Origin of the sequence: Mycobacterium sp. E2327 (assembly GCF_001672675.1) — a bacterium.
Taxonomy (GTDB): domain Bacteria; phylum Actinomycetota; class Actinomycetes; order Mycobacteriales; family Mycobacteriaceae; genus Mycobacterium.
The window spans coordinates 1-57,671 of record NZ_LZKE01000018.1 but is presented as its reverse complement, the minus strand read 5'-3'; the positions used below and the strand labels follow the sequence as shown (position 1 = coordinate 57,671).

General features: G+C 69.1%; 51 protein-coding genes (1 of these 51 running past the window's edge). 20 read left to right on the top strand and 31 right to left on the bottom strand.

The window, feature by feature from the left end:
• Together sufB and A5712_RS02085 are read right to left on the bottom strand one after the other, a co-directional pair.
• Window positions 1-2,165, bottom strand: the 5' portion of a protein-coding gene (gene sufB, locus A5712_RS29945; protein WP_156766368.1) for a Fe-S cluster assembly protein SufB. The gene continues 412 nt to the left of window position 1, outside the view; only the first 2,165 of its 2,577 coding nucleotides appear in the window; it begins with the start codon at window positions 2,163-2,165; the stop codon falls past the left edge of the window.
• Window positions 2,162-3,013 (bottom strand): helix-turn-helix transcriptional regulator, encoded by an 852-nt coding sequence (locus tag A5712_RS02085; RefSeq protein ID WP_369830347.1) that lies wholly within the window; start codon window positions 3,011-3,013, stop codon window positions 2,162-2,164. Before A5712_RS02085 ends, sufB begins: the two co-directional genes overlap by 4 nt.
• Here A5712_RS02085 and mptB point away from each other — a divergent pair.
• The 4 genes from mptB (at window position 3,007) to A5712_RS02065 (ending at window position 7,530) form a co-directional block, all read left to right on the top strand.
• Window positions 3,007-4,707 (top strand): polyprenol phosphomannose-dependent alpha 1,6 mannosyltransferase MptB, encoded by a 1,701-nt coding sequence (gene mptB / locus A5712_RS02080; RefSeq protein WP_068100667.1) that lies wholly within the window; start codon window positions 3,007-3,009, stop codon window positions 4,705-4,707. The genes A5712_RS02085 and mptB overlap by 7 nt on opposite strands.
• On the top strand, window positions 4,704-5,657 hold the full coding sequence (locus A5712_RS02075; protein WP_152531317.1) for an ABC transporter ATP-binding protein: 954 nt from the start codon (window positions 4,704-4,706) through the stop codon (window positions 5,655-5,657). Before mptB ends, A5712_RS02075 begins: the two co-directional genes overlap by 4 nt.
• A 77-nt stretch (window positions 5,658-5,734) precedes the next feature.
• Complete coding sequence (locus A5712_RS02070; protein ID WP_231981933.1) at window positions 5,735-6,445, top strand: ABC transporter permease; 711 nt, start codon at window positions 5,735-5,737, stop codon at window positions 6,443-6,445.
• Between the two features lie 131 nt (window positions 6,446-6,576).
• Window positions 6,577-7,530 carry a heme A synthase gene (locus A5712_RS02065; RefSeq protein WP_068100742.1) on the top strand — a complete coding sequence of 318 codons (954 nt, stop codon included), beginning with the start codon at window positions 6,577-6,579 and terminating at the stop codon, window positions 7,528-7,530.
• On the opposite strand, the gene A5712_RS02060 is transcribed toward A5712_RS02065, so the two are convergent.
• Window positions 7,489-8,121: a hypothetical protein gene (locus A5712_RS02060; RefSeq protein ID WP_068100663.1), complete on the bottom strand. Its 633-nt coding sequence runs from the start codon at window positions 8,119-8,121 to the stop codon at window positions 7,489-7,491. The two genes, A5712_RS02065 and A5712_RS02060, sit on opposite strands and share 42 nt — an antisense overlap.
• A 19-nt stretch (window positions 8,122-8,140) precedes the next feature.
• Between A5712_RS02060 and A5712_RS02055 the strand changes: the two genes are divergently transcribed.
• On the top strand, window positions 8,141-9,115 hold the full coding sequence (locus A5712_RS02055; protein ID WP_068100661.1) for a quinone oxidoreductase: 975 nt from the start codon (window positions 8,141-8,143) through the stop codon (window positions 9,113-9,115).
• Window positions 9,116-9,263: 148 nt separating this feature from the next.
• Here A5712_RS02055 and A5712_RS02050 read toward each other — a convergent pair whose 3' ends face one another.
• Window positions 9,264-10,193: a heme o synthase gene (locus A5712_RS02050; protein WP_068100659.1), complete on the bottom strand. Its 930-nt coding sequence runs from the start codon at window positions 10,191-10,193 to the stop codon at window positions 9,264-9,266.
• 253 nt (window positions 10,194-10,446) lie between these two features.
• Here A5712_RS02050 and tkt point away from each other — a divergent pair, with 253 nt between their 5' ends.
• The 6 genes from tkt to A5712_RS02020 are packed head-to-tail and all read left to right on the top strand — an operon-like array spanning window position 10,447 to window position 17,285.
• Window positions 10,447-12,537, top strand: a complete 2,091-nt coding sequence (gene tkt / locus A5712_RS02045; protein ID WP_068100657.1) for a transketolase — start codon at window positions 10,447-10,449, stop codon at window positions 12,535-12,537.
• A 15-nt stretch (window positions 12,538-12,552) separates the two neighbouring features.
• A complete protein-coding gene (tal, locus tag A5712_RS02040) occupies window positions 12,553-13,674 on the top strand; it encodes a transaldolase (RefSeq protein WP_068100655.1) in 1,122 nt (373 codons plus the stop codon).
• Entirely contained in the window at window positions 13,671-15,233 is a 1,563-nt protein-coding gene (zwf, locus tag A5712_RS02035) for a glucose-6-phosphate dehydrogenase (protein ID WP_068100653.1), read from the top strand. Before tal ends, zwf begins: the two co-directional genes overlap by 4 nt.
• The gene (gene opcA, locus A5712_RS02030) at window positions 15,230-16,141 is read left to right on the top strand and encodes a glucose-6-phosphate dehydrogenase assembly protein OpcA (RefSeq protein WP_068100740.1); all 912 of its coding nucleotides are present in this window, start codon (window positions 15,230-15,232) and stop codon (window positions 16,139-16,141) included. Before zwf ends, opcA begins: the two co-directional genes overlap by 4 nt.
• Window positions 16,138-16,881, top strand: a complete 744-nt coding sequence (pgl, locus tag A5712_RS02025; protein WP_068100652.1) for a 6-phosphogluconolactonase — start codon at window positions 16,138-16,140, stop codon at window positions 16,879-16,881. The genes opcA and pgl overlap by 4 nt, the downstream gene beginning before the upstream one ends.
• Window positions 16,882-16,904: 23 nt before the next feature.
• Window positions 16,905-17,285 carry an ATPase gene (locus A5712_RS02020; RefSeq protein WP_068100650.1) on the top strand — a complete coding sequence of 127 codons (381 nt, stop codon included), beginning with the start codon at window positions 16,905-16,907 and terminating at the stop codon, window positions 17,283-17,285.
• A 2-nt stretch (window positions 17,286-17,287) separates the two neighbouring features.
• Here the strand turns inward: A5712_RS02020 and A5712_RS02015 are convergent, their stop codons facing one another.
• The 6 genes from A5712_RS02015 to gap form a co-directional block, all read right to left on the bottom strand.
• Window positions 17,288-18,079 carry a DUF1206 domain-containing protein gene (locus tag A5712_RS02015; protein ID WP_068100646.1) on the bottom strand — a complete coding sequence of 264 codons (792 nt, stop codon included), beginning with the start codon at window positions 18,077-18,079 and terminating at the stop codon, window positions 17,288-17,290.
• A 16-nt stretch (window positions 18,080-18,095) separates the two neighbouring features.
• Window positions 18,096-20,903 (bottom strand): phosphoenolpyruvate carboxylase, encoded by a 2,808-nt coding sequence (ppc, locus tag A5712_RS02010; protein ID WP_068100645.1) that lies wholly within the window; start codon window positions 20,901-20,903, stop codon window positions 18,096-18,098.
• A 155-nt stretch (window positions 20,904-21,058) separates the two neighbouring features.
• Window positions 21,059-21,292 (bottom strand): preprotein translocase subunit SecG, encoded by a 234-nt coding sequence (gene secG / locus A5712_RS02005; RefSeq protein ID WP_066929551.1) that lies wholly within the window; start codon window positions 21,290-21,292, stop codon window positions 21,059-21,061.
• Window positions 21,293-21,322: 30 nt separating this feature from the next.
• Window positions 21,323-22,108, bottom strand: coding sequence for a triose-phosphate isomerase (gene tpiA, locus A5712_RS02000; RefSeq protein WP_068100644.1), 786 nt, complete (start codon window positions 22,106-22,108; stop codon window positions 21,323-21,325).
• Complete coding sequence (pgk, locus tag A5712_RS01995; protein ID WP_068100643.1) at window positions 22,105-23,340, bottom strand: phosphoglycerate kinase; 1,236 nt, start codon at window positions 23,338-23,340, stop codon at window positions 22,105-22,107. The genes tpiA and pgk overlap by 4 nt, the downstream gene beginning before the upstream one ends.
• A gap of 3 nt (window positions 23,341-23,343) precedes the next feature.
• Complete coding sequence (gene gap, locus A5712_RS01990) at window positions 23,344-24,363, bottom strand: type I glyceraldehyde-3-phosphate dehydrogenase (protein ID WP_068100642.1); 1,020 nt, start codon at window positions 24,361-24,363, stop codon at window positions 23,344-23,346.
• A 268-nt stretch (window positions 24,364-24,631) separates the two neighbouring features.
• On the opposite strand from gap, the gene A5712_RS01985 reads away from it, so the two are divergent.
• Window positions 24,632-25,360: a beta-xylosidase gene (locus A5712_RS01985; protein ID WP_068100640.1), complete on the top strand. Its 729-nt coding sequence runs from the start codon at window positions 24,632-24,634 to the stop codon at window positions 25,358-25,360.
• A gap of 67 nt (window positions 25,361-25,427) precedes the next feature.
• Here A5712_RS01985 and A5712_RS01980 read toward each other — a convergent pair whose 3' ends face one another.
• The 3 genes from A5712_RS01980 to A5712_RS01970 form a co-directional block, all read right to left on the bottom strand.
• Window positions 25,428-26,288: an Ig-like domain-containing protein gene (locus A5712_RS01980; RefSeq protein ID WP_082973223.1), complete on the bottom strand. Its 861-nt coding sequence runs from the start codon at window positions 26,286-26,288 to the stop codon at window positions 25,428-25,430.
• A gap of 102 nt (window positions 26,289-26,390) precedes the next feature.
• Entirely contained in the window at window positions 26,391-28,118 is a 1,728-nt protein-coding gene (locus A5712_RS01975) for a DUF3556 domain-containing protein (RefSeq protein WP_068100638.1), read from the bottom strand.
• Window positions 28,119-28,189: 71 nt separating this feature from the next.
• Window positions 28,190-28,609: a hypothetical protein gene (locus A5712_RS01970; protein ID WP_068100636.1), complete on the bottom strand. Its 420-nt coding sequence runs from the start codon at window positions 28,607-28,609 to the stop codon at window positions 28,190-28,192.
• A 190-nt stretch (window positions 28,610-28,799) separates the two neighbouring features.
• Between A5712_RS01970 and A5712_RS01965 the strand changes: the two genes are divergently transcribed.
• From A5712_RS01965 to A5712_RS01950, 4 genes are all read left to right on the top strand, one after another.
• On the top strand, window positions 28,800-29,618 hold the full coding sequence (locus A5712_RS01965) for a 1-acyl-sn-glycerol-3-phosphate acyltransferase (protein ID WP_068100634.1): 819 nt from the start codon (window positions 28,800-28,802) through the stop codon (window positions 29,616-29,618).
• A gap of 3 nt (window positions 29,619-29,621) precedes the next feature.
• The gene (fadD12, locus tag A5712_RS01960) at window positions 29,622-31,241 is read left to right on the top strand and encodes an acyl-CoA ligase FadD12 (protein WP_068100632.1); all 1,620 of its coding nucleotides are present in this window, start codon (window positions 29,622-29,624) and stop codon (window positions 31,239-31,241) included.
• Window positions 31,241-32,509 carry an alpha/beta hydrolase gene (locus A5712_RS01955; RefSeq protein ID WP_068100630.1) on the top strand — a complete coding sequence of 423 codons (1,269 nt, stop codon included), beginning with the start codon at window positions 31,241-31,243 and terminating at the stop codon, window positions 32,507-32,509. Before fadD12 ends, A5712_RS01955 begins: the two co-directional genes overlap by 1 nt.
• A gap of 107 nt (window positions 32,510-32,616) precedes the next feature.
• Window positions 32,617-33,762, top strand: coding sequence for a Rieske 2Fe-2S domain-containing protein (locus tag A5712_RS01950; RefSeq protein ID WP_068100738.1), 1,146 nt, complete (start codon window positions 32,617-32,619; stop codon window positions 33,760-33,762).
• 16 nt (window positions 33,763-33,778) lie between these two features.
• Here the strand turns inward: A5712_RS01950 and A5712_RS01945 are convergent, their stop codons facing one another.
• The 11 genes from A5712_RS01945 to A5712_RS01895 all read right to left on the bottom strand — a co-directional run bounded on the left by A5712_RS01945 (window position 33,779) and on the right by A5712_RS01895 (window position 46,934).
• Window positions 33,779-35,029 carry a cytochrome P450 gene (locus tag A5712_RS01945; protein ID WP_068100629.1) on the bottom strand — a complete coding sequence of 417 codons (1,251 nt, stop codon included), beginning with the start codon at window positions 35,027-35,029 and terminating at the stop codon, window positions 33,779-33,781.
• Window positions 35,030-35,048: 19 nt separating this feature from the next.
• Window positions 35,049-36,233 (bottom strand): 3-hydroxy-9,10-secoandrosta-1,3,5(10)-triene-9,17-dione monooxygenase oxygenase subunit, encoded by a 1,185-nt coding sequence (gene hsaA, locus A5712_RS01940; RefSeq protein WP_068100627.1) that lies wholly within the window; start codon window positions 36,231-36,233, stop codon window positions 35,049-35,051.
• 173 nt (window positions 36,234-36,406) lie between these two features.
• A complete protein-coding gene (locus A5712_RS01935; protein ID WP_068100619.1) occupies window positions 36,407-37,798 on the bottom strand; it encodes a wax ester/triacylglycerol synthase family O-acyltransferase in 1,392 nt (463 codons plus the stop codon).
• Window positions 37,799-37,848: 50 nt separating this feature from the next.
• Complete coding sequence (gene whiA, locus A5712_RS01930) at window positions 37,849-38,826, bottom strand: DNA-binding protein WhiA (RefSeq protein ID WP_068100736.1); 978 nt, start codon at window positions 38,824-38,826, stop codon at window positions 37,849-37,851.
• Window positions 38,823-39,848, bottom strand: a complete 1,026-nt coding sequence (locus A5712_RS01925) for a YvcK family protein (RefSeq protein WP_068100618.1) — start codon at window positions 39,846-39,848, stop codon at window positions 38,823-38,825. Before A5712_RS01925 ends, whiA begins: the two co-directional genes overlap by 4 nt.
• Window positions 39,845-40,720: an RNase adapter RapZ gene (rapZ, locus tag A5712_RS01920; protein WP_068100617.1), complete on the bottom strand. Its 876-nt coding sequence runs from the start codon at window positions 40,718-40,720 to the stop codon at window positions 39,845-39,847. Before rapZ ends, A5712_RS01925 begins: the two co-directional genes overlap by 4 nt.
• Window positions 40,717-42,660, bottom strand: coding sequence for an excinuclease ABC subunit UvrC (gene uvrC, locus A5712_RS01915; RefSeq protein WP_068100614.1), 1,944 nt, complete (start codon window positions 42,658-42,660; stop codon window positions 40,717-40,719). Before uvrC ends, rapZ begins: the two co-directional genes overlap by 4 nt.
• 1,369 nt (window positions 42,661-44,029) lie before the next feature.
• Window positions 44,030-44,650, bottom strand: coding sequence for a sensor domain-containing protein (locus A5712_RS01910; protein ID WP_068100734.1), 621 nt, complete (start codon window positions 44,648-44,650; stop codon window positions 44,030-44,032).
• A 66-nt stretch (window positions 44,651-44,716) separates the two neighbouring features.
• Entirely contained in the window at window positions 44,717-45,127 is a 411-nt protein-coding gene (locus tag A5712_RS01905; RefSeq protein WP_068100732.1) for a PH domain-containing protein, read from the bottom strand.
• Between the two features lie 50 nt (window positions 45,128-45,177).
• Window positions 45,178-45,660 (bottom strand): 6,7-dimethyl-8-ribityllumazine synthase, encoded by a 483-nt coding sequence (ribH, locus tag A5712_RS01900; RefSeq protein ID WP_068100612.1) that lies wholly within the window; start codon window positions 45,658-45,660, stop codon window positions 45,178-45,180.
• Window positions 45,657-46,934: a bifunctional 3,4-dihydroxy-2-butanone-4-phosphate synthase/GTP cyclohydrolase II gene (locus A5712_RS01895; RefSeq protein WP_068100611.1), complete on the bottom strand. Its 1,278-nt coding sequence runs from the start codon at window positions 46,932-46,934 to the stop codon at window positions 45,657-45,659. The genes ribH and A5712_RS01895 overlap by 4 nt, the downstream gene beginning before the upstream one ends.
• Window positions 46,935-47,127: 193 nt before the next feature.
• Here A5712_RS01895 and A5712_RS01890 point away from each other — a divergent pair, with 193 nt between their 5' ends.
• The gene (locus A5712_RS01890) at window positions 47,128-47,499 is read left to right on the top strand and encodes a hypothetical protein (RefSeq protein ID WP_068100607.1); all 372 of its coding nucleotides are present in this window, start codon (window positions 47,128-47,130) and stop codon (window positions 47,497-47,499) included.
• Window positions 47,500-47,558: 59 nt separating this feature from the next.
• Here the strand turns inward: A5712_RS01890 and A5712_RS01885 are convergent, their stop codons facing one another.
• A complete protein-coding gene (locus A5712_RS01885) occupies window positions 47,559-48,164 on the bottom strand; it encodes a riboflavin synthase (RefSeq protein ID WP_068100605.1) in 606 nt (201 codons plus the stop codon).
• A gap of 84 nt (window positions 48,165-48,248) precedes the next feature.
• On the opposite strand from A5712_RS01885, the gene A5712_RS01880 reads away from it, so the two are divergent.
• Both A5712_RS01880 and A5712_RS01875 read left to right on the top strand, forming a co-directional pair.
• Complete coding sequence (locus A5712_RS01880) at window positions 48,249-48,956, top strand: LppX_LprAFG lipoprotein (RefSeq protein WP_068100604.1); 708 nt, start codon at window positions 48,249-48,251, stop codon at window positions 48,954-48,956.
• The gene (locus A5712_RS01875; RefSeq protein ID WP_068100602.1) at window positions 48,953-50,515 is read left to right on the top strand and encodes an MFS transporter; all 1,563 of its coding nucleotides are present in this window, start codon (window positions 48,953-48,955) and stop codon (window positions 50,513-50,515) included. The genes A5712_RS01880 and A5712_RS01875 overlap by 4 nt, the downstream gene beginning before the upstream one ends.
• Before the next feature lie 6 nt (window positions 50,516-50,521).
• On the opposite strand, the gene ribD is transcribed toward A5712_RS01875, so the two are convergent.
• From ribD to fmt, 4 genes are read right to left on the bottom strand one after another with little or no spacing between them, the layout of a single operon-like run.
• Window positions 50,522-51,550, bottom strand: a complete 1,029-nt coding sequence (gene ribD, locus A5712_RS01870) for a bifunctional diaminohydroxyphosphoribosylaminopyrimidine deaminase/5-amino-6-(5-phosphoribosylamino)uracil reductase RibD (RefSeq protein WP_068100599.1) — start codon at window positions 51,548-51,550, stop codon at window positions 50,522-50,524.
• Entirely contained in the window at window positions 51,547-52,245 is a 699-nt protein-coding gene (gene rpe, locus A5712_RS01865; RefSeq protein ID WP_142282244.1) for a ribulose-phosphate 3-epimerase, read from the bottom strand. The genes ribD and rpe overlap by 4 nt, the downstream gene beginning before the upstream one ends.
• A 28-nt stretch (window positions 52,246-52,273) precedes the next feature.
• Window positions 52,274-53,641, bottom strand: coding sequence for an RsmB/NOP family class I SAM-dependent RNA methyltransferase (locus tag A5712_RS01860; protein ID WP_197519274.1), 1,368 nt, complete (start codon window positions 53,639-53,641; stop codon window positions 52,274-52,276).
• Window positions 53,638-54,576: a methionyl-tRNA formyltransferase gene (gene fmt / locus A5712_RS01855; protein WP_068100595.1), complete on the bottom strand. Its 939-nt coding sequence runs from the start codon at window positions 54,574-54,576 to the stop codon at window positions 53,638-53,640. Before fmt ends, A5712_RS01860 begins: the two co-directional genes overlap by 4 nt.
• A gap of 100 nt (window positions 54,577-54,676) precedes the next feature.
• Between fmt and A5712_RS01850 the strand changes: the two genes are divergently transcribed.
• Window positions 54,677-55,504 (top strand): class I SAM-dependent methyltransferase, encoded by an 828-nt coding sequence (locus A5712_RS01850; RefSeq protein ID WP_068100594.1) that lies wholly within the window; start codon window positions 54,677-54,679, stop codon window positions 55,502-55,504.
• Window positions 55,505-55,520: 16 nt separating this feature from the next.
• On the opposite strand, the gene A5712_RS01845 is transcribed toward A5712_RS01850, so the two are convergent.
• The gene (locus A5712_RS01845; RefSeq protein ID WP_068100593.1) at window positions 55,521-56,009 is read right to left on the bottom strand and encodes a MarR family winged helix-turn-helix transcriptional regulator; all 489 of its coding nucleotides are present in this window, start codon (window positions 56,007-56,009) and stop codon (window positions 55,521-55,523) included.
• A 122-nt stretch (window positions 56,010-56,131) separates the two neighbouring features.
• A partial coding sequence (locus A5712_RS01840; protein WP_068100592.1) for a primosomal protein N' occupies window positions 56,132-57,671 on the bottom strand: 1,540 nt, incomplete at its 5' end.

Genomic DNA, 57,671 nt, shown 5'->3' with positions numbered 1-57,671 from the left:
GCGCCGGTGTCCTGGTGCTGGTCCTCGCCGGCGAAGGCCACCGACAGCACCTCGCCCTTGGCGTGCTCGCCGGTCATCCAGACCGCCGGGTACTTCATCGTCACCTTGGAGCCGATGTTGCCGTCGACCCACTCCATGGTGGCGCCGGCCTCGGCGCGGGCCCGCTTGGTGACCAAGTTGTAGACGTTGCCCGACCAGTTCTGGATTGTCGTGTAACGGCAACGGCCACCGGGCTTTACGATGATCTCCACCACCGCGGAGTGCAGCGAATCCGACTTGTAGATCGGAGCGGTGCAGCCCTCGATGTAGTGGACGTAGGCATTCTCGTCGACGATGATCAGCGTGCGTTCGAACTGGCCCATGTTCTCGGTGTTGATCCGGAAGTAGGCCTGCAGCGGGATGTCGACATGCACGCCCGGCGGCACGTAGATGAACGAGCCCCCGCTCCACACCGCGGTGTTCAGCGCGGAGAACTTGTTGTCCCCCGCCGGGATCACCGTGCCGAAGTACTCCTTGAAGACCTCGGGATGCTCGCGCAGGCCCGTGTCGGTGTCGAGGAAGATAACCCCTTGCGCCTCAAGGTCTTCCCGAATCTGGTGGTACACCACCTCGGAGTTGTGCACCACGAGGCCTTCGGCGATGAAGTTGTGTGGTCCGTCAACCTCGATGTCGTACACCGGCTCGACGGCATACGGCTCGATCGACTGGACCCTTTCAAATCCGAGCCAGTCGTTGCAGTGCACCCGGATCGTCGTCCCGTGCGAACTGTTGGATGAATGCATGTAGCGACGACGGCCGAAGCGGTCGGTTCGCTTGGGGTTGCGGCACCCGAGCCGCTCGAAGTCGCCCGAAATACCCAGCCGCCAAGCGATTTGCATGCGCTCCGGAGCGTGACGGTAGGGCTGGGTAAACGACCACGGACCGCCTGTTCGCAATCCGGATAACTGAGCCAGTTCACGCGCTTGACCAATAAGCGCCTCGTTGGCGCAGGTCAACAAGATTGAACCGCTCTTGTCGGGGCCCACGTAACCATCGGCGTCGACCCAGCCGCCCAGGAAGGCCAGCCGCTCATCCACGGGCAAGCCATAAACCCAATCTGGCACCCGCTTCGTCAGGGCCAAGCCGCTGAAGCCAAGCTCCACAACCAACTCAGTTAAAGCCTTGGAGTTAACGACCACGCGATACTCGTCAGCTTCGATGCAGCGCAGGCCGAACAAGTCGTTCACAACACGTGCAAGCTCGGCACGCAGGTCGACGTCGGTTGCCGGAATGGCGAATTGAACGCGATGCGTCCTCGTCGAGAGGTGTAGGTTGCCGTCGCCGACGTACAACCCCAGCAGCCACATCAGGTCGACGGAACTCGTCGAAGGTGAAGTGAACCCGGGAATATTCGGAAGTTCCGCGCTCGCACCGAATTCGGGTAGCTGGCGCGGCACAGCAATGAAGTCGCCTGCCTTTATCTCGCCGACATTCACCCACCGTCGCGCATACCGGCGGCGTTGCCGACCCGGCTTGCGCTCGTCACGCAATACCAGGATCGGGTGGTTGTCGGTTGCGCGAATGCTGCGACGAGTCGTCTTGACCGCATAGGTCAGCCGGGTGTCGGTTTGCGCCGACGCCTTGACCGGGGCGACGACGAATCGCTCCGCATCCTCGTCGTAGGCGAACACGCGGTCGCCGTATGCGATCTCCTTGATCGGGACTTGCCCGCGGTTGGCAGTCCAGACCAACGTGTCACCCGCCAGGCATTCGTACTGCGCCGCGACGCCCGCCACCAGCCGCTGCTTCTCCGCCTCCGGGATCCCCAGCCGGTCGTAGGTGTTGCGGATGTCCTCGGGGAGGTCATCCCACGTCGCGGCCTGTTTCTCGGTGGAACGCACGAAATACTTGATGTTGTCGAAGTCGATGCCCTCGAGGTTGGAGCCCCAGTTCGGCATGGGCTTGCGCTCGAAGATGCGGAGCGCCTTGAGCCGGGTCTGCAGCATCCACTCGGGCTCGTTCTTCTTCGCCGATATGTCGCGCACCACCGCCTCGGACAGCCCGCGCTGCGCGCTGGCGCCCGCGACGTCGGAGTCCGCCCAGCCGTAGCCGTACCGCCCCAGCGAGGCGATCGCCTCCTCCTGGGTCAGCGGCTGGGCAGGGGCCCTGTCGGCCTCAAGGGTCATAACGACGCTCCTTCGGTGTTCGTGGTGTCGCGACGTGGGCTGGCCGCCGGAACCGTGAGTGGTACATGGGTGGTGCAGGCGCAGTTTCCGTTGACGATGGTCGCCAACCGCTGCACGTGGGTTCCGAGCACCTCGGCCATGGCCTGCTGCTCGGCTTCACACAATTCGGGGAATTCCTCGGCGACGTGGGACACAGGGCAGTGGTGCTGGCAGATCTGCACGCCGTGGATCGGCCCGCCCACCCGCGTCGTGGTCGCGACGTAACCGGCCTTGGTCAGCGCGCCGGCGACCCGCTCGGCCGCCGCCTCGACCTCGGCGTCGTCGCCGCTGTCGGCCGCCTCGACCCCGGCGAGGATCGCGTCGATGCGCCGCCGTGCGAAGGTGCGGACGGCGTCCTCGCCGCCGATCTCCCGCAGCTGGCGCATGGCCGCCGCGGCCAGGTCGTCGTAGGCGTGGTCGAGCTTGGCCCGGCCGGCCCCAGTCAGCCGGAAGCGCTTGGCGGGGCGCCCGCGGCCCACCTGCCGCCACGGCTCGGCGGCCACCGCCTCCGCGTCGCCCGCCTCGATCAGCGCGTCGAGGTGACGCCGCACGCCGGCGGGAGTCAGGCCGAGCCGGTCCCCGATCTCGACGGCGGTGATCGATCCGGATTCCAGCAGCAGGCGCACGATGGCGCGGCGGGTGTGACCATCCGGCACCGCGGCGCCGACGGGAGCCACGGGCGCCTCATCGAGGCTGGTTCGGATTTTCACAACACCAGTGTGACGCAATTCCGGGGATCGGTCCACCAAGGGTCCCCTGTCTTGATCGCCGCCGGCTCGGGCCCGACGGCTACGCTGCTCTGATGGCAGCCCGCCACCACACGCTGAGCTCGTCGATCGCCAGCCTGCACGGCGACGAGCAAGCGGTGGGTTCGCCGCTGAACGATACCGAGTTCACCGCGCTGCAGCGCACCCGCCTGTTCGGCGCCACCGGCACCGTCCTGATGGCGATCGGTGCGTTGGGCGCCGGGGCGCGGCCCGTCGTGCAAGACCCGACGTTCGGGGTCCGGCTGCTCAACCTGCCGTCGCGCATCCAGACGGTCTCGCTGACGATGACGACGACGGGCGCGGTGATGATGGCGCTGGCCTGGCTGATGCTGGGGCGGTTTGCGCTGGGCAACCGGAAAATGTCGCGCGGGGACCTGGACCGCACCCTGCTGCTGTGGACGCTGCCGCTGCTGATCGCGCCGCCGATGTACAGCAAGGACGTCTACTCGTACCTGGCCCAGAGCCAGATCTCGCTGGAGGGGCTCGACCCTTACAAGGTGGGCCCGGCGTCCGGGCTGGGCCTCGGCCACGTGTTCACGCTGTCGGTGCCGACGCTGTGGCGCGAGACGCCCGCACCGTACGGCCCGTTGTTCCTGTGGATCGGGCGCGGCATCTCGGCGCTGACCGGGGAGAACATCGTCGCCGCCGTGCTGTGCCACCGGATCGTGGTGCTGATCGGGGTCGGCCTGATCGTGTGGGCCACCCCGCGGCTGGCCCGGCGCTGCGGCGTCGCCGAGGTGAGCGCCCTGTGGCTGGGGGCCGCCAATCCGCTGCTGATCATGCACCTGGTCGCCGGCGTCCACAACGAGGCGCTGATGCTCGGGCTGATGCTGGCCGGCGCCGAGTTCGCGCTGCGCGGCATCGACTCTCCGCGACTGCTGCCCACCTCGTGGCGGCCGGGCCCGAGCTGGGAGCCGTTGGGCATGCTGCTCGCGGGCGCGATCCTGATCACCCTGTCCTCGCAGGTGAAGCTGCCGTCGCTGCTGGCGCTCGGATTCGTCACGATGGCGCTGGCCTACCGCTGCGGCGGCAACCTGCGCGCCCTGCTGCTGGCGGGCGGTGGGATGGCGGCGCTGGCACTGGCGGTGATGGCCCTGGTCGGCTGGGCCAGCGGGCTGGGATTCGGCTGGATCTACACGCTGGGCACCGCCAACGTGGTGCGCAGCTGGATGTCGCCGCCGACGCTGCTGGCCCTGGGCACCGGACAGGTGGGGATCCTGCTGGGCCTCGGCGATCACACCACCGCCGTGCTGGGGCTGACCCGTGGCATCGGCGTGCTGATCATCATGGTGCTGGTGGCCTGGTTGCTGGTGGCCGTCTTCCGCGGCCGGCTGCACCCGATCGGCGGCCTGGGCGTCGCGCTGGGCATCTGCGTGTTGCTGTTCCCGGTGGTGCAGCCCTGGTATCTGCTGTGGGCAATCATCCCGCTGGCCGCGTGGGCGACGCGCCCAGGCTTCCGGGTGGCGGTGATCGTCATCACCCTCGTCGTCGGCATCTTCGGCCCGACGGCCAACGGCGACCGCTTCGCCCTCTTTCAGATCGTCGACGCCACGCTGGCCAGCAGCCTGATCGTGGCGGTTCTCATCGCGTTGACCTACACCCGTCTGCCGTGGCGCCAACTGCGGCCGACGGGCCCGGAAACCAACGGCCAGACGGCCGTCACGCTGCCCGCCGAGCCCCCCAGGACCGCCCCTCGCTCCGAGGCGGCACCCGACGCCTACGCTGATTCCACGTGAGCCCGCTCCCCGAAACGCCCGACACTGTCGTGCGGCTGCGCGGGGTTACCAAGCAATACGGGTCCGGCGCGGCCGCCGTCGAGGCCGTCTCCAACCTCGATCTGGAGGTGCACGCCGCCGAGGTGCTCGCCCTGCTCGGGCCCAACGGCGCCGGTAAGACCACGACGGTCGAGATGTGCGAGGGCTTCGCGCGTCCCGACGCCGGCACGATCCGGGTGCTCGGCCTGGACCCCGTGGCCGACAACGCGCGCCTGCGCGCGCGCATCGGGGTGATGCTGCAGGGCGGCGGCGGTTACCCCGCGGCGCGGGCGGGCGAAATGCTCAACCTGGTGGCCGCCTACTCCGCCGACCCGCTGGACCCGGCGTGGCTGCTGGACACCCTCGGCCTCACCGACGCCGCCCGCACCACCTACCGGCGGCTCTCCGGCGGGCAGCAGCAACGGCTGGCGCTGGCCTGTGCGCTGGTCGGCCGGCCCGAGCTGGTGTTCCTCGACGAGCCCACCGCCGGCATGGACGCCCACGCCCGGTTGCTGGTCTGGGAGCTCATCGACGCGCTGCGCCGCGACGGCGTGACCGTGCTGCTGACCACGCACCAGCTCAAGGAGGCCGAGGAACTCGCCGATCGGCTGGTGATCATCGACCACGGGGTGACGGTGGCGTCGGGCACCCCGACCGAACTGATGCGCGCGGGCGCCAAGGACCAGCTGCGGTTCACCGCGCCGCCACGCCTCGACCTGTCCCTGCTGGCGTCCGCGCTGCCGGAGGACTACAAGGCCACCGAGGTGACGCCGGGCGAGTACCTGGTCGAGGGCCCGGTCGACCCGCAGGTGCTGGCGACCGTCACGGCGTGGTGCGCACAAATCGACGTGCTGGCCACCGACATGCGCGTCGAGCAACGCAGCCTCGAGGACGTCTTCCTCGACCTCACCGGCAGGAAGCTACGGCCGTGACTCATTCAGGGACCCAGTCGAACACCTTCCCCGCGGGGACCTTCAAACCCCACCCGCGCCCCAGCCCCGTGCCGCGGATGCTCGCGGCGCAGTTCGGGCTGGAGCTCAAGCTGCTGCTGCGCAACGGCGAGCAATTGCTGCTGACCATGTTCATCCCGATCACGCTGTTGGTGGGGCTGACCCTGCTGCCCTTCGGCGACTTCGGCCGCAACCGCGCGGCCACGTTCGTCCCGGTGATCATGGCCCTCGCGGTGATCTCGACCGCCTTCACCGGGCAGGCGATCGCCGTCGCCTTCGATCGCCGCTACGGCGCGCTGAAACGGCTCGGGGCCACCCCGCTGCCGGTCTGGGGCATCATCGCCGGAAAGTCGCTGGCGGTCGTCACGGTGGTGTTCCTGCAGGCAATCCTGTTGGGCGCCATCGGTTTTGCGCTCGGCTGGCGACCCGCACCCGCGGCGTTGCTGTTGGGCGCGGCCGTCATCGCGCTGGGCACCGCGGGCTTCGCGGCGCTCGGGCTGTTGCTCGGCGGGACGCTGCGCGCCGAGATCGTGCTGGCGGTGGCCAACCTGATGTGGTTCGTCTTTGCCGGCCTGGGTGCGCTCACTCTGGAAACCAGGATGATCCCGCCGGTGGTGAAATGGCTTTCCCGGCTCACCCCGTCGGGCGCGCTCACCGAGGCGCTCTCCCAAGCGATGACGCTGTCGGTGGACTGGTTCGGAGTCGTCGTCCTGGCGGTGTGGGGCGCGCTGGCCGCGCTGGCCGCCCGGCGCTGGTTCCGCTTCACCTAGACGGCATCGCGCTGAGGTCGCCGAGATTGGCGCCATGGTCGCGGGTCGCGCCGATTCACAGCCATGGCGGCAATTTCGGCGCAACGGGCCCGTACTACAGACCGTAGTTTTTCTTGGCTTACCATCGGGCGGTGCTACGACGAACGCTGCGGCGGTTGGTGGACCTGCTCCCCGACCCCAGCCTGCGCGCCCAGCGGATCGTCGCCGCCCTCGTCATCCTCACGCAGGGCGGCATTGCGGTCACCGGGGCGATCGTGCGCGTCACTGCCTCCGGGCTGGGCTGCCCCACCTGGCCGCAGTGCTTTCCCGGCAGCTTCACCCCGGTCGCGGTGGCCGAGGTGCCACGGATTCACCAGGCCGTCGAGTTCGGCAATCGGATGATCACCTTCGCCGTGGTGATCACCGCGGCGCTTGCCGTGCTGGCCGTGACCCGCGCGCGCCGGCGCACCGAGGTCCTGGTCTACGCGTGGCTGATGCCGGTGTCGACGGTGGTGCAGGCGGTGATCGGCGGCATCACCGTGCGCACCGGGTTGCTGTGGTGGACCGTGGCCGTGCACCTGCTGACGTCGATGGCGATGGTGTGGCTGTCGGTGCTGCTCTACGTCAAGGTGGGCGAGCCCGATAACGGCGTGGTCCACTACGCGGTGCCGCGGCCGCTGCGCGCGCTGACCGCGCTGAGCGCGGTGAACCTGGCGGCGGTGCTGGTCGCCGGCACGCTGGTGACTGCCGCCGGCCCGCACGCCGGCGACCGCAGCCCCAGCCGCACGGTGCCCCGGCTGAAGGTCGAGATCACCACGCTGGTGCACGCGCATTCGTCGCTGCTGGTCTCCTACCTGGCGCTGCTGGTCGGGCTCGGCTTCGGGCTGCTGGCGGTGGGCGCCGGCCGGGCCATCCGGCTGCGGCTGGGCGTGCTGGTCGCCCTGGTGTGTGCCCAGGCCGCGGTCGGCACCGCCCAGTACTACACGGGGGTGCCCGCCGCCCTGGTCGCGGTGCACGTGGCCGGCGCGGCTGCCTGCACGGCGGCGACGGCGGCGCTATGGGCCTCAATGCGACAACGGACCGAGGCCCAGCCGCTCGCAGGCTGACTCCACGGCGAGGGCGAACTCGCGCTGGGCCCGCCCGCGGGTGTCGGCGTCAAGCCGCGACCAGCCCAGCGACGGCGCCACCAGGTCGAGCCCCACCAGCCGGTCCCCCGCCAGGTCGGCGCGCGCGTAAAGCAGCTCGCGCGAGCCGATTCCGGCGCGTTGCGCGGCCGACGCGATGGCGGCGTATCCGAGGTCCCACGACTCGAACTCCGGCTCGCCCGGCCACGCGTGCGACCCCTGCCCGCCGATGAATACCAACGCCGACCGAGCCGTCCCGTCCGTCAGCACCGGTAGCCCGTCGTCCTCGAGGTCGCGCAGGTACCGCTCGCCGAGGTTCCACGCGATCGCGTCGGGCGGGTTGAGCAGGTGGCGCACCCGGCGGATCCAGGCCAGGAAGTCGTCGCGTGGTTCGGGGGCGCGGCGCAGGATCACCAGGTCGGCGCCGACGGTCCGCGGGTCGTCCCAGGGCAACCAGCGCGCGTGCAGCCCGCGGGTTCGCAGCGCGGGCACCAGCCCCGCATCGTCGGGGTGTCGGGGATCACCCGCCAGCACGATGCGCGGATGGAAGACGTCCGGGCGGGCCAGCTTCATGCCCGGGCATGATATCCACATGCACGCAATCGAAATCAGCGAAACCGGTGGTCCCGAAGTCCTGCGGTATGTCGACGTCCCCGAGCCCACGCCCGGCCCCGGCGAACTCTTGATCAAGGCCGAGGCGATCGGCGTCAACTACATCGACACCTATTTCCGCTCCGGGCAGTACCCGCGCGAGGTGCCGTTCCTCCTCGGCCAGGAGACCGCCGGCACCGTCGTCGCCACGGGTGACGGGGTCGACGATTTCAGCGAGGGCGACCGGGTGGGCACCGCCGCGGCGTCCGGCGCCTACGCCGAATTGGCGACCGCCCCAGCGGCTTTGACCGCGAAGGTGCCCGATGGCGTGACGTCCGAGGTGGCCGCCTCGGTGATGCTCAAGGGCCTGACCGCGCACTACCTGCTGACGTCGGTGTATCCGGTCAAAAGCGGTGACACCGTGCTGGTGCACGCGGGCGCCGGCGGGGTCGGGCTGATCCTGACGCAGTGGGCCACGTTGCTCGGGGCGCGGGTCATCACCACCGTCTCCACGCCGGAGAAGGAGCGGCTGTCCAAGGAGGCCGGCGCCGCCGAGGTGCTCTCCTACCCCGACGACCCAAACGAATTCGCCGAGAAGATCCGCGAATTGACCGGGGGCGAAGGGGTGGCCGCGGTGTACGACGGCGTCGGCGCGACGACCTTCGACGCCAGCCTGGCCAGCCTGGCCGTCCGGGGCACCCTCGCGCTGTTCGGCGCCGCCAGCGGGCCCGTTCCGCCGTTCGACCCGCAGCGCCTCAACGCCGCCGGGTCGGTGTTCTTGACCCGGCCGTCGCTGGCGCACTTCATCCGCACCGGCGACGAATTCCATTGGCGCGCGGGCGAACTGTTCGACGCGATCGCCGGCGGCGGCATCACCATCGAGGTCGGCGGCCGCTATCCGCTCGCCGAAGCGGCGCGCGCACACCAGGACCTGCAGGGCCGCAAGACGACGGGCTCGATCGTGCTGCTGCCATAACGGTTCGGCGCACCTATCACAGCGGCCCCAAAAGGGAAGGGGTCGACGTTTTGCCCGCCTCGCAGCGACACCTCTTCCACCACAAAGGTTGTCGCTGTGAGGCGGGCACAAAGGGTGCCGCCTCGCGGAGAGACGGGTGTGACCGGTGCTACAGCAGCGTCGGCAGCGCGATCACCGAGTCGACCGCCAGCGCGCAGAACACCACCGCCAGGTAGTTGTTCGATTGCAGGAACAGCCGCAGCGGCTTGACCGGCTCCCCGGCGCGCACGCCGGCGTACAGCTGATGCGCCATGGCCAGGAACCACACCCCGGCCAGCAGGGCGACCGCCGCGTACAGCCAGCCGGTGGCCAGCGCGAGCGCCAGCGTCGCGAGCACGGTCAGCCAGGTGTAGATCAGGATCTGCTTGGTGACCTGACGCTCGGTCGCCACCGCGGGCAGCATCGGGACGCCGGCCGCCTTGTAGTCGTCCTTGTACCGCATCGCCAAGGCCCAGGTGTGCGGCGGCGTCCAGAAGAAGATGATCGCGAACATCACCAGCGCCGGCCAAGAGATGGTGCCGGTGACCGCGGACCAGCCGATCATCACCGGCATGCAGCCCGCGGCCCCGCCCCACACGACGTTTTGCGACGTGCGGCGCTTGAGCAACAGCGTGTAGACGAACACGTAGAACGCGATGGTGGCCACGGCCAGCAGCCCGGACAACAGGTTGGTCGTCCACCACAGCCAGAAGAACGAGCCCACGCTGAGCACCAGCCCCAGGACCAGGGCATTTCGCGTCGGCACCGCGGCGCGCGCCAACGGCCTGCGCGCAGTGCGCTTCATCACCTTGTCGATGTCGGCGTCGGCCACACAGTTGAGCGTGTTGGCGCCGCCGGCGGCCAGCATCCCGCCGATCAGCGTGTTGAGGATCAGCAACGGGTTCACGGTGCCGCGGTGGGCGAGCAGCATCGCCGGGATCGCGGTGACGAGCAGCAACTCGATGACCCGCGGCTTGGTGAGCGCCAGGTACGCCAGGACCGTGCCTTGCACCCGGCCCGGTGCCTCTCGACTCGGCGCGACGCGCCCGCGAACGCTCACGCAATAACTCCTCGGGGTCGCAGCAGCGCGCAGCATCTACTACGCACGATGGTAGACCGCGTGCCGGCGGCCGCCTGCCCGGAGGGTCCGAAAGGGATTCTTCCGAGAATTCCGAACAGATTGCAAAGCCCAGGCGACCGGGGCGTATTTTCACAGCCGCCGGCGTTGGGTACTACAGAACTCTGCACTGCAGGAGCCGGCACTCCCGCATTAGGGTAGGCAATATCAGCTTGATGACCCAAGGACTGAGGCTGTGACGACACTCGAAGAGATCTCCACGCTGACCCAACCGCACCTCCCCGACGACTGGACCGAGATCGATTCGGCCGCGGTCGACACGATCCGGGTGCTGGCCGCCGACGCGGTCCAAAAAGTCGGCAACGGCCACCCCGGAACGGCGATGAGCCTGGCCCCGCTGGCCTACACCCTGTTTCAGCGCACGATGCGCCACGACCCCAGCGACACCTACTGGCTGGGTCGTGACCGGTTCGTGCTGTCGGCCGGGCATAGCAGCCTCACGCTGTACCTGCAGCTGTACCTGGGCGGGTTCGGCCTGGAGCTGTCGGACATCGAGTCGTTGCGCACGTGGGGATCCAAGACGCCCGGGCACCCGGAGTTCCGGCACACCAAGGGCGTTGAGATCACCACCGGCCCGCTCGGTCAGGGCCTGGCGTCGTCGGTCGGGATGGCGATGGCGTCGCGCTACGAGCGCGGCCTGTTCGACCCGGACGCCGAGCCGGGCACCAGCCCGTTCGACCACTTCATCTTCGTGATCGCCTCCGATGGGGACATCGAGGAGGGCGTGACGTCCGAGGCGTCGTCGCTGGCGGCCGTGCAGCAGCTGGGCAACCTGATCGTGTTCTACGACCACAACCAGATCTCCATCGAGGACGACACCAACATCGCGCTGTGCGAGGACACCGCCGCGCGTTACGAGGCCTACGGCTGGCACGTGCAGCGGGTGGAGGGCGGCGAGAACGTCGTCGGCATCGAGGAGGCAATCGCCAACGCCAAGGCCGTCACCGACCGGCCGTCGTTCATCGAGCTGCGCACCATCATCGGCTACCCGGCGCCCAAGCTGATGAACACCGGCAAGGCGCACGGCGCCGCCCTGGGCGACGAAGAGGTCGCGGCCGTCAAGAAGATCCTCGGCTTCGACCCGGACAAGAACTTCGAGGTGCGCGACGAGGTCATCGCCCACACCCGCAAGCTGGTGGACCGCGGCAAGGAAGCGCACGAGAAGTGGCAGGCGGAGTTCGACGCGTGGGCGCAGCGGGAACCCGATCGCAAGGCGCTGCTGGACCGGTTGACCGCCGAGAAGCTGCCCGAGGGCTGGGACGCCGACGTCCCGACCTGGACCCCGGAGGACAAGCCGTTGGCCACCCGCGCGGCGTCCGGCAAGGTGCTGAACGCGGTGGGGCCGAAACTGCCCGAGCTGTGGGGCGGCTCGGCCGACCTGGCGGGCAGCAACAACACCACCATGGACAACGTCAAATCGTTTGGGCCCCCGTCGATTTCGACGAAGGACTACACCGCCGACTGGTACGGTCGCACGCTGCACTTCGGCGTTCGCGAACACGCGATGGGCGCGATCCTGTCCGGCATCGTGCTGCACGGCCCGACCCGGGCCTACGGCGGCACGTTCCTGCAGTTCTCCGACTACATGCGCCCGGCCGTGCGCCTCGCGTCGCTGATGAACATCGACACGATCTACGTGTGGACGCACGATTCGATCGGGCTGGGTGAGGACGGCCCGACCCACCAGCCGATCGAGCACCTGGCCGCGCTGCGCGCCATCCCCCACCTGTCGGTGGTGCGCCCGGCCGACGCCAACGAGACCGCGTACGCCTGGCGCACGATCCTGGCCCGCGGCAACGGCAGCGGCCCGGTCGGCCTGATCCTGACCCGCCAGGGCGTGCCGGTCCTGGACGGCACCAACTTCGAGGGAGTCGGGCGCGGCGGCTACATCCTCGGTGATGACGGCGGCGACGAGCCCGACGTCGTGCTGATCGCCACGGGCTCCGAGGTTCAGCTCGCCGTCGAGGCGCGAAACCTGCTGGCGGACAGGGACATCGTCGCGCGGGTGGTGTCCATGCCGTGCGTCGAGTGGTTCGAGTCGCAGCCCGAGGAGTACCGCGACAGCGTGCTGCCCCCGTCGGTGTCGGCGCGGGTGGCCGTCGAGGCCGGGGTCGCGCAGTCCTGGCACAAGCTCGTCGGCGACACCGGTCGCATCGTGTCGATCGAGCACTACGGCGAATCCGCCGATTACAAGACTTTGTTCCGTGAGTTCGGCTTTACCGCCGAAGCCGTCGCGGCGGCCGCGGAGCAGGTAGTCGATAACTGAGAAAGGGTGATTCACATGGCCAGTCAGAACCCCAACCTCGCGGCGTTGAGCGCAGCAGGGGTGTCCGTTTGGCTGGATGACTTGTCGCGCGAGCGGCTGCGGTCGGGCAACCTGCAGGAGCTGATCGACACCAAAAGCGTTGTCGGCGTGACCACCAACCCCTCGATCTTCCAGAAGGCACTCGCCGACAGCGACACCTACGACGAACAGATCTCCGAGTTGGCCGAACGCGGTGCCGATGTGGACGCCACCATTCGCACGGTCACCACCGACGACGTCCGCAACGCGTGCGACGTGCTGCGGCCGCAGTGGGAGGCCTCCGACGGCGTCGACGGCCGGGTGTCCATCGAGGTCGACCCGCGCCTCGCCGCCGAGACCGACAAGACCACCGCGCAGGCCGTCGAGCTGTGGAAGATCGTCGACCGGCCCAACTTGTTCATCAAGATCCCGGCGACCAAGGCCGGCATTCCGGCCATCACTTCCGTTCTGGCGGAGGGGATTTCGGTCAACGTCACGCTGATCTTCTCCGTTGAGCGGCACCGCCAGGTGATGGACGCCTACCTGGCCGGGCTGGAGAAGGCCCGCGAGGCCGGGCACGACCTGTCCAAGATCCATTCGGTGGCATCGTTCTTCGTCTCGCGGGTGGACACTGAGGTCGACAAGCGGCTGGAGAAGATCGGCTCCGAAGACGCGCTCGCGCTGCGCGGAAAGGCCGGCGTCGCCAACGCCCGGCTGGCGTACGCCGCCTACGAAGAGGTCTTCAAGGGCGGCGATCGCTACGAGTCGCTCAAGTCCGCCGGGGCCCGCGTGCAGCGCCCGTTGTGGGCGTCGACGGGGGTCAAGAACCCCGACTACTCCGACACCCTCTACGTCACCGAGCTGGTCGCGCCGAACACGGTTAACACCATGCCGGAGAAGACGATCGACGCCGTCGCCGATCACGGTGAAATCAAGGGCGACACCGTCAGCGGCACCGCATCGGCCGCTCAGGAGGTGTTCGACAAGCTGGCCGCGGTCGGCGTCGACCTGACCGACGTCTTCGTGGTGCTGGAAAACGAGGGCGTGGAGAAGTTCGTGGAGTCCTGGACCGAGCTGTTGGAAGAGACGCAGAAGCAACTCGATTCCCTCGGCAAATGAGCCCGGCGGGCTCGAAGGCGGGCTCCCGCGACGCCGCGCAGTGGCGAAACCCGTTGCGGGACAAGCAGGACAAGCGACTGCCCCGGATCGCGGGCCCGTGCGGCATGGTGATCTTCGGGGTCACCGGCGACCTGGCCCGCAAAAAAGTGATGCCGGCCATCTACGACCTGGCCAACCGCGGGTTGCTGCCGCCCACCTTCTCGCTGGTGGGTTTTGCCCGGCGGGATTGGCAGACGCAGGATTTCCGCAAGGTGGTCTACCAGGCCGTCAAGGAGCACTGCCGCACGCCGTTCCGGGAGGAGAACTGGGAGCGGCTGGCCGAGGGATTCCGTTTCGTGCCGGGCGCTTTCGATGACGACGAGGCGTTCGCCCGGCTCGCTGAGACGCTGGAGAAGCTCGACGCCGAGCGCGGCACCGGCGGCAACCACGCCTTCTACCTGGCGATCCCACCGAACGCCTTCCCGGTGGTGTGCGAGCAGCTGCACAAGTCCGGCCTGGCCCGCCCGCAGGGCGACCGGTGGAGCCGGGTCGTCATCGAAAAGCCGTTCGGCCACGACCTGGAAAGCGCCCGCGAGCTGAACAAAACCGTCAACGCCGTCTTCCCGGAGGAGGCGGTGTTCCGCATCGACCACTATCTGGGCAAGGAGACGGTCCGCAACATCCTGGCGCTGCGGTTCGCCAACCAGTTGTTCGACCCGATCTGGAACGCCCACTACGTCGACCACGTGCAGATCACCATGGCCGAGGACATCGGGCTGGGTGGCCGGGCCGGCTACTACGACGGCATCGGCGCCGCCCGCGATGTCATCCAGAACCACCTCATGCAGCTGCTGGCGCTGACCGCGATGGAGGAGCCGGTGAGCTTCAATCCGGCTGCGCTGCAAACCGAGAAGATCAAGGTGCTCTCGGCGACGCAGCTCGCCGAACCGCTCGACGAGACCACCAGCCGCGGCCAGTACACCGGCGGCTGGCAGGGCGGCGAGAAGGTCGTCGGGCTGCTCGACGAGGAGGGGTTCTCCAAGGACTCCACCACGGAGACGTTCGCCGCGATCACTCTCGAGGTCGATACCCGCCGCTGGGCCGGCGTGCCGTTCTACCTGCGAACCGGTAAACGCCTGGGCCGCAGGGTGACCGAGATCGCCCTGGTCTTCAAGCGCGCGCCGCACCTGCCGTTCGACGCGACCATGACCGACGAGCTCGGCGCCAACGCGATGGTCATCCGGGTGCAGCCCGACGAGGGCACCACCCTGCGGTTCGGCTCCAAGGTGCCGGGCACCGCCATGGAAGTCCGCGACGTCAACATGGACTTCTCCTATGGATCGGCGTTCGCCGAGGAATCACCGGAGGCCTACGAGCAGCTCATCCTCGACGTGCTGCTCGGCGAGCCATCCCTGTTCCCGGTCAACGAGGAAGTCGAATTGGCCTGGGAGATACTCGATCCCGTCCTCGAGAACTGGGCTTCGCACGGCAAGCCCGACCCCTACGAGGCCGGCACCTGGGGCCCGGAATCGGCGTTCGAGATGCTGCGCCGCACGGGCAGGGAATGGCGGCGGCCGTGATTGTCGACCTGCCCGAAACGACCACCACCGCGGTCAACAAGAAACTGAGCGAGCTGCGCGAAAAGGCCGGCGCCGTCACGATGGGGCGGGTGCTGACGCTGCTCATCGCGCCCGACAGCGAGGACGTGCTGGAGGAATCGCTCAAGGCGGCCAACGACGCCAGCCACGAGCACCCGAGCCGCATCATCGTCACGATGCGGGGCGACCCGTACGCCGACGAGCCACGCCTCGACGCCCAGCTGCGCTCCGGCGGCGACACCGGCGCCAGCGAGGTGGTGATCCTCAACCTCTCCGGGCCGCTGGCCGGCCACGCCGCCAGCGTGGTCGTCCCGTTCCTGCTGCCCGACATCCCCGTCGTGGCGTGGTGGCCCGACATCGCGCCGGAGAAGCCGGCGCAGGACCCGTTGGGCAAGTTGGCAATCCGGCGCATCACCGACGCCACCAACGGCATCGACCCGTTGTCGGCGATCAAGAGCCGCCTGCCCGGGTACAGCGCCGGCGACACCGACCTGTGCTGGGCGCGCATCACCTACTGGCGGGCGCTGCTGACCTCCGCCGTGGACCAGCCGCCGCACGAACCGATCGAGTCGGCGCTGGTTTCCGGCCTCAAGACCGAGCCCGCGCTCGACATCCTGGCGGGCTGGCTGGCCAGCCGCATCGACGGTCCGGTGCGCCGGGCGGTCGGCGAGCTCAAAGTCGAGCTGGCACGCCAGAGCGAGACCATCACGCTCAGCCGGCCCCAGGAGGGCAGGACCGCCACCCTGAGCCGCACCGCGCGCCCGGACGCCCTGGTTCCGTTGGCGCGCAGGGAAACCGGGGAATGCCTGGCCGAAGACCTGCGCCGGCTGGACGCCGACGAGGTCTACCGAACAGCGCTGGAGGGGATCAAGAAGGTGCAGTACGTATGAGCCCGATCGTCGAAGTACTCAAGGACGGCGACGCCCTCGTCGAGGCCGCGGGCGGACGGCTGGTCAAGACCATCCAGGACGCCGCGGCGGCGCGGGGCCGGGCCCTGATCGTGCTGACCGGCGGCGGCAATGGCATCGGGCTGCTGCGCTACCTCGCCACCCGTCGTGACGAGATCGACTGGTCCAAGGTGCACCTGTTCTGGGGCGACGAGCGCTACGTGCCCGAGGACGACGACGAGCGCAACGACAAGCAGGCGCGGGAGGCCCTGCTCGATCACGTCGACATCCCGTCGAGCCAGGTGCACACGATGCCGGCCAGCGACGGCGAATTCGGCGCGGACCTCGCGGCCGCGGCGCTGGCCTACGAGCAGCTGCTGGCCGCCAACGCCGAACCCGGCCAGCCGGTGCCGAATTTCGACGTCCACCTGCTGGGAATGGGGCCGGAGGGCCACATCAACTCCCTCTTCCCGGACACCCCGGCCGTGCGCGAGACCAGCCGCATGGTGGTCGCCGTCGAGGACTCCCCCAAACCGCCGCCGCAGCGAATCACGTTGACGCTGCCCGCTATCCGGCGTTCCCGCGAGGTGTGGCTGATGGTGTCCGGGGCGGGCAAGGCCGAGGCGGCGGCCGCCGCCATCGGTGGCGCCCCGCCGGCGTCGGTGCCGGCCGCCGGGGCCGTCGGCCTCGAGACCACGCTCTGGCTGCTCGACCAGGAGGCCGCGTCCAAGCTTCCCGGCTAACCGGTCGGGGTAATAATGCAGTCATGGCAGACCGAACCGCGCGCGGGGGGCCCGAGCGAAGCCGGATCAAAACCCTCACCCAGGCGGCGCTGAACGCCGACAAGACCGTCGAACAGGTCGAGGACGTGCTCGACGGCCTGAGCACCACGATGAGGGAGCTGAACAGCTCGCTCACCAACCTCAACGCCACGGTCGAACGGATGGAGGCCGGGCTGGATCACCTCGACGGCACCCTCGCCAGCCTCGACGACCTGGCCAAGCGGCTGATCGTGCTGGTCGAGCCCGTGGAGGCCATCGTCGCGCGGATCGACGACATGGTGAAGGTGGGCGAGACGATGATGTCACCGCTGTCGATCACCGAGCATGCCGTGCGCGGCGTGCTGGACCGGCTGCGCAACCGCTAGCCCTACATCTTGGTGGATCGGGCCATCACGAAGCTGTACAGGCCGTAGGTGATGATCCCCACGCCGGCCGCGATCAACAACGCCGCCCCGTAGGGCTGGGCCCCGAGGGTTTTCAGCGCCCCGTCGAGTCCGGTGGCCTTCTTCGGTTCGGAGCGGCAGGCGGCGACGACAACCAACGCCCCGGTGCCGGCGATCACCACGCCCTTCGCCACATAGCCGGCGGCGCCGAGGCGTCGCACCAGACGACCCGACTTGCCCTTGAGGTCGCCGACGAAATTGCGGCTGGCGCCTTTGTAGACGTGATAGCACCCGACCACCACGATGAGCACGCCGCAGGCGATGAGCGCGAGCGTGCCAGCGGTGGTGTGCATCAGGCGCGCGCTGATGCTCGAATTCTGTTGATCGGCCGGCCTGCCCGCGCCCCGGGCGTATCCGCACGCCGAGTAGGCGAAGGCGAGGTAGACGGCCGCGAGTCCGAACGCCTTCGCCCGGTCCCACACTCCCGGCGACGAGCGCTCGGGTTCGCGGTCGTACGACCGCCCGAGGGCCGTCTCGACGAGCCGCCAAAGGCCCATCGCCAACAACGCGGCCGCGGCGATCCACAGCGCAAGCGGGCCGCCCGGTTTGGCCGCCAACGTCGACAGGGCCCCGGTCTGGTCGGCGGTGCCGCCGTCGCCGCACGCGACCCGGATGGCGAGATAGCCGACGATCAGGTGCAGCAGCCCGTTCACCACATACCCGCCCCGGGCGATTCGTTCGAACACGCCGTTCTGGGCCACTTGTGCCGGTTCCATGGCACGGGGATGCCCGTCAGCCGCTGTTACGTAACGCGCTCGCCAGTCCGTTCATCGTCAGCAGGATGCCGCGCTGCACCAATTCGTCGTCGTCGCCGGAGCGGTAGCGGCGGAGCAGCTCGACCTGCAGGTGGTTGAGCGGCTCCAGATACGGGAAGCGGTTGAACACCGAACGGGCCAGCGCCGGGTTGTCGGCGAGCAGGTCGTCCTGACTGGTGATGAGCTTGTGCATGGCGATGGTGCGCCGGTGCTCGTCGGCGATCTTGTCGAACACCCTGTGCCGCAACGATTCGTCGGCCACCAGCTCGGCGTAGCGGGCCGCCAGGCCCAGGTCGCTCTTGGACAGCACCTGCGCCATGTTCGAGAGCACGCTGGCAAAGAACGGCCACCGCTCGTACAGCTCGTGCAGGATCGCCACCCGCTCGGTTTCGCTCTCGGGGCCCGCCGCGATCCACTGCTCGAAGGCCGCGCCGGTGCCGTACCAGCCCGGCAGCATCACCCGCGACTGGCTCCAGGCCAGCACCCACGGGATGGCGCGCAGATCCGAGATGGATTCGGTGGGCTTGCGCGAGGTGGGCCGGCTGCCGATGTTCAGCGATCCGATCTCGCTGACGGGCGTGGACGCCTTGAAGTACTCGACGAATCCCGGTGTCTCGTGCACCAATTCGGCGTAGGCGCGGTGCGCCAGCGCGGCCACCTCGTCGAGCACCGCGTAGGCCGGTTCCGCGGCTTCGCCGAGGCCCTCCACGTCGAGCAGCGTCGACTCCACGGTGGCCGCCACCAAGCTCTCCAGGTTGCGCCGGGCCAGTTGCGGTTCGGCGTATTTGGCCGCGATCACCTCGCCCTGCTCGGTGAGGCGCAGCGAGCCGTTCACCGCGCCGGGCGGCTGCGCCAGGATCGCCTGGTAGCTGGGGCCGCCGCCGCGGCCGACGGTGCCGCCGCGACCGTGGAAGAGCCGCAACCGGATTCCGGTCTTGCGGGCCACCTCGACGAGGGTGAGCTCGGCGCGGTAGACGGCCCAGTTGGCGGCCAGGTATCCGCCGTCCTTGTTGGAGTCGGAGTAGCCCAGCATCACCTCTTGGCATCCGCCGCGGGCGTCCACCAGCGCCCGGTAGATGGGCAGGTCCAGCATCGCCTGCAGGATCGACGCGCCGTTGTGCAGGTCGTCGATTGTCTCGAACAGCGGCGAAATGCCCAGGGGGCAGTAGGGTTCCGGGCCCGACGCGTCCAGCAGGCCGGCCTCCTTCAACAGGATCGCGGCCTCCAGGACGTCGGACACCGACTGGCACATCGAGATGACGTAGTTGGGCACCGCCGCCGGTCCGTAGAGGTCGACGGCGCGGGCGGCGGCCGCGACGACGCCCAGCTCGCCGCGGGCGAGGTCGGACAGTTGCGCGCGGTCGCCGACCAGCGGCCGGCGGGTGGCGAGCTCGCCCGCCAGCAGCGCGACCCGCTCGTCTTCGGCCAGCGAGGCGTAGTCGGGATGCACCCCGGCCCAGGCCAGCAGCTCGGCGATCACCTCTTCGTGGACGTCGGAGTTCTGCCGCATGTCCAGGCCGGATAGATGGAACCCGAAGGCGTGCACGCTTTCTCGCAGCCGGGCCAGCCGATCGTCGGCGAGCAGCTCGGCGCCGTGTGTGCGCAGCGACGCGTCGATGACGTCCAGGTCGGCCCGCAGTTCCGCCGGAGCGGAGTACGGCCGCAGGCCCAGGTCGAGCTCGTGCTGCGGCCGGCGGTCCAGGATGTCGGTGCCCGTCGCGGTGAGGCGGGCCCGGATCACCCGCAGCGCGCGCCGGTAGGGCTCGTCGGCGCGGGCGCTCTCGTTGCCGCCCTCGGCCAGGGCGGTCAATTCGGGGGTGACCGTGATCAGCCGCGCCGACATCGACAGCTCCTGTTCGAGCTCCGTCAGCTCGGCCAGGTAGTGCGCCAGCGCGGTGAACGCGGCGCTGCCGGTGGCCCGCCGCACGACGTCGGCGGTGACGTTCGGGTTGCCGTCGCGGTCGCCGCCGATCCAGGACCCCGGCTGCAGGATGGGCGACGAAAGCAGGTCGGCGTCGGGCCAGCGCGCGCGCAGCGCCTCCCGGACCTCGGCGTTGACCTGCGGGATCACCTTGAACAGCGCGGCCGGGTAATACCGCAGGCCCACGTCGATCTCGTCGGTGATCTGCAGCCGGGACAGCCGGATGAGCGCGGTCTGCCACAGCGTGAGCACCTGGCGGCGCAACTCGAGCTCGATGTTGCGGCCGTCGTCGGTCTCGGTGTGCCCGGCGGCGCGCAGCCGCATCAATTCGGTGATGCGGTGCTGGGTCACGAACACGGTGCGCCGGCGGGTCTCGGTGGGATGGGCGGTGATCACCGGGGACACCAGGGCGCCCCGCAGCGCGTCGGCCACCGTGGCCGAATCGAGCTCTGCCCGATCGAGTTTCGCGTACGTCGCGGCCAGGCTGCTGTCCTGCGGTGGCTCGCCGGCGGCGACGTGGACGTCGCGTCGGCGTTCCCGGTGGATGTCTTCGGCGACGTTGGCCAGCAGCGCGAAGTGGCTGAACGCCCGGATGATCGGGATGGCCTGGTGGATGTCGATGCCGTCGAACATCCGCGCCATGTCGGCCCGGTCGATCTCGGAGCGGCGCACCCGGAAGGACTCCACCCGCGCGCGTTCCACGAGCTCGAACACCTCGTCGCCGTTCTGCTCACGCACGGTGTCGCCGAGGATGGTGCCCAGCAGCCTGATGTCGGCGCGCATCGGCTCGGTTGCCTCGCGGCCGACCCGGGTGCGTTGGACGGCACCGATCGGTTCCAGCGCGATGTCGGAAGCCTCAGCCATGCGTCCCAGTATCGAGGCGGATCGCCCGGCCCGCCCGTCGAGCGGTCAGGGCCATCGGCAGCAGTCGCGGCCGAGTGTGCAATTCACGACGCATCATCGGCGTGTCGCGTCGTGAATTTCACATTCGGCGCCGCGACGGTGCGGATGGAGGCCGGTCAGCGGTACTTGATCAGCAGGGCCATGCCGATGATGCACACCAGCCAGATGCCGACGATGAACACCGTCAGCCGGTCGAGGTTTTTCTCCACGACCGTCGACCCGGACAGGCTCGACTGCACGCCGCCGCCGAACAGCGTCGACAGGCCGCCACCCTTGGCGCGGTGCAGCAGCACCAGCAGCACCACCAGGATGCTCGTGACCACCAGGGTGATCTGCAGGGCCAATTGCATGCCAGAAAGCCTACCGGTGCGTTGGCGGCGTCACGGCAGGGGCCCGCCGGCGGCGATCGCCGCCAGGGTCGCGAACTGCTCGCCGTCCAGCGACGCGCCGCCGACCAGCCCACCGTCGACGTCGTCCTGAGCGACGAGTTCGCCGACGTTCTTCGCGTTCATCGAGCCGCCATAGAGCACCCGCACGGTTTCGGCGACCTTCGCCGAGGCGAGGGACGCCAACTCTTTGCGGATCGCCGCACACACCTCCTGGGCGTCGGCGGAGCTGGCCACCCGGCCGGTGCCGATCGCCCAGACCGGCTCGTAGGCGATCACCACGTTGCCGATCTGCTCGGCCGAGAGCCCGGCCAGCGAGCCGCGCAGCTGGTTTTCGCAGTAACTGACGTGCTCACCCGCCTCCCGGGTCTCCAGGTGCTCGCCGATGCACACGATCGGGGTGAGCTCGTGCTTGAGCGCGGCGGCGGCCTTGGCGGCCACCAGCGCGTCGTCCTCGTGGTGGTAGGTGCGCCGCTCGGAGTGGCCGACGACGACGAACTGGCAGCCCAGCTTGGCCAGGAAGGCGCCGCTGATGTCGCCGGTGTAGGCGCCCGAGTCGTGCGGGGACAGGTCCTGGGCGCCGTAGGTCAGCCGCAGCTTGTCGCCGTCGACCAGGGTCTGCACGCTGCGCAAGTCGGTGAACGGCGGGAGGACGGTGACGTCGACCTTGTCGTAGTACTTGTCCGGCAGCGCGAACGCTATCTTTTGCACCAGCGCGATCGCCTCGAAGTGATTGAGGTTCATCTTCCAGTTGCCGGCGATCAGCGGCTTGCGGCTCACGAGTCCCCTCCGGTCGGCTGCGGCCGGCTAAGCACCTCGATGCCCGGCAGCGTCTTGCCCTCCAGGTATTCCAGCGACGCTCCCCCGCCGGTCGAGATGTGCGAGAAGTCACCCTCGGGGATGCCGAGCGCGCGCACTGCGGCCGCGGAGTCGCCGCCGCCGACCACGCTGAAGGCGCCCTTGCCGGTGGCCGCGGCGACGGCCTCGGCCACGCCCTTGGTTCCGGCGGCGAACGCCGGGAACTCGAACACCCCCATCGGGCCGTTCCAGAAGACGGTTTCGGCGTTGGACAGCAGCGTGGTGAACCGCCGGACCGATTCGGGCCCGATGTCCAGGCCCATCTTGTCCTGCGGAATGCGGTCCGCCGCAACGGTTTCCGGCGGCGAATCGGCGGCGAACTTTTCCGCCACCACGATGTCCACCGGAAGGTGCAGCACGTCGGCGTAGGTCTCGCACAGCCGGCGGCAGGTGTCGACCATGTCGGGCTCGAGCAGCGACGTGCCGACCGAAAGGCCATGCGCGGCAAGGAAGGTGAAGCACATGCCGCCACCGATCACGATGCTGTCGGCCTTGGTCGCCAGCGACTCGATCACGCCGAGCTTGTCGGACACCTTCGACCCGCCGAGCACCACCGCGTAGGGGCGCTTGGTCGAGCTGGTCAGCTGCTCGAGGACCCGGATCTCCTCGGCCACCAGCGTGCCCGCGTAGTGCGGCAGCAGGGTCGCGACGTCATAGACGGAGGCCTGCTTGCGGTGCACCACGCCGAAGCCGTCGGAGACGAAAGCGCCGTCCGGCCCGACCAATTCGGCCAGCTGCCGGGCCAGCGCCAGGCGCTCGCCGTCGTCCTTGCTGGTTTCGCGCGGGTCGAAGCGGATGTTCTCCAGCAGCAGGATGTCGCCGTCGGTGAGGCCCTCGGCGCGGGCCAGCGCGTCGGTGCCGACGACATCGCCGGCCAGCTGCACGTGCCGCCCGAGCTGGTCGCCGAGCGCGGCGGCGACCGGCGCCAGCGACAGCTTCGGGTCGGCGCCGTTCTTGGGACGACCCAGATGCGCGGTGACCACGACCTTGGCGCCGGCCTCGAGCAGCGCCTGCAGCGTCGGCACCGACGCGGTGATGCGGCCGGCGTCGGTGATGGTCCCGTCATCCAGGGGGACGTTCAGGTCGGAGCGAACCAGCACGCCGCGACCCGAAACCCCCGCGGCCAGAAGGTCTTCGAGAGTTGGGATGCTCACGGTTTACAGCGACTTGCCGACCAGTGCGACGAGGTCGATGAGGCGGTTGGAGTAGCCCCACTCGTTGTCGTACCAGGACACCACCTTGGCCTGGTTGTCGATGACCTTGGTCAGCCCGGAATCGAAGATCGAGCTGTGCGGGTCGGTGACGATGTCGCTCGACACGATCGGGGCGTCGTAGTACTTCAGGATGCCCTTGAGCCGGCCCTCGGCGGCAGCCTTGAACGCGGCGTTGATGTCCTCGGCGCTGGCGGCCTTGGCCAGCTCGACGGTCAGGTCGGTCACCGAGCCGGTCGGGATCGGCACCCGCAGCGCATACCCGTCCAGCTTGCCCTTGAGCTCGGGCATCACCAGCCCGATCGCCTTGGCCGCCCCGGTCGAGGTCGGCACGATGTTCAGCGCCGCCGCCCGCGCCCGGCGCAGGTCCTTGTGCGGCCCGTCCTGCAGGTTCTGGTCCTGGGTGTAGGCGTGGATGGTGGTCATCAGCCCCTTGACGATGCCGAACTCGTCTTGGAGCACCTTGGTCACCGGCGCCAGGCAGTTCGTCGTGCACGAGGCGTTGGAGATGATGTTCTGGCTGCCGTCGTACTTGTCGTCGTTGACCCCCAACACGATCGTGATGTCGGGGTCAGTCGCGGGCGCGGAGATGATCACCTTCTTGGCGCCGGCGTCCAGGTGCCCCTTGGCCTTGGCCGCGTTGGTGAAGATGCCGGTGGACTCCACCACGACGTCCACACCCAGGTCACTCCAGGGCAGCGCCGCCGGGCCTTCCTTGACCTCCAGCGCCTTGATCTTCTGCGTGCCCACCACGATGGTGTCGTCGCCCTCCAGGCTGACGTCGTAGGGCAGCCGGCCCAGGATCGAGTCGAATTTCAACAGGTGCGCCAGGCTGGCGTTGTCGGTCAGGTCGTTGACCGCCACCACCTCGATGTCCGCGGTGCCCTGCTCCTGCTGAGCCAGCAGGGCCCGATAGAAGTTGCGGCCGATTCGGCCGAAGCCGTTAATACCTACCCGGACCGTCACTTGTCTTCTCCCTAGTCTTTCTGAGGTCTTCGTGAATCCGCTGATTAAGCGCTCGCCGTCAGCCTAGATCAGTGACGCGCGCCACCGCTTGCCGGTCACAGCGAACGGCCGCGATAACCGGAGCATGTCTGGTTCGTATCGGTTCGATAAGCCCCGGAATCGTCGCGTGTGCAATAGCACCAGGGGGTCATACATTCGACACGGCTGCGGGACAGTTATGCGGTTCTGCTGCCGCATTTGATAGCGAACGCTAAAGGAGTCGACGTTGATGACGGGCTTTGATCGGTTCAACATCACAGTTGGTGCTATCGCTGGGCTGTGTGGGGCCGCCATAGCGTTGAGCCCGGATGCGGCAGCCATCCCGCTGAAGACCGGCGGCTACGCGTGCATCCAGGGTCAGTCCGGCGAGGTCGGCGCTCCGGCAGCCGGCGGGCCGGCAGGCGCCGCAGGACCACTGGCCGCGGGCGCGCCGCTGGCCGGCGCACCCGAAGCGGGCGGCACACCGGTGAGCGGGCCGGGAGGCGGCGCGCCGGCACCCGGCGGGCCGGCATCGGCCGCCACCGTATGCACGTCCAGCGCCCCGCTCACCGACATGTCCGGCGTACCGATCGTGGCGCCCGGGCCGGTCCCGGTGGTCCCGGCCGGCGCCCCGCTGATCGCTCTCGGGCCGCCGGTGCCGGCTGGTGCGCCGGTCCCGGTCGGTGCGCCGGTCCCAGTCGGTGCCCCCGTGCCCGTCGGCGCCCCGGTGCCGGTGGGCGCTCCGGTCCCCGTCGGTGCACCGATCCCGGTGGGTGCGCCGATCCCGGTGGGTGCGCCGATCCCGGTGGTGCCCGTCGGCGCTCCGCTGATTGCGCTCGCCGGTGGTCCGCTGGATGTCGCGGCGCCGGCCGCCCCGATCATCGACATGTCCGGGACCGGCAAGGGCGCGCCGACCGGACCGGCGCCCGCCGGCGGCCCGGCGCCCGGCCAGCCGACCGCGCCCGGGCCCGCGCGCTGACGCGGATCCCCTTCCCAGTTACGAAAGAACCCGCCGGGCCAAGCCCGGCGGGTTTCTTTCTCAGCTGTCAGCTGGGTGGGGCCTCCCACAGCAGCGGCGGCTGCGGCCGTGGCGGTGGCTGGCGCCGTGGCGAGTCCTCCACGATCACCGGGTCGCCGACGTGGACGGTGTTGTAGTACCACTCGGCGTCCTCGGGGCTCAGGCTGATGCATCCGTGGCTGACATTCTCCAGGCCCATCGCGTTGACGGCCCACGGGGCCGAATGGACGAAGAGGCCGTGACCCGTGATGCGCACGGCGTAGTCCACCGGGATCCGGTATCCGTCGGGGTCGTCGACGGGGATGCCGACGCTGCTCGAGTCCATGATCACCGTGCGGTCCTTGGACAGGACGGTGTAGGAGCCGACCGGAGTCGGGTATTCGGGCCTGCCCATCGAGGCCGGCAGCACGCCCGCCTCCCCCCAGTGGGGACGGTGGTGCGGCGCCGGCAGCGGCCCCGACTCGACGCCGTCAACGGTCACCGTGAAGGTGTGGTCGGCGATGTTGGCGGTCCCGACGACGGCGGGACCGGTGGCGAATTCCGTGGGCCGCCCGCCCACCGAGAGCGCGACCGTGCTGTGCGCCGGCCAGTAGTGGTCGGGAACCCACTGCACGACCTCGTTGTCGAGCCATTCGAACTTCCCGGTCATCGGGGGGGCCGATGTGACCCGCACGGCGCGCTCGGCCGCGCGCCGGTTGGTGACGGGCGTGCTGAACGTCACCACCACGGGGTGCGCCACCCCGACCACCTCGCCGCGCGCGGGTGACACCGACGCGACGGCGGATCCATCCGGCTGGGTGGCTGCGGCCAGGCGGATGTCGGTCGGCCCGGTGGCCACACTCGCAGCGACGGCGCTCACCGCAAGAACACACCGAACGACCGCTCGCATGGCTCCAGTCCCTGTTTAACTGACATGGTTGTAATAGCCATGGTACGGGCGTCGCGAACAGCGGAAGTGCAAGGGCGCGTTAGCGATTCGATCAAGCCTGAGTCACGTTTCGGCTACGGCGCGCGTCGTGACGTGGACCGGGAACTCGTCGCCGGGCTCGGGCCACGGCTGGCGGCTCAGCATGTCCGCGACGTCGACGTAACCGGCCTCGATCACCCCGGTCTTGGCGTCGAGGATGCGGTACCACTGCTTTTGGATGTGGATCGGTTGGCCCTCGAGCACGATGACGCGGACGTCGCCCTCGTCGAACCGGCAGCGCCGTTGCACCGCCTCGAGCAGCTGCTCGTTGTGCAGGTGGCCCTCGCCGAAGTTCCAGCCGACCAACGGCCCGGCGACGACTTCGCCCTCGCGGATGCTGTATTCGGCCTCGTTGGCCTCTCCCCCCAAGGCGCGGGGCAACAGGCCGTTGAGCGCCCGGCCGTGCGTGTGCATCGCCCGGAACGCCGCCACCTTGTCCGACATCACCTCGGCGGTCCCGGCGCCGTACAGCTTGGTTAGCTGATTCACCACGAGCGCAGAGCTTTTCACGATGTCGGCTTCGATCTTGTCCTCGGCGCCGGCGCGGAAGCACCAGATGCTGGTGGCCCAGTTGCCCGCGTAGTAGCGCATCGCGGGCAGAAACGAAATCTTTTCGGGGAACATGTTTCCCGCGATCACCACGGCCACGGCGGCGAGGATGAGGGCGAGCAGCAAGGGTGACCGAAGGTCGGTGGCTCGGATCGCGCCGTAATGCCCGAACAGATAGAACAGCGAGAAGATGAAGAACACGTTCCACTCCAACGGGACCCCCATCGGGAGGTTCGAAATGATGTTGAGGTGGAAGATCACCATGAACCCGATCAGGAACCATCGCCATGGCGCGTCGCCGGCGACGAACACCAGCACGGTCGGGACGACGAATTCCGCGGTGGTGCCGCCGACGTGGGCCATCACCTTCGGTAACCACGAGGGTCGCAGGTCGTTGACGTGGTCGAGGTACAGCGCGTGCTTGAACGGGCTGAACAGCTTGGGCCGTAGCAGCGCGTTGTTGCTCGTCATCACCGACACGACGTACGGAAAGTGGTGGTTGAGCTTGGAGGTCGCCGCCCCCCACCACAGGCACAGCATGATGAGCTTGTAGGCCGCGATCTGGTCGGTGAACGGGAAGAAGAACACGAACAGTTTCAGCCAATAGTGTTCGCCGCGGGCCGCGAGGAAGATGGTCTTGTCACGCAGACCCAGCACGGCCAGCGCCACGATCGTGTGCAGCACCCGGACGGGGTCGATCAGCGGGCCGGGCGCCAGCAGCGCCCACACCCCACCGGCCAGCACGACGGCATAGAGGGCGACGTCGACGACGGTGCGGGTATCGCCGCGGGTGAACGGCACCTTCCCCGGCCACGCGGGCAACCGAATCGTGTTGGGCCGCAACCAATATAGGAATCCCCCGACCGGCGGCATGAACCGCCCGGTCAGCGGGCCGGACCCGCAGCCGAGGCCCAGCACCTCGAACAGCAGCGTGAAGACGATGAACTTCTGATACACGATCGGCTGCGTCCACCACTCCCCGATGCGGCCCAGCCCGCCCAGGCCGGGGGTCAGCGAGATGATCCACGCCGGGATCGCGACGTACAACGCGATCTTGAACAGGTACAGCAGATAGACCGCATACGGAGTCCCGAAGCCATGTTCGGCCCAGTGCCGGGTCACGATCTGCAGTCGCGCCGCCCGTGGCCGCGCCAGCCAGGTGTCGGGGTCGACGTCCGGAAGTTCCGGTGACATGAATCCCATGGGCGGCCTCATTCCTGTCGCAGGTGAAACCAGCTGACGCTCAGCGTGATTGAGCCGCTGCAGCCTAGGCCCTAACGGACGGCGACCCCACTACGGGGCGGAAACCGACGCTGCAGCTTCTCGATCAGCCCGTCGAGGGTTTGGCGTTCCTGTTCCTCGAGGCGCGCCATGCGCCGAACGCTGGCGGCGCCTTCGGCATCGCCGGCGGCTTCCGCGGTCGCGATCGCCTTCTGGTACTCCCCGAGCCGGTGCTCAATGTGGCGACGGTTCTGCACGAGCACCCGGCGGAAGTACTCGGCCTGGCGGCGATCCGCCGTCGCGGCCGCCGCGACCCGCGACTCCGCCCGCACCGCCGGTTGGCGGACGTTGACCGGGCTGGGGCGGACCGCGCTGCTGCGGGGCCGGCGCCCACGGCGGTCACGAATGCTATTGGAACTGTGCCCAGCAACCGAGCGAGTGCCGCGCTCGTCGGACAAACCGGCGACGTCCATCTTGGCCTCTTTTCGCTGGGCAGGGTCATTGGCGGACGTAACAATACCCCCCGATCCGACCGACGCCATAGGCTTTGGCACTGGATACCGCCGTTGCCGGTTGGCTTAAACCGTCCTGCGGGTATTCGGTCGCTACCATCATGGGACTCGACGCGGCGGTGCGGCCGCGCCGGCAGCTCAAGGGAGAAATGTGACTGACACCGACGGCCCGGATATCGAAGACATCGAGGACATCGACAAGTTCGATCCCGGTCTGACCCAGCGCGTGATGGGCGTGATGCGCCCCTTCCTGAAGACCTACTTCCGGTCCGAGGTGCACGGCTTGGATTCATTCCCGCCCGGCGGGGCGCTGGTGGTCGGCAACCACTCCGGCGGCATGTTCCCCATGGACGTCCCGATTTTCAGCGTCCACTTCTACGACAAGTTCGGCTACGACCGGCCGGTGTACACGCTGAGCCACGACATCCTGATGACCGGCCCCACCGGGCAATTCTTCCGGCGCACCGGCTACATCCGCGCCAACAGGGAAAATGCGGCCAAGGCCCTGCGGTCCGGCGGCGTCGTGGTCGTCTTCCCCGGTGGTGACTACGACGCCTATCGGCCCACGCTCTCGGAGAACGTCATCGACTTCAACGGCCGCAAGGGATATGTCAGCACGGCGATCGAGGCCGGCGTGCCCATCGTTCCGGCGGTGTCCATCGGCGGGCAGGAAACTCAGCTCTACCTCTCCCGCGGCACGTGGCTGGCCGAGCGGTTGGGGGTGAAGCGCCTGCTGCGCAGCGCGATCCTGCCGCTGTCGTTCGGCTTTCCGTTCGGGTTCAGCGCCGTGATCCCGCCCAACGTGCCACTGCCCACCAAGATCGTGACGCAGGTGCTCGAACCGATCGACATCGCCGCGCAGTTCGGCGACGACCCCGACGTCGACGAGGTCGACGAACACGTGCGGTCGGTGATGCAGCAGGCCCTGCGCGACCTGGCCGCCAAGCGCCGTTTCCCGATCCTGGGCTGAGCCATGGCATCTCGAATAGACGAGGCTCTCGGCATTTTTGGGACGTTGCGGCGCGCCGGGATGCTCGCGCCGATGCGCCCCGACCGTTACCTCAAGATCGCCGCGGCGATGCGCCGCGAGGGCATGGGCATGACCGTGGGCTTCGCAAGCGCGGCGCAGCGCTGCCCGGACCGTCCCGGCCTGATTGACGAGCTCGGCACGCTGACCTGGCGGCAGCTCGACGAGCGGATCAACGCGCTGGCGGTCGCCCTGCAGGGATTGCCCGCGGGGCCTCCCAAGGTGGTCGGGATCATGTGCCGCAACCACCGCGGTTTCGTCGAGGCCGTGGTGGCCGTCAGCCGGATCGGCTCCGACGTGGTGCTGCTCAACACGTCGTTCGCCGGGCCGGCGCTGGCCGAGGTGGTCGGCCGCGAGGGCGTCGACGCGGTCATCTACGACGAGGAGTTCACCGAGACGGTGGACCGGGCGCTGGCCGAGAAGCCCGACGCCACCCGCATCGTCGCGTGGACCAGCGGGCAGCACGAATTGACGGTGGAGAAACTCATCACCGACCACGCCGGAAAACAACCTCGGCGCGGCGGCCGCAAAGGCCGGATGATCCTGCTCACCTCGGGCACCACCGGAACTCCCAAGGGCGCCAACCAAACCGGCGGCAACGCGGGGATCGGCACGCTCAAGGCCATCCTGGACCGCACGCCGTGGCGGGCCGAGGAAAACATCGTGATCGTGGCCCCGATGTTCCACGCCTGGGGCTTCTCCCAATTGATCTTCGCCGCGTCGATGGCCTGCACGGTCATCACCCGGCGAAAGTTCGATCCGGAGGCCACCCTCGACCTCATCGACCGGCACCAGGCCACCGGCCTGGCCGTCGTGCCGGTGATGTTCGACCGGATCATGGAACTGCCGCCCGAGGTGCGAAACCGTTACAGCTGCAAGTCATTACGGTTCGCCGCGGCCTCCGGTTCGCGGATGCGACCCGACGTCGTCACCGCGTTCATGGACCAGTTCGGCGACGTCATCTACAACAACTACAACGCCACCGAGGCCGGCATGATCGCCACCGCCACCCCGGCCGACCTGCGGGCGGCGCCGGACACCGCGGGCAAGCCGGCGGGCGGAACCGAAATCCGGATCCTGGACAAGGAATTCAACGAGTTGCCCACCGGCGAGGTCGGCACCATCTACGTCCGCAACGACACCCAGTTCGAGGGCTACACCTCCGGCACCACGAAAGACTTCCACGCCGGGTTCATGTCCTCGGGCGACGTCGGCTACCTCGACGACGCCGGGCGCCTGTTCGTTGTCGGGCGCGACGACGAGATGATCGTCTCCGGCGGCGAGAATGTCTACCCGATCGAGGTGGAGAAGACCCTGGCGGCGCACCCCGAGGTCGCCGAGGCGGCGGTCATCGGCGTGGACGACGAGCAATACGGCCAGCGGCTGGCGGCCTTCGTGGTGCTGGCCCCGGGCGCGTCCGCCACGGTCGACACGCTCAAGCAACACGTGCGCGACAACCTGGCCAACTACAAGGTGCCCCGCGAGATCGCCATCCTCGACGAGCTACCCCGCGGCAGCACCGGCAAGATCCTGCGCAACGAGCTGCTGTCCCGGGTCGGCGGCTGATGCGGCTCGCCCGGACGCTGCGAAAGCCACGGCCATTGGCGCGCGCGGCGGTCGAACTTGCCAACGCCGCCAACGGATTACGGCCGCTGGCCCGCAAGGGCTACAGCACCGTCCTGGTGTTCTGGTTCGGCTGGCCGACGTCGGAGGTGCCCGGGGTGTACTTTACGGCCTCGCTGGTTGACGTGCTGCGCCGCGGGCGCCGCGGCGACTTCGCCGGGCGGCGCGGCAAGGCCGCGCTGGCGCTGACGGCCGCGTCCTGGGCCATCCTGGGTGTGATCAAGTATCGCGGCGTAACCACGCCGGGCCCCGTGCTCGAGGCGGGCCTGCGCGAACAACTGGGGCACGACTACGCCGAGGCGCTGGAGGCGCTGCCACACACGAAGCCCACCCGCAGCGGGCGGCGCAGCCTGCCGCTGGGCAACACGGTGGCCCGCCGGCGCTACGTCGAGAAGACGAACGTGGTCTCCTACGGCCCGCACGGCCGCGCCAACCTGGCCGACATCTGGCGCCGCCGCGACCTGCCACGCGACGCCAAGGCTCCGGTCCTGCTGCAGGTGCCCGGCGGCGCGTGGGTGATCGGAATGCGACGCCCGCAGGCCTACCCCCTGATGAGCCACCTGGCCGCCCGCGGCTGGGTGTGCGTGTCGATCGGCTATCGGGTGTCACCCGTGCACACCTGGCCCGACCACATCGTCGACGTCAAACGGGCGCTGGTCTGGGTCAAGGAGAACATCGCGCGGTTCGGCGGGGACCCGGACTTCGTCGCGATCACCGGCGGCTCCGCCGGTGGGCACCTGTCCGCGCTGGCGGCGCTGACGCCCAACGACCCGCAATTCCAGCCGGGCTTCGAGGAAGCCGACACCTCGGTGACCGCCGCGGTTCCGGTGTACGGGCGCTACGACTGGTTTTCCACCGAGGGCGAGGGCCGCCCGGAGTTCGTCGGGCTGCTCGAAAAGTATGTCGTCAAACGGAAATTCGAGACGCACCGGCACATCTACACCGACGCCTCGCCGATCTGCAAGCTGCGCGACGACGCGCCGCCGTTTTTCATCCTGCACGGCCGCGACGACTCGCTGATCCCGGTCGGCGAGGCGCAGGAGTTCGCCGAGGAGTTGCGCGCGGTGTCGAGGTCCCCCGTCGCCTACGCCGAATTGCCGCACGCCCAACACGCTTTCGACATCTTCAGCTCGCCGCGGGCGCACAAGTCGGCGGAGGCCGTCGCGCAATTTCTGTCCTGGGTGTACGCGAAGCATCCGCCCCGCCGCTAACTAGGGCCATAAGTCACACATGTAGGGGCTTTAGCCTGCATTATGTTGGACCGATACGCGCAAAACTATAACGTGTTCTAGTTGGGACGGGTTAGAGGAGGCGCGTGGTGAGTACCGATACCGCTGGGATCGGCGTCCGGGAAATCGACGTCGGAACGTTGCCGACCCGGTTTGCTCGCGGCTGGCACTGCCTGGGCGTGGCCAAGGACTTCCTCGACGGCAAGCCCCACCCGGTCAACATCTTCGGCACCAGGCTGGTCGTCTTCGGCGACCCCGAAAACAATCTGCGCGTCCTCGACGCATACTGCCGGCACATGGGCGGCGACCTGTCGCAGGGCGCAATCAAGGGCGACACCGTCGCGTGCCCGTTCCACGATTGGCGGTGGGGTGGCGACGGCAAATGCAAGGAGGTGCCGTACGCCAAGCGGACCCCACGGATGGCACGCACCCGCTCCTGGCCCACCGAGGTGCGGGGCGGTCTGTTATTTGTCTGGCACGACCCCGAGGGCAACCCGCCGTCGCCGCAATTGCAGATCCCCGACATTCCCGAGGCCGCCAGCGCCGCATGGACTGACTGGCGGTGGCGCAGTCAGCTCATCCAGGGATCGAACTGCCGCGAGATCGTCGACAACATCGTCGACATGGCGCACTTCTTCTATATCCACTACGGATTCCCGACGTACTTCAAGAACGTCTTCGAGGGCCACGTCGCCTCGCAATACCTGCGCACCGTCGGCCGGCCCGATGTGCACCTCGGCGGCTCGCATTACACCGGTGAACAGATTCTGGATTCGGAGGCTTCCTACTTCGGCCCGTCGTTCATGATCAACTGGCTGCACAACAGCTATGGCGGCTACAAGGTCGAAACGATACTGGTCAACTGCCACTACCCCGTCACGCAGGACTCCTTCATGCTGCAGTGGGGCGTCATCGTGCAAAAGCCCGAGGGCATGGACGAGGACGCCACCGACAAGCTGTCCAAAGCGTTCACCGACGGCGTCAGCATGGGCTTCCTGCAGGACGTCGAGATCTGGAAGCACAAGACCCGAATCGAAAACCCGCTGCTGGTCGAAGAGGACGGCCCGGTCTATCAGCTGCGCCGGTGGTATCAGCAGTTCTACGTGGACGCAGCCGACGTCACGCCGCAGATGACCGACCGCTTCGAGTACGAGGTCGATACCGCCGCCGCGAATAAGTATTGGCGCGCCGAGGTGGAAGAGAATCTGCGACCCAAAGTGGTTCAGCCGCAATAGGATTCGCTACGTCGGTTCAGTGCCCGACTGGGCACTGACCGGTGTAGTCGACTTGCCAGTGCTTGATGCCGTTCAGCCACCCCGACCGAATCCGCTCCGGCTTCGAGATGGGGGTGAGGTCAGGCATGTGGTCGGCGATGGCATTGAACATCAGGTTGATCGTCAACTTGGCCAGGTTGGCCCCGATGCAGTAGTGCTCGCCGGTGCCGCCAAATCCGACGTGCGGGTTGGGGTTACGCAAAATGTCGAACGTGAACGGATCGGCGAAGACGTCCTCGTCGAAGTTGGCCGAGCGGTAGAACATCAACACCCGCTGCCCCTTTTTGATCGTCACCCCCGACAGTTCGGTGTCCCGGCTGGCGGTGCGCTGGAAGGCGGTAACCGGGGTGGCCCACCGGACGATCTCGTCTGCCGCGGTCTCGGGGCGCTCCTTTTTGTAAAGCTCCCACTGGTCGGGGAATTCGGCGAACGCCATCATGCCCTGGGTGATCGAGTTGCGGGTGGTCTCGTTGCCGGCGACCGCCAGCATCATCACGAAAAACCCGAACTCCTCCTCCGAGAGCTTCTCCCCGTCGATGTCCGCCTGGATCAGCGTGGTCACGATGTCGTCGCCGGGATCCTCGGCCTTGATGGCGGCCATCTTCATCGCGTAGGCCAGCACCTCGGCCGACGAGGCCTTGGGATCGACGTGCGCGAACTCCGGGTCCTCGGCGCCGGTCATCTCGTTCGACCACCGGAACAGCCTGCTGCGGTCCTCCTGCGGCACCCCGAGCAGACCGGCGATGGCCTGCAGCGGCAGCTCGCACGCCACCTGCTCGACGAAATCGCCGGACGCCTCGGCGGCGGCCGCCTTGGCGATGGTCTGCGCGCGATCGTTGAGCTCGTCGCGCAGCCGGCCGATCGCGCGCGGCGTGAACCCTCGGGAGATGATTCTGCGCAGCCGGGTGTGGTGCGGGGGATCCATGTTGAGCAGGACGAACCGCTGCAACTCGATGTCTTCGCGCGCCATGTCGTCGCCGAACCGCGGGATGGCACCGTTGAGCCAACTGGAGAAGACGTCGTTGCGCAGCGACACCTCCTTCACGTCCTTGTGCTTGGTCACCACCCAGAAGCCGCCGTCGTTGAAACCACCCTTGCCGACGGGCTGGTCACACCACCAGATCGGCGCGTTGTGACGCAATTCGGCGAGCTCCGCGACGGGCAGGCGCTCGGCGTAGATGTCCGGATCCGTCGGGTCGAAGCCGGGCGGCAGGTGGGGGCAAGTCATCGGTGCTCCTTTTAGTGGGTTAGACCATCGTGTCGCCGGGCGGCAGCCCGAACTCGTCGTTGCCGAAGATCACGTACGCCCGCTCGGGATCGTTGGCGGCGTGCACGCGGCCGGCGTGCGCGTCGCGCCAAAACCGTTGCATCGGAGCGTTACTGGCTAACGCGGTGGCACCCGACGCGTCGAACAACCGGTCGATCGAGGCGATCGCGCGAGCCGTGGCGCGCACCTGGTCACGACGGGCCCGGGCCCGCAGCTCGAACGGGACATCTTGGCCCCGTAGCAGATACGAGTACTCGTCGCCGACGTTGCCCATCAGCTGTCGCCACGCGGCGTCGATATCGCTGGCGGCCTCGGCGATGCGCACCTTGGCGAAGGGGTCGTCCTTGGCCTTCTCGCCGGCGAACGCGGCGCGCACCCGCTTGCCCTGATGCTCGACGTGAGATTCGTAGGCGCCGTAGGCCATGCCGACGATGGGGGCGGTGATCGTGGTGGGATGCATAGTGCCCCAAGGCATCCGGTAGACCGGATCGGTGTTGGTTGCCAACCCGCCCGCGGTGTGGTCGTTCATCGACTGGTAGGACAGGAACCGGTGTCGCGGCACGAACACGTCCTTGATCACCAGGGTGTTGCTGCCGGTGCCCTTCAGGCCGACGACGTGCCAGACGTCGTCGATGCGGTAGTCGCTGATCGGGATCAAGAAGCTGCCGAAGTCGACCGGTTGGCCGTCCTTGATCACCGGCCCGCCGACGAAGGTCCATGTGGCGTGGTCGCACCCCGACGACCAGTTCCACGAGCCATCGACCAGATAGCCACCGTCGACCGCCCGACCGGCGCCCATCGGGGCGTATGACGAAGAGATCCGCGCACCCGTGTCCTCACCCCATACGTCTTGCTGCGCCTGCTGATCGAACTGCGCCAGGTGCCAGTTGTGCACCCCGAGGATGGATGCCACCCACCCGGTGGACCCGCACGCGCTGGCCAGGCGTCGGACGGCGTCGAAGAACACCGTCGGATCGCACTGCATGCCGCCCCACTGCGCCGGCTGCAGCAGCCGGAAGAACCCGATTTCTGCCAGCTCGCTGACGGTGTCATCCGGCAGCCGCCGCAGCTCCTCGGTCTCCTGCGCCCGCTGGCGCAGCTTGGGTAACAGATCGTCGATGGCATCCCGAACGGACTGCGCATCGCGTTGTTGAATCGACGTCACCGGCCTACCTCCAGACGTGCGCCCTCATGACTAGAGTGAGTTGCAATCGTGCTGAACGTTTTGGTATTTCCGCTGTATAAGGCCATAAATGTGAACTTGTAACTTGTTCTAATTATGGCCGGACGGAAACACGCCACTAGGGCAGAAAGTCCCACAAAAGCCGGTCTAGCCGATCACTCCTGCGCCGCGGCGGCCTTCTCCAGCTCGGTCAGCGCCGGCTCGATGGCGCGGGCCATCTCGTGGATGTCGTTGGCGACCTCTGGGGTGGTGACAAAGCCGAAGTCCAAGTATTTCTCGTAGGAAAAGCACGTGATGTTCAGGGCGACATCCATGACGGGCGGCCCGAGCGGCACCAGCGACTCCAGCTTGGCGCCGGCCATGTACAGCGGGAACTGCGGACCGGGAACGTTGGACACAACAAGGTTGATGGGGGCCAGGTTTCGCGACAACCCGCTGGCCGTGTAGGCGCGCGCCGCCAGCTGCAGCAGTCCCGGCGGCGTGGTCTCGGTAAGGCCCATGATCTGGTGCGCGGACAAGGCCTTGGCCATCAACTTGGCGCTCTGGGTGCTTTCGTGGATGGCCTTCAGCCGATCGGCGGGGTCTTCGATGTCGGTGGCCAGCGACGCGGTCATCGAGCTGATCTTGTTGCCGACGTCGCTCTTGCTTTCGTCGGTGCGCGTCGAGACCGGGATCTGCGCGATGAGCGGTTTGGCGGGCAATTCGTCGTGCTTCATCAAGTACGTTCGGGCGGCCCCGGCCACGAGCGCCAGCACCACGTCGTTGAGCTTGACGCCGAAGGCGTCCTTGACGGCCTTGGCCCGGTCCAGCTCGACGCGGCAGCCGGTGATCCGCCGGTGCGGCGACACCGGTGCGTTGAAGCGCGTCTTGGGCGCTTCGAAGTAGCGCGGCGGCTTGCTGCTGACGCCCAGCGCGGCGACCTGCTGGCGCAGCGTCTGCTCCACCAGCCGGGCGATGCGGAAGGGCGTCTTGACGCCGACGTTGATCAGCGCGCCGATCGCGCGCCGCTCCAGCCCCGGAAGTTGGAATCCCACCAGCGACCCGACCGTCTCCGTTTGCGGCGGACGGGGTTCGGGCGTGACGTCGAGCAGGATTTCGCCGAGCCCGGCGCCCGAGACTCCGTCGACAATCGCGTGGTGCATCTTGGTCAGCGTCGCGACCCGGTTGCCCTTGACGTTTTCGATGACCCAGAGCTCCCACAACGGTCGGGAACGGTCCAGCTTGTAGGACATCAGCCGGCCCACCAGCTCGTCGACCTCGCGCCTGCCGCCCGGGGCCGGAACGGCGATGCGACGGATGTGGAAGTCGACGTCGAGCTCTTCGTCCTCGACGAACCACGGCCGGTCCAGCCCGAGCGGCGCGCCAGTGACCCGCCACCGCAGCTGCGGCAGCTCGGGCAGCCGCTCGATGATCAGCTCGCGGACGCGTTCAAAGCTGTATTCGGGGGCATCGGTGAGATCGCAGATCGCCAGCGCACCCACATGCATATGCCAGCCCGCGGTCTCCGCAGACCAAAACGCCGCATCGACACTCGAAAGCCGCTTCATGCGATGACCGTAGCCCTCCCCGACCGTCCCGCCCAGCAATTTGCTGCTAGTTAAGCATCCTCCAGCAGGTCGGGCGTCACCGCCGACTCGGTGTCGGGGATGCCTTCGACCTTCGCCTTGCGGTCGGCCATCGACAATAGGCGCCGAATACGCCCGGCCACAGCGTCTTTCGTCATCGGCGGGTCGGCCAGGCGGCCCAGCTCCTCCAGCGACGCCTGCCGGTGCTCGACGCGCAGCCGGCCCGCCGACGCCAGATGGTCCGGGACGCTGTCGCCGAGGATCTCCAGCGCGCGCTCCACCCGGGCGGCCGCCGCGACCGCCGCCCGCGCCGACCGCCGCAGGTTGGCGTCGTCGAAGTTGGCCAGGCGGTTGGCCGTCGCGCGGACCTCGCGGCGCATCCGCCGTTCCTCCCAGACCAGCCGGGTGTCCTGGGCCCCCATCCGGGTCAGCAGGGCGCCGATCGCCTCGCCGTCGCGCACCACCACCCGGTCCGCGCCGCGCACCTCGCGCGCCTTGGCGCTGACCCCGAGCCGGCGCGCGGCGCCGACCAGCGCCAGCGCGGCCTCCGGGCCGGGGCAGCTGACCTCGAGGGCCGACGAGCGTCCCGGCTCGGTCAGCGACCCGTGCGCCAAAAAAGCCCCCCGCCACGCGGCCTCGGCGTCGGCGACGCTGCCGCCGACCACCTGGGCCGGCAGCCCGCGCACCGGACGCCCGCGCATGTCGAGCAGACCCGTCTGGCGCGCCAGCGCCTCGCCGTCGTTGGCCACCCGCAGCACGTACCGGGTGCTCTTGCGAATCCCGCTGGCGGACAACACATGCACGACGGCGTTGTACCCGTAGAGCTCGAAGATGTCCTTGCGTAGCCGGCGCGCGACGTTACCCAGGTCCACCTCGGCCTCGACGACCACCCGGCCGCCGACGATGTGCAGCCCCCCGGCGAACCTCAGCAGGGACGTGACCTCCGCGCGCCGCGCGCTGACCGATTTCACCACCAGGCGGCTCAGCTCGTCCTTGACTTCGGTCGTCATCGCCACGCGTCGTCACCCCTCGTCTCAACTTCGACCGGCAGCTGCGTGGTGGTCCGATCCAAAGGGGCTCCTCGACCTTTGTGACCCGCTCGGACCCCGTCCAGCGCCGCGGCGAGCTTGCCCGGGTCATGTAAAGGTGTACCAGGTCGGGCCACGTCAGCGAAGTGGACCTCGGCTTCCAGCAGCGTCGCGGTGCGGCGCAGTTGCTCGCGTTCGCGTTCGCTGGGCACCCGTTCGGCGTCGATGATGATGTCGTGCACGGTGAACCCCGGCGCGTGCTGGGCCAGCACGTGCAAATGGCGCTCCACCGAGAAGCCGGCCGTCTCCCCCGGCTCGGCCACCAGGTTGAGCACCAGCGCGCGCCGGGCGGTGGTGGCCCGCAGCGCCGTCGCCAGCCCCGGGACCAGCACGTGCGGGATCACGCTGGTGAACCACGACCCGGGGCCCAGCACCACCAGGTCCGCGGCCATGATCGCGTCGACGGCCTGCCGGGTCGCCGGCGGATCGGGCGGCAGCAGCCGCACCCGCCGCACCTTGCCGGGCGTGGTCGCGATCGCCACCTGGCCGCGGATCAGCCGGAAAATCCGCGGATCGGCCTCCAGGCCGGACACGTCAGCCTCGATCTGCAGCGCGATCGGGCACATCGGCAACACCCGGCCCTTGACCCCGAGGATGCGGCCCAGTTCGTCCAGGGCGGCGACGGGGTCGGCCAGCACCTCGGACAGGCCGGCCAGCAGCAGGTTGCCGATCGGATGCCCGGCCAGGGCGCCGGTGCCGCCGAATCGGTGCTGCAGGATGGTCGCCCACAGCCGGCCATACGGGCTGTCAGATGCCAACGCCGCCAATGCCATTCGCAGGTCGCCGGGCGGGATCACGTCCAGTTCGCTGCGCAGCCGGCCGGACGAGCCGCCGTCGTCGGCGACCGTGACCACGGCGGTGACGTAGGGCGTCAGCCGGCGCGCGGCGGACAGCGTCGCGTACAGGCCGTGTCCGCCCCCCAGCGCAACGATGCCTTCATTCATTCGCGACCCAGATCCCGATGCAACACCCGCACCGTCAGCTGCGGGTTACCCCCCAACCGCTGCATCAATGCCTCGGCGATCGCGACGCTGCGATGCTTGCCGCCGGTGCAGCCGATGGCGACCGTCATGTAGCGCTTGCCCTCCCGGCGGTAGCCGTCGACAACCAGGTTTAGCAATCGATGGTAAGCGTCGAGGAACTCTCCCGCGCCCGGCTGGCCCAATACGTAGTCACGCACCGCGGGGTGCTGGCCGGTGAGTGGGCGCAGATCGTCCACCCAGTGCGGGTTGGGCAGGAAACGGACGTCCATCACCATGTCGGCGTCCATCGGCAGGCCGTACTTGAAGCCGAACGATTCGACGGTGACGGCCGTGGACGCGCCGGTGTCGCCGCCGAACGCGCGCTCGATGCTCTCCCGCAGGCCCCGAACCGACAGCGTCGACGTGTCGATGATCAGGTCGGCGGTGGCGCGGACCGGGGCCAGCATCCTGCGCTCGGCGGCGATGCCCTCGGCCAGCGTCTGGTCGCCCTGCAGCGGGTGGCTGCGCCGGTTCTGCTCGTAGCGGCGCACCAGCATGTCGTCGGACGCCTCCATGAACACCACGCGCGGGCTGATGTTGCGGGTGGCCAACTCGTTGCGCACCTCGTCGAGGTCGCCCGTGAAGCCGCGCGACCGCACGTCCATCACCACCGCCAGCTGGGTGATGCGCGAACCGGCGGCCAACCCGAAATCCACCATGCGCGTAATAAGCTGGGGCGGCAGGTTGTCGGCGACATACCAGCCGAGGTCCTCGAGCACCTTGGCCGCCGTCCCCCGTCCGGCCCCCGACAATCCCGTCACCAGGACGACGTCGATGCCGGCTTGACTGGTCACTGCGCGCCCTCGGGCTGTTCGGGTCGCAACGCCTCGAGGACGGCCGTGGCCGTGGCCACGCCGATGCCCGGAACGGCGGTGATCTGGTCGACGGTGGCCTCCTTGAGGCGGGCTATCGATCCGAAATGCGTTACCAGCGCCTTGCGGCGATGCTCTCCCAATCCTGGCACCGAGTCCAGCGCTGACGCGGTCATTCGCTTGGATCGCTTGCTGCGATGGTAGGTGATGGCGAACCGGTGCGCCTCGTCACGCACGCGCTGCAACAGGTAGAGACCCTCGCTGTTGCGAGGCATGATGATCGGGTCCGGCTCCGAGGGCACCCAGATTTCCTCCAGCCGCTTGGCCAGGCCGATCACCGCGACGTCGGTGATGCCGAGCTCGTCGAGCACGGCGCTGGCCGCGTTGACCTGTGGCGCGCCGCCGTCCACGACGTACAGGTTGGGCGGATAGGCGAAGCGGCGCGATTTGCCTTCCGCGGAAAGCATATTGGGGTCCCGCTGTTCGGAGAGGTGCCGCGCAAAACGGCGGCGGGTCACCTCGGCGATCGACGCGACGTCGTCGGAGCGTCCCTGCCCGGCCGCTTCCCGGATCCCGAAGTGGCGGTAGTCGGACTTGCGGGGCAGGCCGTCCTCGAACACCACCAGCGAGCCCACCACGTCGGTGCCCTGCACGTGGCTGATGTCGACGCATTCGATGCGCAGCGGCGCGTCGGCCAGGCCGAGCGCGTCCTGAATGTTCTGCAGCGCGGCGGATCTCGCGTTGAAGTCACCGGCGCGCTTCAGCTTGTGTTGCTGCAGAGCCTCTTTCGCGTTGCGCTGCACGGTCTCGGCCAACGCGCGCTTGTCGCCGCGCCGCGGCACCCTCAAGGTCACGCGCGAACCGCGCAGGCCGGACAGCCACGCGGTCAGCTCCTCGGAGTTTGACGGCAGGCACGGCACCAGCACCTCGCGGGGCACCGGGTTGGCGGCCTCGTCGGCGGAGCCGCCCAGCTCGGCCTGTTCGCCGTAGAACTGCGTCAGGAATTGCTCGACCAGCCGCTCCTCGCCGGATTCGCCGGGGTCGCCGGACTTTTCGACGATCCAGCCGCGCTGCCCGCGGACCCGCCCGCCGCGCACGTGGAACACCTGCACCGCCGCTTCCAGCTCGTCGTCGGCGAAGGCGACCACGTCGGCGTCGGTGCCGTCGCCCAGCACCACGGCCTGCTTTTCCATGGCCCGCTTCAAGGCGCCCAGGTCGTCCCGCAGCCGCGCGGCCCGTTCGAAGTCGAGTTGCTCGGCCGCGGCGTTCATCTGCTGCTCGAGGTCGCGGGCGAAGCGGTCGGTCTTGCCGGACAGGAAGTCGCAGAAGTCCTCGACGATCTGGCGGTGCTGCTCGGCGCTGACCCTGCCGATGCACGGCGCCGAGCACTTGTCGATGTAGCCGAGCAGGCATGGCCGGTCGATCTGCTTGTGCCGCTTGAACACTCCGGCCGAGCAGGTGCGCGCCGGGAACACCCGGGTGAGCAGGTCCAGCGTCTCCCGGATCGCCCACGCGTGTGAGTAGGGGCCGAAGTAGCGGACCCCCTTGCGCCGCGGGCCGCGGTACACCATCAGCCGCGGGAACTCCTCGTTGAGGGTGACCGCCAGCACCGGGTAGGACTTGTCGTCGCGGTAGCGGACGTTGAAGCGCGGATCGAATTCCTTGATCCAGTTGTATTCCAGCTGCAGCGCCTCGACTTCGGTGTTGACCACCGTCCACTCGACCTTGGCCGCGGTGGTCACCATCTGCCGGGTTCGCGGGTGCAGGGCGGCGATGTCCTGGAAGTAGGACGTCAGCCTGCTGCGCAGGCTCTTGGCCTTGCCGACGTAGATGACGCGCCCGTGCACGTCCCGGAACCGGTAGACGCCGGGCTCGACCGGGATGGACCCGGGCGCGGGGCGATACGTTGCGGGATCTGGCACGTACCCAGGCTAGTAGGCCGGTAGGACGGCGGTGCCTCGTCGGCCTCGGGTGTCGGCGGCCCGGTTCGTGCCACGGAGACGTGCGCGTCGCCAACCGCGTAACACTTCCCCGAAGTCCGGCGATGTTGCCCGTAGCTGTGGGGATGGAGGCATGGCATGGGCGGGCGACGCATCGACGTGCACGGAGTTCGCCCGCGCCCGTGTCGGGTACATAAGCGAGGCGCCCAATGAATAAAATTTGGCTCGTTCCGATAATGGTGTGCGGTGTGATTTTTATTTTCCCGGCCCCGAGGGCCCATGCCGGCCTGTGTGATTATCCCGCCGTCCTGACCGGGGCCAACGTTTTCTTTGCTCAGGGTGCTTATTGTGATTGGCCGACCGAAATCAATGGATCACATTTGCACTGTGAGGCAGGGGGCCTGGCTGTCGACGCCGGAGCGGCGATTGCCGGGGGTTCCACGCTCGGCCTTGGCGGTCCGGGCGCCGGCGGCGTCAGTTGCACATGGCGGTGCCCCGACAACAGCATGGCACCGGCACCAAATCCGCCTGGCGCGTGGAAGTGGTATATGGTTCCCGTTCCTAATGCGTGCAGAGATCACATGGAACCGGCCGGATTTGCGAGCGCACCCGTTCTGCCCGGTGAGGGCATGCCGGTTCCGGCACCACCTCCCGCGGCGGTGGGAGAACCGCCGGGCGGACCGGTATTGCCGCCGCAAACACCGCAGACAGACCTTCCCTAATCCCCGCCAAAACGGCCGTGCGTCATCCGGGTCGGGTGGCGGCGGCCAAAGCAGCTGGGCTGCTCCGGTTTTCGGGCTATGAGAACTTGGTGTCTTCCAAGAATGCCCGTGCCGTCGAGCAGCTGTTGGTCCCGCCGGCCCCAGGGGGTTCAACGTGTAGGCGGCTGCCGCATTCGCGACGTCGATCACACCCGTCCCGGCTGCGGAGGATGTGCCTCTGTGCCCGCCTCAGAGCGACAACCGGCCCGGCGGCCGCGAGAATTGTCGCTCGGAGGCGGGCAAATTGTGGGCCGGCCGCAAGAGAGACGGGTATCAGATCGCTATTGGCGCAGCGGGCCGCCGCAGCGAATTTGCCGGCTAGACCCGGGTGGTGGGGATAACGTCGAGGTCGTGGGCACGACGACTGAAACCAAGGGCCGCAAATGTGCCTGCGCTCGGACCGCCTGTCGACGCTCTAATGGGGTCGAAGCGAGGCCGAGGCCATGGACTTCGAGTTCGACAGTCTGTCCCGTTCGGCATCCGAATTGCAGTCAGGCGCGAAGCGGTTCGTGGACGGTGCGGGCCGACCCGGCTCCAGAACGTGATACTCCGCGGGCGCCCGAGACTTCGCCGTCGAGCATATGTTCGGCTCAGGCGGTCCGGCGGTCGATCTGCGCCCGGCGCTTCGACGCCCAGTCCTTCATCGGAAACCCGGGCTTGCTGTCACAGGCCGACAGCATCAGCGCCACCCGCGGTAACACCGCCAGCCCGTAGTCACACGTCCACTTCGGGTGGGTCATCGTCCAGACCAGGACGCCGTCGTCGGTGGTGCCGAAGAAACTGAGCCGCATCGGCGGATACACCCCGGTGGGCGACACCCCGACGGCGTCGCCGTGGCATTTGGCTATGGCGGCGAAGCCCTTTGACACCACGTCGTGGGCCTTCATGGCCTTGTCGTAGACGTCGACCGATTCGGCGTAAAGCGCCGGGCCGCCGAAACGGTAGGCGGACTCGGCGTGCTCCGCCGAGCCGGGAGGCAGCAGCGGCGAACCCTTGAACAGCAAGGCCGCCGCGCACTCCGGTGGCCGGGCGCTGGTGAAGTAGTTGTCGCCCACCGGGGTCGCCGTCGCCGAGCCGAACGGGGTGGAATCCCCGTCAGCCAACAGCAGCTCGCGCGCCGAGATGGACAGGTGGGCATTCGCGGGGACGCCGGGTTGGCCGGGGGCCCGCACCGCTCGGCCCGCCACCGAGGTTGCGCAACCGCCTACCATCACCGCGGCGATGACCAGCGCGGATGCCGCCCACAGATGACGCGCCACCCGGTGATGGTACAGCGCTTAGCCGAGGTCCGGCCGATATCGCGCGACCAGCGACCGCACCGTGTCCATGGCTTCCACGGCGCGCTCCTTGTCGACGGCCTGGATCGCCATCAAGGGAACGTACTCGTCGTCGGGCAGGTCGACGCGCGCCCACCGCCGGCCGGGCGGAAACGACACGCCGGCCACGTCGGCCCACGGAATCAGTTTGTATCCGAACAGGTTTCGCACCGACAGCCCCGCCGGACCCACCCGCAGCCGCGGGCGCGCGAACAACAGCACGCCCCCGGCGATCACCAGACCCAGGACGGCGACCGCCACCTGATCGGAGGTGTGGAAGATGACCCCACTGGACTTGATCTTCAGCAGCAGCCCCACCACGATGTGTGCCGCGGCGATTAGAAACGCGGCGATGTAAACGAATAAGGGCATGCGGTGGGGACGCAGCTCGACATCCCAGACCTCGCTGCTCGACGGCGAAGTCACGACCGAGCGCGCAGGTCACGCAGCGTCAGCGCAGTGGCAAGGGCCGCCCCGGTGGCCTGGGCACCCTTGTCCTCGGCCGATTCCGGAAGCCCGGCACGGTCCAGCGCCTGCTCCTCGGTGTCGGTGGTCAGCACCCCGTTGGCTACCGGCGTCGACGCGTCCAGCGATACCCGCGTCAGCCCTTGTGTCACCGCATCGCACACGTAGTCGAAATGCGGTGTCTGACCGCGGATTACGACGCCGAGGGCGACGACGGCGTCGTGGTTGCGCGCCAGTTCCTGTGCGATCACCGGGATCTCGATCGCCCCGATCACCCGGACCACCGTCGGGTCGTCGATGCCCGACTCGGACGCCACCTTGCGGGCACCGGCCAGCAGCGCGTCACAGATTTCCGCATGCCAGGTGCTCGCCACGATGGCCAGCCGCAGGCCCGAGGCGTCGAGCGGCGGCACGTCCGGAATGCCGGCAGCAGGACTCACAAAGCACCACCGAATTCGCCCGGCAGATGCACGGATTCGTGGAAGTCGTCCAGCCCGACCAGGTCGTGGCCCATCTTGTCGCGCTTCGTCATCAGGTAGCGGATGTTCTCGGCGTTGGCCCGCACCGGAAGCGGCACCCGCTCGATGATGTGCAGGCCGTACCCGTCCAACCCGACCCGCTTGGCAGGGTTGTTGGTCAGCAGCCGCATGGAGCGCACGCCGAGATCGACGAGGATCTGCGCGCCGATCCCGTAATCCCTTGCGTCGGCTGGCAATCCAAGCTTGAGGTTGGCGTCGACGGTGTCGTCACCCGCGTCCTGCAGCTGGTATGCCTGCAGCTTGTGCATCAGGCCGATGCCGCGGCCCTCGTGGCCGCGCATGTACAGCACCACGCCGCGCCCCTCGCGCGCGACCATGGCCATCGCGGCGTCCAGCTGGGGCCCGCAGTCGCAGCGGCGAGAACCGAACACGTCCCCGGTCAGGCATTCGGAGTGCACGCGGACCAACACGTCGTCGCCGTCGGCGTTGGGCCCGGCGATCTCGCCACGAACCAGCGCCACGTGCTCGACGTCCTCATAGATGCTGGAGTAGCCGATGGCGCGAAACTCCCCATGCCGGGTCGGTATCCGCGCCTCGGCGATGCGCTCGATGTGCTTCTCGTGTTTGCGCCGCCACTCGATCAAATCGGCGATGGTGATCAGCGCGAGGTCGTGCTCGTCGGCGAAGACCCGCAACTCGTCGGTCTGCGCCATCGAGCCCTCGTCCTTCTGGCTGACGATTTCGCAGATCGCGCCAGCGGGTTGCAGCCCCGCCATCCGGGCGAGATCGACGGCGGCCTCGGTGTGGCCCGGCCGGCGCAACACGCCACCGTCCTTGGCGCGCAACGGAACCACGTGGCCGGGACGGGTGAAATCGTCGGCAACGCTGGCCGGATCGGCCAACAGCCGCATCGTCGTGGCCCTGTCGGAGGCCGAGATCCCGGTTCCCACACCGTTTCTCGCATCGACGGTGACGGTGTAGGCGGTCCCGTGCTTGTCCTGGTTCACCGCGTACATCGGCAACAGCCCAAGCCGGTCGCAGATCGAGCCGTCCAGCGGTACGCACAGGTATCCCGAGGTGTAGCGGACCATGAAGGCCACCATCTCCGGCGTCGCCTTCTCGGCGGCGAAGATCAGGTCGCCCTCGTTCTCGCGCTCCTCGTCGTCGATGACGACAACGGCCTTACCGGCCGCAATGTCGGCAACCGCCCTCTCGACGGAGTCCAACCTCGTCATCTTGCTGCCTTGCTCTCGTAGTTGCATTCAGTATGAACCACCGCGCCACCGCCGTTATTGCCACGGGTTTTCTGGCGGAACCGGTCACGCGGCATAAGCCCGGCGTAAGCCCAAGCTATGAGCCACGTGTGAGGTGCGACATGGGACGGGGGAAGGCGTTTTGGGCTCCTTATTAAGGGAAATGCGAGGGGGCATGAACACAAACACGCAAACCAAGACATGGGTCCGCCTGTGCACCGGTGCGTTGGCGGCCGGCGGGATGGCCGCGGCCGCGCTCGGGCTGACTTCCGGCACCGCCCAGGCGGCGCCTCCCCCGGCGCCCGCATACCACCACCACTGGTGCCCGGGCCAGCAATGGGATCCGGGCTGGGGCCCCTACCAGAACTGGAACAACTGCCGTGACTGGGACGACAACTACGGCGGCCCGGCCGGCTACGGCGCACCTCCGCCGTGGGCGCGGCCCATGCCCCCGCCGCCGCCGTGGGCGCCTTGGGCCCAGGTCGTCTGGAATGCCCAGTTCAATGACTGGGGCTACTGGGACGGCCCGAACTGGCGCGGGCTGTAACCAGGAGCACCCGACCTGATCCGAGAGCAGGCCGCTGCAGCGACATCACCCCGCCGCTGCTAGCGGCCTGCTTTCATCAGCCGTTCTACATACTTGGCGATGACGTCGACCTCGAGGTTCACCTGGGTTCCGACGGGTGCACCGCCGAGCGTGGTCAGTTCACGTGTCGTCGGGATCAGCGAGACCTCGAACCAGTCCCGCGGCTCCGAGCCCAGTCCGGACACCGTCAGGGAAATCCCGTCGACCGTGATCGACCCCTTCTCGACGACGTAACGGGCCACCGCCGCCGGCACCTCGATCCGCACGACCTCCCAGTTCTCCGAGGGCGTGCGGGCGACGATCCGGCCGGTGCCGTCGACGTGCCCCTGCACGATGTGTCCGCCGAGCCGGCTGTTGACGGCCGCGGCACGCTCGAGATTGACCCGGCTGCCCACCTGCAACTCGCCCAGGTTGGACCGGTTCAGGGTCTCGCCCATCACGTCGGCGGTGAATCGGCCGTCCGGCAGCAGCTCGGCGACCGTGAGGCACACGCCGTTGACGGCGATCGAATCGCCATGCCCGGCGTCGCCGGTCACCATCGGCCCGCGGATGGTCAGCCGCGCGGCGTCATCGAGGACGTCGCGGCCGGTCACCTCCCCGAGCTCCTCGACAATTCCGGTGAACATTGCACCAGGTTAACGGGCCGATGGGCGGCCGAGCGGGCCCCACGTTTCCCGAGCCGGTCACGGGCACCCTCTACGATGCAGGGTATGCCGACTCGCCACCGTCTATTGGCCGTCCTCGCTTCCCTGACTCTCGCCACCGCTCTGGTAGCCGGTTGCTCCTCGGGCTCGAAGGTGAGCGGCGGGCCGCTCCCCGACGGCACGACCCTGGTCAAGCAATCCGCCGCAACGACCAAGAACGTTAAGAGCGCCCACCTCGTGATCAAGGTGAACGGAAAGATTCCGGGGTTGCCCATCAAGGTGCTGACGGGTGACCTCACCAACGCGCCGGCCACGGCCGCGTCCGGAAACGCCACGCTCACCGTCGGGGGGTCTGACATTCAAGCCGACTTCGTCGTCGTCGACGGCGACCTGTACGCGACGCTCACACCGAACAAGTGGAGCGATTTCGGGAAGGCGTCCGACATCTACGACGTCTCGGTGATCCTGAACCCGGACACCGGGCTGGCCAACGCGCTGAACAACTTCACCGACGCCAAGGCCGAGGGGCGCGACAACATCAACGGGCAGGACGCCGTCAAGATCAGCGGGAAGTTCTCCGCGGACGCGGTGAACAAGCTCGTTCCGCAGTTCACCGCGTCGGGGCAGGTGCCGGGCACGGTGTGGATCCAGGAGAACGGCGACCACCAGCTGGTTCAGGCCAGCCTGGAAAAGAGCTCGGGCAATTCGCTGCAGATGAACATGTCCAACTGGGGCGCGCCGGTCAACGTCACCAAGCCCCCGGTGATCTCATGAGCGTTCAGGGCGGACGCCGCGTCGCGATCAGCGCGGGCAGCCTTGCGGTGCTGCTCGGGGCCCTCGACACCTACGTCGTGGTCACCATCATGCGCGACATCATGTCCGACGTCGGGATCCCGGTGAACCAGCTGCAGCGGATCACCTGGATCGTGACGATGTATCTGCTGGGCTACATCGCGGCCATGCCGCTTTTGGGCCGGGCGTCGGACCGGTTCGGCCGCAAGCTGCTGCTGCAGGCGGCCCTGGGCCTGTTCATCGTGGGGTCGGTGGTGACCGCGTTGGCCGGTCAGTTCGGTGACTTCCACATGCTGATCGCCGGCCGGACGATCCAGGGCGTGGCGAGCGGCGCGCTGTTGCCGGTCACCCTGGCGCTGGGCGCCGACCTCTGGTCGCAACGCAACCGCGCCGGCGTGCTGGGCGGCATCGGCGCCGCGCAGGAGCTCGGCAGCGTGCTGGGCCCGCTGTACGGCATCTTCATCGTCTGGTTGTTTCACGACTGGCGATACGTGTTCTGGATCAACGTCCCGCTGACGCTGATCGCGATGGTGATGATCCAGTTCAGCCTGCCCTCGCGCGATCGCACGGAGGCGCCGGAACGGATCGACCTGGTCGGTGGCCTGCTGTTGGCCGTCGCGCTGGGGCTCGCGGTGATCGGCCTGTACAACCCCAACCCTGACGGCAAGCAGGTGCTGCCAAGCTACGGGTTTCCGTTGGTGATCGGCGCGATCGTCGCCGCGGTGGCGTTCGTGGTGTGGGAGCGGTTCTCCCGCACCCGATTGATCGACCCGGCCGGGGTGCACTTCCGCCCCTTCCTCGCCGCGCTGGGCGCCTCGCTGACCGCGGGCGCGGCGCTGATGGTGACGCTGGTCGACGTGGAGCTGTTCGGGCAGGGCGTGCTGCAGATGAATCAGAACCAGGCGGCCGGGCTGCTGCTGTGGTTCCTGATCGCCCTGCCGATCGGCGCGGTGCTCGGCGGCTGGATCGCCACCCGCATCGGCGACCGGATCATGATCTTCGTCGGTCTGCTCATCGCCGCCTACGGGTACTGGCTGATTCACTACTGGCGCGAAGACATATTGGGGCACAAGGTCAACGTCTTCGGGTTGTTCACCGTGCCGACGATCCACGCCGACCTGTTGGTGGCCGGCCTCGGACTGGGCCTGGTGATCGGGCCGCTTTCGTCGGCGGCCCTGCGGGTGGTCCCGGCCGCGCAACACGGCATCGCCTCCGCGGCGGTGGTGGTGGCGCGCATGACGGGCATGCTGATCGGTGTCGCCGCGCTGACGGCCTGGGGTTTCTACCGGTTCAACCAGATCGTCGCCGGCCTGACGGCGGCGATCCCGCCGGACGCCACCCTGCTGGAGCGCGTGCTGGCCCAGGGCACCATGTACATCAAGGCCTTCGCGGCGATGTACGGCGACATTTTCCTGGTCACCGTGGGCATCTGTGTGGTGGGCGCGCTGCTGGGCCTGTTGGTCAGCGGGCGCCAGGAGCACGCCGAGGAGCCGGAAGTCGCCGAGGAGCCGGCGGAAATCAACCCGGCGCCCGCCCCCTAAGGGGCGTTAGCCGCCCTGCGGCACCAGGCTGAGCACCAGGTCGGGGCCGGCGCGGTCGATCCCGTCGAACTGCCAGCGCAGCGCCCGCGCGATGGTGGGCACCCCCACGTCGTCGACGGCGGTAATCGGGCCGCCAACCAGCGTCGGCGCCACGTAGGCCAGGATCCGGTTGACCGCCCCCGCGCGCAGGAACGCGCCGGCGAGGGTGGGGCCGCCTTCGAGCAGGACGTCGGTGCGGTCCGACAGCGCCTTGATGACCTCCATGGGGTCGTGGGTGCGAATCACCATGGTGCGCGAATCGTCGTTGAGAACCTTTGCCTCCGGCGGTATTTCGCGCATGCCCACCACCACTCGCAGCGGTTGGCGGGCGGCCAGCGAGCCGTCGGCCAGCCGGGCGGTCAGCGCCGGGTCGTCGGCCAGCACCGTGCCGGTGCCGACCACGATCGCGTCGGCGATTGCACGCCTGCGATGCAGGTCCAACCGGGACGCCTCGCTCGAGATCCACTGGCTGGTGCCGTCGGCGGCGGCGCTGCGACCGTCGACGCTGCTGGCGTACTTCCACGTGACGTGCGGCAGCCCGGTGCGCACCTTGTGCAGCCATTCGCGCAGCGGCCCGGCGGCCACCTGATCCGCCAAGATCCCCGACCGCACCTGCACGCCCGCGGCCTGCAGCCGCCCCGCGCCCCCGCCGGCGATCGCGTTCGGGTCGCCGACGGCGTAGATGACCGTGCCGACCCTGGCCTCGATCAGGGCGTTGACGCACGGCGGCGTCTTGCCGTAGTGATTGCACGGCTCGAGGGTGACGAACGCGATGCCGCCCGCGGCCAGACCGCCCGCCCGCCGCAACGCCAACACCTCGGCGTGGTCGCCGCCCGCGGGCTCGGTGGCGCCGACGCCGACGACGTGCCCTTCGGGGTCGACGATCACGCACCCGACCGGCGGATTCGGATAGGTGGTGCCCTTGACCTGGTAGGAGTGTTCGATCGCCAGGCGCATGGCCGCATCGAGGCTGTCGACCGACTGGGGCTGGTTCATGCGCGCAGGTGCGGGGATGCGGCCGCGGCCTGTCGCCGCAACGCCTCGACCGCGGCCTCCGGGTCTTCCGCCCCGTAGACCGCCGACCCGGCGACAAAGCAGTCGACGCCGGCTTCGGCGGCCTGCTCGATGGTGTCCTCGTTGATGCCGCCGTCGATCTCGACCAGGATGGTCAACTCCCCCGCCTCGATCAGCTTGCGCACGGCGCGGACCTTCCCGAGCACCTCCGGGATGAAGCTCTGGCCGCCGAAACCGGGCTCGACCGACATGATCAGCAGGGTGTCGAAGTGCGGCAGGATTTCGAAGTAGGGCTCCAGCGGCGTGCCCGGTTTCACGCTGATCCCGGCCTTGGCGCCGGCGGCGCGGATGTCGCGGGCCACCCCGACCGGATTGTCGGTGGCCTCGGCGTGGAACGTGACGTTGTAGGCGCCCGCCTCGGCGTAGGGCGGCGCCCAGCGATCCGGATCCTCGATCATCAGGTGGCAATCCATCGGGATGGTGGTGGTCGCGAGCATGGCCTCCACCACGGGCAGGCCGATGGTCAGGTTGGGCACGAAGTGGTTGTCCATCACGTCGACGTGCAACCAGTCGGCACCGCGCACGGCGGCCGCTTCGTCGGCGAGTCGGGCGAAATCGGCGGCGAGGATCGACGGGGCGATCAGCGGTCCCGCGCTACTGCGAGGCATGAGCGCCACATTACTGAGCCAGGGGCCCAACCTCACTTCAGGCGCGGCGCAGCGCGGCGGCAAACATCGCGTCGGTGCCGTGCCGGTGCGGCCACAGCTGCACCGACTTTGTCTCACCGAGCCCGGTGACGGGGGCGAACAGCGGCCGGGTGTCCAGCTCGGACAGCGGATGACGGCGCAGCGCGTCGCCAACCACCCCAACGGTTTCGGCGAGGTGCGGCGAACAGGTCGCGTACAGCACCACGCCGCCGGGCCGGGTCAGCGCGATCGCCGCGGCCAGCAGCTCGCGTTGCAGCTTGGCCAGCGCCGGCACGTCGGCGGGCCCGCGGCGCCACCGGGCCTCCGGGCGGCGGCGCAACGCGCCCAGCCCGGTGCACGGCGCGTCGACGAGCACCCGGTCGAACCCGGGCTCGAGGCCGCTCTCCCGCCCGTCCACCCGCAGCACGTCGACCGGCAGCCCGCGGGTGTTCTCCTCGACCATCTCGGCGCGGCGCGGCGACGGCTCCACCGCCGTGACACGCGCCCCGGATTCCGCGCCCAGCGCGGCCAACAGCGCGGTCTTGCCGCCCGGACCGGCGCACAGGTCCAGCCACCGCCCGGTGTCGCCGTCGACCGGCGCCAGCGTCAGCGCGCGGGCCACCAGCTGGCTGCCCTCGTCCTGGACCAGCGCGGTGCCGTCGCGCACGGGCGCCAACCGCCCGGGATCCCCGCCCGGCAGGTACACCGCGTACGGCGAATACCGGCCGACGGAGCCACCGACGGCCTCGGCAAGCTCGGCGGCGGTCAGCACCCCGGGCCGGGCCGCCAGGTGCACCTGAGGCCGCGCGTCGTCGCTTTCCAGCACCGCGTCGAGCTCGGTGGCAGCCGCGCCCAGCGCGTCGGCGAAGGCCTGGGCGACCCAGCGCGGGTGCGCATGCACGAACGCGGCGTGCCCGACCGGGTCCCGCGACGGATCGGGAGCAAGCTCGTCGACCCAGGACTTCTCGTCCCGCCTCGCGATCGTGCGCAGCACGCCGTTGACGAAACCCGCTCGGCCCGAATCGAATTCGATCCCGGCCTGCTCGACCGTGGTGGACACTGCGGCGTGTGCGTCGACCCGGGTACGCAGCAGCTGGTAGGCGCCGAGCCGGAGCAGGTCGAGCAGCACCGGGTCGATGGCTTCCGGCGGTCGCCCCGCGGCCGCGCCGATGATCGCGTCGAGCAGGCCGCGGGCGCGGCAGGTGCCGTAGGTGAGCTCGGTGGCGAAAGCGGCGTCGCGGCCGGTGATTCCGCGTTGGCGCAGCACCGCGGGCAGGGCCAGGTTGGCGTACGCGTCGCGCTCGCTGACGGCCCGCAGCACCTCGAACGCGGCGGCGCGCGCCGGGTCCAGCGGCCGTCGCCTCCTGGGGCGCCCCCGGTTGTTCACGACGCCCGGGCTGCGGGGTCGAGGCGGGCGCCGCGCGCCCAGTCGACGGCGTTCATGAACTTCTTGCCCGGCGGTTGAATCTCGCCCAGCCGCAACGGTTCCGAGCCGGTGCCGATCCACACGTTCTTGCGGTCCGCGTGAATGACGCCGGGCGGCAGTAGTTTTGGGGCCGTTGGGCCCGAGTCGATCTGCACGGGCCCGATCTTGATGCGCAGGTCGCCGACCAGCGTCCAGGCGCCCGGGTTCGGCGTGACGGCGCGGATCCGGCGCTCCACCACGGGCGCGGGCAGCTCCCAGCGCACCCGGGCGGCTTCCACCGTGATCTTCGGCGCCATGCTGACCCCGTCGGCCGGTTGCGGCCGCGGCGTCAGCGTCCCGTCGGCGATGCCGTCCAGCGTGGCCGACAACAGCGCGGCCCCCGAAAGGGCAAGGCGCCCAAGCAGATCGCCCGCGGTGTCGGTGGGGCGGATGGTCTCGGTGACGACGCCGTACACCGGTCCCGAATCCAGGCTCGGCTCGATCCGGAAGGTGGTCGCCCCGGTGATGGGGTCGCCCGCGGCGATCGCGGCCTGCACCGGCGCCGCGCCGCGCCAGGCGGGCAGCAGCGAGAAGTGCAGGTTGATCCAGCCGTGCGGCGGCACCGCGAGCAGGCCGTCGCGCAGCAGTGCGCCGTAGGCCACCACCGGGCAGCAGTCCGGCGCCAGCTCCGACAGCTCGGCGACGAACTCCGGTGAGTTCGGCTGCGCCGGGCGCAGCAGCGGGATGCCGCGCTCGAGCGCCTCGCGGGCCACCGGTGACGGCTCCGGCTTGCCGCGCCGCCCGGACGCGGCGTCGGGCCGGGTCAGCACCGCGACCACGTCGTGCCGGGGCGAGTCGATGAGGGTGCGCAGCGCGGGCAGCGCGGGTTCGGGGGTGCCGGCGAAGACGAGGCGCACCGCACAAGTGTAGGAAGCACCGGATCTCCGCAGGATATGGCCAGGTTTCACACAGTTGCCTCAGTATATTGTTTCTTATGACTACTATTCAGGAGGTTCGATGACACTCGACACCGTGGACGCCAACACCCCAGACGGCCTTGCGGCAACACATCGCGCCATGTGGGCGCTCGGGGACTACGCCCTGATGGCCGAGGAGGTGATGGCGCCGCTGGGCCCGGTCCTGGTCGCCGCGGCGGGTATCGGGCCGGGCACCCGGGTGCTCGACGTGGCCGCCGGCTCGGGCAACATCTCGCTGCCCGCCGCCGCGACGGGCGCGGACGTCGTTTCCACCGACCTCACGCCCGAGTTGCTGCGGCGGTCCCAGGCGCGGGCGGCGGCGCTGGGCCTGACCCTCGACTACCGCGAGGCCAATGCGCACGCACTGCCGTTCGGCGACGGCGAGTTCGACACGGTGATCTCGGCGATCGGCGTGCAGTTCGCGCCCGACCACCGGCGCGCCGCCGAGGAGCTGGTGCGGGTTTGCCGGCCGGGCGGGACGATCGGCGTGATCAGCTGGACCCCGGAGGGCTTCTTCGGCCGGATGCTGGCCACCATCAGGCCATACCGGCCGAGCCTGTCGCCCGCCGTGTTCCCCGCCGCGCTGTGGGGCCGCGAGGGCTACGTCGCCGGGCTGCTGGGTGACCGGGTCGGCCGCGTCACGACGCATCGGCGCGACCTGACGGTCACCCGGTTCGACAGCCCCGAGGACGTACACGAGTACTTCAAGCACCACTACGGCCCGACGATCGAGGCGTACGCCAACATCGGCCACAACCCGGTGCTGGCTGCCGAACTCGACGCCCAACTGGTCGAACTCGCGCGCCGCTACCTGCGTGACGGCGGCATGCGCTGGGAGTACCTGCTGGTCACCGCCGAGCGGCGGTGAACCTGCTACAGGTCTGCTAGAGGTCTAGGTCGGCGTCCAGGTGGACGTCGGGCTCGCCGCCGGCCGCGGTGAACGCGGTCAGGGCCCGCACCAGCCCGTGACGCTCCGGCGGCGGCATCTTCTCCACGATGGTCGCGATCTCGGCGCGCCGGTACGCGGTGACCCGGCGCACGACCTCGCGGCCGCGCTTGGTCAACGCGGCGAGCAACTCGCGACGGGAGGTGGGATGCGGCAGGCGGTCGATCAGCCCGGCGGCGACCAGTCGATCGACCATCCGGCCGGTGGCCGACGGCTGCACACCCAGCAGGCTGGCCAGCGTGGCCAGGTTGACCGGCCCCCGATTGGACAGGATCACCAGCGTCCGGAACTGCGGAATGGTGATGGTCTCGTCGACCTGGCTGATTGAGCGCGCCGAGATGGCCACCAGCAAACGGGAGGCGGTCAGCAGCGCGTCGGTGATCACGTCCAAAGACTCGTCCGCTGCCGTCGAGTTGTCCGCCACCATCGCGCCCCTCCTCCGGACATGCTCCCGGTCCACCAGCAAAGCGTTGGAAGTGTAACAGCCTTCCAATGTCGAGCTCAGAGATTGTTTCCCACGAATACTATCGCCACAACGCAGATTCGGCGCTATCCGATGTGCAGCGGATCGATCTGCACCCGCGCCGGCTCGTGGTCCTGTCGCGCGCTGAGCACGCCGACCGCGCTGCGCAGGGCGGCCGCGAGCGCCAGGCCCTGCGCCCGCTGGACGCGCACCAGCATGCGGGTCACCGGCGCGCCGGCGGGGGTGCCGGCAGGGCGGCGCACGCCCGGCGGCAGGTCCACCGGGCCCAGCAGGTCGGCGCGGAAATCCTCCCGTCCGGGCAGCCGGGCCTGTTCGAGCAGGGCCGCGACGGCGCCCGCCGTTCCGTCGACGGCGGCGATGTGCACGCTGGGCGGCAGCCCCACCTCGGCGCGCGCCGTCAGGTCGGCCTCCGCGTGCCCCACCGGATCCCAGCGGATCAGCGATTGCACTGTGGGAATTGAGGATTCGGCGACCACCGTCACCACGCCGCCGTCGCCGCGGGCGCGCACCAGCGCGGCCGCGCTCATCCAGCGCCACAGGGCGTCCTCGGCGGCGCGCAGGTCCTGCCGGCCCAACAGCGCCCAGGTGTCCAGCAGCAGCGCCGCCCCGTAGCCGCCCACCGCCCGGGGCTCGGCGCCGGGGGTGGCGACCACCAGGGCCGGGCGGGCGGCGACCTCCGGCACGACGGCGTCGCCCGCCGACGTGACGACCGGCGTGCCGGCGAAGGCGCGCCCGAGTTCCTCGGCGGTGCGGCGGGCCCCGACGACGACGGCGCGCACCGCGTCCGATCCGCACCGTGCGCACCGCAGCGCCGGTTCGGCGCGGCCGCACCACCGGCATACGGCGCCCGGCCCCCTCTCCTGCAGCGCCAGCGGTCCGGTGCACTGCCGGCACCGGGCGATCGCGCGGCAGCGCCCGCAGGCCAGCGACGGGATGTACCCGCGCCGGGGCACCTGCACCAGCACCGGCGCCCCGGCCTGAAGCGACGAGCGGGCGGCGCGCAGCGCGATGGACGGAATGCGCGCGGTGCGCGCCGCGGGGTCACGTTCGTCGGCGTAGCCCGTGTCGTCCAGGGCGATCACCCGCGGGGTGCGGGCCCGCACCACCGGGCGCGCGGCCACGACGTCGTGCGCCCATCCGCTGCGCACCAGCGCCTGGGCCTCGGCGGTCCGCGCGTAGCCGCCGATGAGCGCCGCGCAGCGGGCCTGATGCGCGCGCAGCATCGCCACCTCCCGGGCGTGCGGGTACGGCGCCCGCGGCTCGGCGAGGCTGTCGTCCGCATCCGCCCACACCATGACCAGGCCCAGGTCGCTGAGCGGCGCGAACACCGCGCTGCGGGTGCCGATCACCAGGCGCGCTTTGCCGCGCAGCGCCGCCAGCCACCGCCGGTAGCGCGCGGCCGGGCCCAGGCCCGCCGACAGCGCCACCACGCACTTCTTGTCGATCCGGGTCGTCGCCGCCGCCCAGAGCGTGTCCAGGTCGCGCTGGTCGGGCACGATCGCCAGCGCGGACCGTCCCGTCCGGATGGTCTGGGCGGCGGCCTCGGCGAAGCGGTCAGCCCAGGACTCGCCGGGCAGCGCCTGCCAGACGGCCCGCGCGGCACGG

Bases quoted from the DNA above. Each gene is read 5' to 3' on its own strand.
- mptB (WP_068100667.1), top strand. From the start codon at position 3,007: ATGGCAGCCCGCCACCACACGCTGAGCTCGTCGATCGCCAGCCTGCAC.
- A5712_RS02070 (WP_231981933.1), top strand. From the start codon at position 5,735: ATGCTCGCGGCGCAGTTCGGGCTGGAGCTCAAGCTGCTGCTGCGCAAC.
- A5712_RS02060 (WP_068100663.1), bottom strand. From the start codon at position 8,121: ATGAAGCTGGCCCGCCCGGACGTCTTCCATCCGCGCATCGTGCTGGCG.
- A5712_RS02055 (WP_068100661.1), top strand. From the start codon at position 8,141: ATGCACGCAATCGAAATCAGCGAAACCGGTGGTCCCGAAGTCCTGCGG.
- tal (WP_068100655.1), top strand. From the start codon at position 12,553: ATGGCCAGTCAGAACCCCAACCTCGCGGCGTTGAGCGCAGCAGGGGTG.
- zwf (WP_068100653.1), top strand. From the start codon at position 13,671: ATGAGCCCGGCGGGCTCGAAGGCGGGCTCCCGCGACGCCGCGCAGTGG.
- pgl (WP_068100652.1), top strand. From the start codon at position 16,138: ATGAGCCCGATCGTCGAAGTACTCAAGGACGGCGACGCCCTCGTCGAG.
- A5712_RS02020 (WP_068100650.1), top strand. From the start codon at position 16,905: ATGGCAGACCGAACCGCGCGCGGGGGGCCCGAGCGAAGCCGGATCAAA.
- A5712_RS02015 (WP_068100646.1), bottom strand. From the start codon at position 18,079: ATGGAACCGGCACAAGTGGCCCAGAACGGCGTGTTCGAACGAATCGCC.
- ppc (WP_068100645.1), bottom strand. From the start codon at position 20,903: ATGGCTGAGGCTTCCGACATCGCGCTGGAACCGATCGGTGCCGTCCAA.
- secG (WP_066929551.1), bottom strand. From the start codon at position 21,292: ATGCAATTGGCCCTGCAGATCACCCTGGTGGTCACGAGCATCCTGGTG.
- A5712_RS01985 (WP_068100640.1), top strand. From the start codon at position 24,632: ATGACGGGCTTTGATCGGTTCAACATCACAGTTGGTGCTATCGCTGGG.
- A5712_RS01980 (WP_082973223.1), bottom strand. From the start codon at position 26,288: ATGCGAGCGGTCGTTCGGTGTGTTCTTGCGGTGAGCGCCGTCGCTGCG.
- A5712_RS01975 (WP_068100638.1), bottom strand. From the start codon at position 28,118: ATGGGATTCATGTCACCGGAACTTCCGGACGTCGACCCCGACACCTGG.
- A5712_RS01970 (WP_068100636.1), bottom strand. From the start codon at position 28,609: ATGGACGTCGCCGGTTTGTCCGACGAGCGCGGCACTCGCTCGGTTGCT.
- fadD12 (WP_068100632.1), top strand. From the start codon at position 29,622: ATGGCATCTCGAATAGACGAGGCTCTCGGCATTTTTGGGACGTTGCGG.
- A5712_RS01955 (WP_068100630.1), top strand. From the start codon at position 31,241: ATGCGGCTCGCCCGGACGCTGCGAAAGCCACGGCCATTGGCGCGCGCG.
- A5712_RS01945 (WP_068100629.1), bottom strand. From the start codon at position 35,029: ATGACTTGCCCCCACCTGCCGCCCGGCTTCGACCCGACGGATCCGGAC.
- A5712_RS01935 (WP_068100619.1), bottom strand. From the start codon at position 37,798: ATGAAGCGGCTTTCGAGTGTCGATGCGGCGTTTTGGTCTGCGGAGACC.
- whiA (WP_068100736.1), bottom strand. From the start codon at position 38,826: ATGACGACCGAAGTCAAGGACGAGCTGAGCCGCCTGGTGGTGAAATCG.
- A5712_RS01925 (WP_068100618.1), bottom strand. From the start codon at position 39,848: ATGAATGAAGGCATCGTTGCGCTGGGGGGCGGACACGGCCTGTACGCG.
- A5712_RS01910 (WP_068100734.1), bottom strand. From the start codon at position 44,650: ATGGTAGGCGGTTGCGCAACCTCGGTGGCGGGCCGAGCGGTGCGGGCC.
- A5712_RS01905 (WP_068100732.1), bottom strand. From the start codon at position 45,127: ATGCCCTTATTCGTTTACATCGCCGCGTTTCTAATCGCCGCGGCACAC.
- A5712_RS01895 (WP_068100611.1), bottom strand. From the start codon at position 46,934: ATGACGAGGTTGGACTCCGTCGAGAGGGCGGTTGCCGACATTGCGGCC.
- A5712_RS01890 (WP_068100607.1), top strand. From the start codon at position 47,128: ATGAACACAAACACGCAAACCAAGACATGGGTCCGCCTGTGCACCGGT.
- A5712_RS01885 (WP_068100605.1), bottom strand. From the start codon at position 48,164: ATGTTCACCGGAATTGTCGAGGAGCTCGGGGAGGTGACCGGCCGCGAC.
- A5712_RS01880 (WP_068100604.1), top strand. From the start codon at position 48,249: ATGCCGACTCGCCACCGTCTATTGGCCGTCCTCGCTTCCCTGACTCTC.
- A5712_RS01875 (WP_068100602.1), top strand. From the start codon at position 48,953: ATGAGCGTTCAGGGCGGACGCCGCGTCGCGATCAGCGCGGGCAGCCTT.
- ribD (WP_068100599.1), bottom strand. From the start codon at position 51,550: ATGAACCAGCCCCAGTCGGTCGACAGCCTCGATGCGGCCATGCGCCTG.
- A5712_RS01850 (WP_068100594.1), top strand. From the start codon at position 54,677: ATGACACTCGACACCGTGGACGCCAACACCCCAGACGGCCTTGCGGCA.
- A5712_RS01845 (WP_068100593.1), bottom strand. From the start codon at position 56,009: ATGGTGGCGGACAACTCGACGGCAGCGGACGAGTCTTTGGACGTGATC.